The sequence below is a fragment of the Mesorhizobium sp. M5C.F.Cr.IN.023.01.1.1 genome (assembly GCF_003997585.1).
Taxonomy (GTDB): Bacteria; Pseudomonadota; Alphaproteobacteria; order Rhizobiales; family Rhizobiaceae; genus Mesorhizobium; species Mesorhizobium wenxiniae.
Genome location: NZ_RZSU01000042.1, coordinates 1 through 45044, shown reverse-complemented (window position 1 = coordinate 45044; position 45044 = coordinate 1). Strand labels below are relative to the sequence as shown.

Below are 45044 nucleotides of genomic sequence, written 5' to 3'. Positions count from 1 at the left end.
ACGTCGCGGCCGGTGCGCAGGCCGCCATCGACCTGCAGCGCGACGCGCGACCTGAGGCCGTTGAGCACCAGCGTCTGGTGCGTCTCGGCAAGGCCCATTTCCCACGGGCTGCCGGCGTGCTTGAGCGAGGTCAGCGGCGATGCGCCGGTGCCGCCGTCATAGCCGGAAATGGTGATGTGATCGGCGCGCGCCTTGGCGACGCCGGCCGCAACCGTGCCGACACCGACTTCGGAGACCAGCTTGACCGAGACATCAGCCGCCGGATTGACGTTCTTGAGGTCGTAGATGAGCTGCGCCAGATCCTCGATCGAGTAGATGTCGTGATGCGGCGGCGGCGAGATCAGGCCGACACCGGGCGTCGAATGCCTGACCTTGGCAATGGTGGCATCGACCTTGTGGCCAGGCAGCTGACCGCCCTCGCCCGGCTTTGCGCCTTGCGCGACTTTGATCTGCATCACATCGGAATTCACCAGATATTCCGCCGTCACGCCGAACCGACCGGAGGCGACCTGCTTGATCGCCGAACGCTCGGGGTTCTTGCCGCCGCCCGGCAGCGGCAGGTAGCGGTCGGCCTCTTCGCCGCCCTCGCCGGTGTTCGACTTGCCGCCGATGGTGTTCATGGCGCGCGCCAGCGTGGTGTGCGCTTCCCTGGAGATCGAGCCGAAGGACATCGCTCCGGTCGAGAACCGCTTGACGATATCGGCCGCCGACATGACCTCGTCGAGCGCGACCTTCTTGCGCCCGGTTTCTTCGGCGAGCCTGATCTTGAACAGGCCGCGAATGCTCTGCGCCCGCGCCGTCTCGCTGTCGATTTGAGCGGAATAGTCCTTGAAGGTCTCCCACGACCCCTGGCGCACGGCGTGCTGCAGGGTGGCCACCGCATCGGGCGACCAGATATGCGCTTCGCCGCGCATGCGGAACATGTATTCGCCGCCGACCTCGAGGCTGTTGCGCAACACCGGGTCGTTGCCGAAGCCGTCGGCGTGGCGGCTGACCGTCTCGGCCGCGATCTCTTCCAGCCCGACGCCTTCGATCAGCGTCGCGGTGCCGGTGAAATACTTCTGCACGAAATCGGTCTTCAGCCCGATGGCGTCGAAGATCTGCGCGCCGCAATAGGACTGGTAGGTCGAGATGCCCATCTTCGACATCACCTTGAGAATGCCCTTGCCGATCGACTTGATGTAGCGGGACACAACCTCATAGGCGTCGACCTCGGCCGGCAGCTCGCCGCGCTTATGCATGTCGAGCAGCGTGTCGAAGGCGAGATAGGGATTGATCGCCTCGGCGCCATAGCCGGCAAGGCAGCAGAAGTGATGCACCTCGCGTGGTTCGCCGGACTCGACAACGAGCCCCACCGAGGTGCGCAAGCCCTTGCGGATCAGATAATGGTGGACCGCCGCCGTCGCCAGCAATGCCGGGATGGCGATGCGGTCCGGCCCGAGCTGACGGTCGGACAGGATGATGATGTTGTAGCCGCCGGCGACCGCCGCCTCGGCGCGCTCGCACAGCCGGTCGATGGCGCCCTGCATGCCGGCTGCGCCTTCGTTCGAAGCATAGGTGATGTCGATCGTCTTGGTGTCGAAACGGTCCTCGGTATGACCGATGGAGCGGATCTTTTCGAGATCGCCATTGGTCAGGATCGGCTGGCGCACTTCGAGCCGCTTGCGACGCGAATTGCCGACGAGGTCGAAGATGTTCGGCCTCGGCCCGATGAAGGACACCAGGCTCATCACCAGTTCCTCGCGGATCGGGTCGATCGGCGGGTTGGTGACTTGGGCGAAGTTCTGCTTGAAATAGGTGTAGAGCAGCTTCGATCTGTCCGACATCGCCGAAATCGGCGTGTCGGTGCCCATTGAGCCGACCGCTTCCTGGCCGGTGGTCGCCATCGGCGACATCAACAGCTTGGTGTCTTCCTGGCTGTAGCCGAACGCCTGCTGGCGATCGAGCAGGCTGACGTCCCTGCGCAATGCGCGCGGCTCGACCGGCTTCAGGTCTTCCAGGATGAGCTGGGTGTTGGCGAGCCAGCTCTTGTAGGGATGCCTGGTCGCGATCTCCGACTTGATCTCCTCGTCGGAAACGATGCGGCCCTTCTCCAGGTCGATCAAAAGCATGCGGCCGGGCTGCAGCCGCCACTTCTTGACGATCCTTTCCTCCGGCACCGGCAGCACGCCGGCTTCCGAGGCCATGATGACGCGATCGTCGTCGGTGACGATGTAGCGCGCCGGGCGCAGCCCATTGCGGTCGAGAGTGGCGCCGATCTGGCGGCCGTCGGTGAAGGCCACCGCCGCCGGCCCATCCCACGGCTCCATCAGGGCCGCGTGATATTCGTAAAAGGCCTTGCGATCCTGATCCATCAACTTGTTGCCGGCCCAGGCCTCCGGGATCAGCATCATCATCGCGTGAGCTAGGGAGTAGCCGCCCTGCGTCAGGAATTCGAGCGCATTGTCGAAACATGCGGTGTCCGACTGCCCCTCATAGGAGATCGGCCACAGCTTGGAGATGTCGTTGCCGAACAGTTCGGAATCGACCGAAGCCTGCCGCGCCGCCATCCAGTTGACGTTGCCGCGCAGCGTGTTGATTTCGCCATTGTGGGCGACCATGCGATAGGGATGCGCTAGCTTCCAAGACGGGAAGGTGTTGGTCGAGAAACGCTGGTGGACCAGGATCAGCGCCGTCTCGAAACGCGGATCGGTCAGATCCTTGTAATAGGCGCCGACCTGATAGGCCAGGAACATGCCCTTGTAAACAATGGTCCGCGATGACATCGACACGACGTAGAAGCCATTGTCGACGCCCTTGGTCTCCTCGTGGATACGACCGGAAATGACCTTGCGCAGGATGTAGAGCCGCCGCTCGTAATCGTCGTCGCTCTCTATCTCGGCGCCACGACCCAGGAACACCTGCCGCTGGACCGGTTCGGAAGCAGCGATATCAGGCGCCTTTGACAGCGATGAATTGTCGACCGGCACATCGCGAAAGCCGAGCAGCGGCTGGCCTTCGAGGTGCGCCACCTCGGCGATGATGCCTTCGATATGCGCCTGAAGCTCCGGATCGCGCGGCATGAACACATGGCCGACGGCATAGTGGCCGGGCTTGGGCAATTCGACGCCCTGGCTGGCCATTTCCTCGCGGAAGAAGCGGTCGGGAAGCTGCACCAGCACGCCGGCGCCGTCGCCCATCAGCGGATCAGCGCCGACGGCGCCGCGATGCGTCAGGTTTTCGAGCACCGCAAGGCCGTCCTTGACGATCTGATGCGACTTCACGCCCTTCATGTTGACGATGAAGCCGACGCCGCAGGCATCGTGCTCGTTGCGCGGATCGTAAAGGCCGTGGGCGGCGAAGCCGGTATGGGTTCGCCCAATCTTGGTCAGGGACGGATTTTTGACGGCTGGCGCTTTCGTCTGCGCGGCCGGGCCGTTCATCGCAGATGGCGTCACTTCCGTCATCGTCCTGTCCTCCATTCCGCGCCCTTAGGGCGCTGGTTTCCGTCGGGAAGCGCATGAGCTTCCCTCTCATCCTTGCGGCACGTCTTGCGAAATCCTTGCCGAACCAGGCAGGCCTGGTTCGCATCCGGCAATCGTACAGGCCAGAGCCAGACTGTCTACCTGTCGCTCGCGGCAACGGCAGGAGTGACCTAAAGATACGCCAATCCAGCCTGTTTTGCGCGACAAAATAAGACAGCACTACTGTCCTAAATTTTTATGACAGAAATCGCGGATGCGCACAAGACCGATTCACAACAATCTCGGGCTGTTCGCGACAGAAAATTACGCGCGGCCACGCCAAAACGCAACCTTCCAACGTATGTCCTGTTTTCCGCTCTCGCTGGCTTTACTGCTTATCCGGTGCTTGGCACTTGCGAGCGGCATGCGAAAGCGGCCAAGGTTGCATCGATTTTTCCAGCGCAGGCAAACGCATGAATTTCGCTTCCGACAATTGGGCAGGCGCCCATCCCAGCATCGCCGCGGGCCTGTCCGCCCACGCCGGCGGCTTCTCCACCGCCTATGGCGACGGCGCCCTCGACCAGGCTGTCTATCAGCGCTTCAACGAAATTTTCGAGCGCGAGGTCGCGGTGTTTTTCGTGGCGACCGGCACCGCCGCCAATTCGCTGTCGCTGACCACCTATAACAAATCAGGCGGCATTTCCTTCTGCCATCGAGAGTCGCATGTCGTCGAGGATGAATGCGGGGCGCCGGAATACTTTACCGGCGGCTCCCGGCTCTATCCCGTCGACGGTGCGCTAGGCAAGATCGATCCGAACAACCTGGACAGGGCGGTGGGCCGGTTCGCGCCTGAAATCGTCCATTCCGGGCGCCCGATGGCTGTGTCGATCACCCAGTCGACCGAAGTCGGCACCATCTACACACTGAACGAAATTGCCCGGATTTCGGCGATCGCCAAGCATCACAAACTGCCGCTGCACATGGATGGCGCCCGCTTCGCCAATGCGCTGGTCGCGCTCGAGACGACGCCGGCGGAGATGACCTGGAAGCGCGGCGTCGACATCCTCTCTTTCGGCGGCACCAAGAACGGCTGCTGGTGCGCCGAGGCTATCGTGCTATTTGATCTCGACCGCGCCAGGGAACTGGCCTTCCTGCGCAAGCGCGCGGCGCAATTGTTCTCGAAATCGCGCTTCGTCGCCGCGCAGTTCGAAGCCTATTTCAAGGACGACCTGTGGCTCGACACGGCCCGGCACGCCAACGCCATGGCGGCGCGCCTTGCAGCACTGATCGAGGATTTCCCGTCGGCACGCCTGGCCTGGCTGCCGCAAGCGAACGAAGTGTTCGCGGTGATGAAAAAGGCCGAGGCTGAACGGGTGCAATTAGCCGGTGCCGCCTTCTACGACTGGCACAAGCCGCATGGCTTCGACGGCCATATCGACGAGGTCGAGGCACTCTACCGTTTCGTCACCAGCTTTGCGACCACGGCCGAAGAGGTCGACCGCTTTGGCCAGCTAATTGCTGGATAGCGGCACCTTACCCACCAAGAAGGGCGGCGCCAGGCGCCGCCCTTCGTCCCTGAGGTCGTCTTGCGACGCGGCTTACGCGGCGGTGTTAGCCTCGATCTGCTTGGCCTTCGCCGAAGACGCGGTGATGGCGATCTTGCGGGGCTTCAGCTCCTCGGGAATATTACGCTTGAGGTCGACGAAGAGCAGGCCGTTCTTCAGCGAGGCGCCGACGACGTCAACGTGATCGGCAAGCTGGAAGCGGCGTTCAAAGGCCCTGCCGGCGATGCCGCGATAGAGCAGTTCGGAGCCTTCGCCATTGCCCTCTTCCTTGCGCTCACCCTTGACGGTCAGAACGTTGCGGTGAGCCTCGATCGAGAGCTCGTCGTCCGAGAAGCCGGCGACCGCCATCGAGATGCGATAGGAATCCTCACCGGTGCGCTCGATGTTGTAGGGTGGATAGGTCTGCGCACTTTCAGGCTGCGCAAGCGAATCGAGCATGGTGAACAGCCGGTCGAAACCGACGGTCGAACGATAGAGCGGGGAAAAATCAACGTGACGCATAGTGTGTTCTCCTGTTGAGCAACAAGGTTTGCGTATGGCCGGTGCGAAACCCGTGACGGCGTTCCGGATAGGCCAGCGGCCCCGACATTGGCGGCCGCAACAGACATTTGGGGAACACGTGAAAGCATTTCAAGATTTCTCGATGAACGGCAGATGAACCGCGGCTTCGGCGGGCGTTCAGCTAAGTCGCGCTAGACTCGTTCCAGGATCAAGGAACAGGCGGCGGTTACGGCGTCGCGCGTCCTCCGGGACACGCTAAGGAACGCTGTAACACTGTGATTGCGCATGATTCACAGCGAAAATCGGGTGCGATTTTCGGGGTCATGCGCGAGATACCGCAACGAGGCCGACCGGGTGTAACGTCCCTTCCTCCCGGATCGACGGGGGCCGGAAGCATGCCGCAAGCTGCTTTCGGCCTCACTTGCTGGCTGCCTCGTTCAGCCTCTCCAATGCGTCCGGAATTCCTTTGCTTTTGCTGAATGGGCGTCTATGCCTACCAAAGCTTGCGCAATGCAGGCAGCGACACACAAACGCAGCGCCGAATGACGGACCTTCTTAACGAAATTCCCTTCTTCCGCGAAATTCCGGGCAATCCGCTACCGGAAAATGCGGCCGGTGGTTTCTTCACCACGCGCGACGGCAAGAAGATCCGTTATGGCCTCTTTCCCGCCGTTGCCCGCCCGATGAAGGGCACCGTGGTCGTGCTGACCGGCCGCAACGAGTGCATCGAAAAGTATTTCGAGACCATCCGCAACCTTGCCGACCGCGGCTTTGGCGTTGCGACCCTCGACTGGCGCGGCCAGGGCGGTTCCGATCGGCTGATCAGCGACCGCGAGCGCGGCTATGTCCGGAGCTTCTTCGACTATACCGGCGACCTGGAACAGTTCTTCGAGGAGATCGTGCTGCCCGACTGCCGGGGGCCATATTACATATTGGCCCATTCGGCCGGGGCGGTGATTACGCTGCTTGCTGCGCCGTCGATGGTGAACCGCGTACGGCGCATGGTGCTGATCGCGCCATTCCTGGCCGTGCCTGACCTGCCGCTCTCGACAACCACCGTTCGCCGCCTCTGCTCGCTGTTCTGTCTGCTGGGTCTTGGCAAATTTTATGCCGCCTGGGGTCCGCGGGCCAGGAAAACCATACCCTTTGCCGCCAACATGGTGACGTCGGATCCGGAGCGGTATCGGCGCAATACGCTGATCTACGAAACCTACCCGCAACTGGCGCTCGGCGGTCCGACGATACGCTGGCTGAAAGCGGCGACGCAGGCCTCCGAGGCCATCAGCGACCCCGACTTCATGGCCAGGATCCAGGTACCCTTGCTGGTGATCGCCGCCGGCGCCGACCAGGTCGTCTCGACCAAGGCGGTGGAAACCTACACCAGACGTCTGCGCCTCGGTTCGCTGCTGGTGATCGACGGCGCACGCCATGAAATATTGCAGGAAGCCGACTTCTATCGCGAGCAGTTCTTTGCCGCCTTCGATGCCTTCATCCCGGGAAGCGACGACACGGGCTGATTGAGTGGCGCACTCCCTCCGGACGCGCCAAGAGCGCTTCAAATCATTGAAATCCATGCCTCGGCTTGAGAAAATGCCTTCCAAGTCGATCGGCCGCCTACACTTGCCGGGCGAAATCCATGATCCAGTTGGTCTCCCAGGTCTTGCCGCCATCCGGTGAAAAAGCCTGCTCCCAGCGCGCCGATCTTTCAGTGATCCGCGACCATAGGAAGCGAACGTGGATATTGCGCTCCGTCGAAGACGTCTTCGCACAGGAACGTGCCGACGCCTGCTTCGAATGTGCCGCGCATCGGAATATCGATGGTCTCCGGGTTGCGGCCGTCGATCCACCAGATCGACCATTGTCTCGTCGCCGGATCGAACGTCCGCAACGTGGCGGCGCGATAGGCCTCGACGGGCAACAGAGATCACATTGTCATCGACATTGCCGAGGCCGCCAAGGATCGCGCGCACTTCGCATGTCCCGCCAAACACGTCCCAGTTCGTGTCGTCTTGCAGGCGCTTCTGCAACCTTCGATGGCTGACGTTCCAGCGGCCGAAGAAGAAATCGAAATCGGCCCGCCCGTCTGCTGGAGCATTTTCTGCCGACGCAGCTTCGGAGCGGCTGGCTGTTGACAGTGTCGGCATGTGAATCCCTCCGTGACATCACTTCCATAGCAGAGAGCTGCTGACATTCTCCTGTCAGGAGGGTCGGGGAATCACCGCCCGAACGCTTTTCCACGCTCAGCCACGCAGCGCCGCCATCGCGGCGGCATGAAGCTCCGGCGTTGCCGCAGCCAGGATGTCGCCGCCCCTTTCCGCCGGTCCGCCTTCGAAGGTGGTGACGACGCCACCGGCCTTCTCGATGATCGGGATCAGCGCGACGATATCGTAGGGTTTCAAACCAGGGTCGGCGACGATGTCGACGCTTCCTGCCGCGACCATGGCGAAGGCATAGCAGTCGGTGCCGTAGCGGGCGAGCTGGACCTGCCGCTCGAACAGGTCGTAGCGCAGACGCGCGTCTCCCTTGAACAGTGCCGGCGTGGTGGTGAACAGCGTCGCGTCGGCAAGGCTTGTCGTCTTGCGCGTCGTCAGCCTTCGTGGCCCGCCCGGGCCTTCATAATGGGCACCGGAAGCGTTGGCGTAGAAAAGCTCGCCGGTGAAGGGCTGCGACATCATGCCGGCGACGGCATCGCCGTCGACCGTCAGCCCAACCAATGTTCCCCACACCGGCAGGCCGGAAATGAAGGCGCGCGTGCCGTCGATCGGATCGATCACCCAGACATGCCTGCTGGAAATGTTCTCGCTGCCATGCTCCTCGCCGAGGATGCCGTGATCGGGATATTCCGCTGATATAAGAGCCCGGATGACCCGCTCGGCCTCGCGGTCGGCCTCGGTGACCGGGTCGAAGCTGCCTTGCTCCTTGTTGGCGACCGCGCCTTGGCTGCGGAAGCGCGGCAAGGTTTCGGCTGCGGCGGCATGCGCAATGCCCCGCATGAAATCGATGCTGATGTCCAACTGATTCTCCCGCGTTATAGCGTGCTGGAACCGTCGTTTGCCTGTGGTTTTCCGCCAAAACAAGGGCGTGCGGAACTTTTGCGCATCGTCAACTGTTGCTCGAATGCAACGCTGGCGCCCTCGAAATCCAGTTTCCACATCACAGTGAATTAAAAAAGCCGGTCGACGGCTTGACATTTGTGCATCGCACAATAGATTTGTTCTCGGACAGGCTTTCCTGTCCATGCCCTCCTTGGGCGTTTCCTCCCTAGACTTCGACCGTGTCGTGCGAACGATGCGGTCTTTTTTTCGGCGCGGCATCCAGCGGATCGCGCGCCATTCCGACCCGCACGCCGACGCCTTTATCTGGCGCAAGACCTGTTATTTGGCCCAGAATTCCCATGTAAAAATCGATTCCGATTTTTGGCATCATTCGGCGGCAAGCGGCAAATCGATAAAATCGTGATCGGGCATCGCCATCAGGTCGGCCGAGAATTGTGCCAGATCGTCGGCGAGTGCATCGAAGCCGGCGGATTTCTGGAACGTCCGCTCGTTCATGTAAAGCCCGCGATTGACCTCGATCTGCAGTGCATGGAGATGGCGGACGGGGCGGCCATAGTGCTCGGTGATGAAGCCTCCGGCGTAAGGCTTGTTATGGGCGACGGTGTAGCCCATGCCGATCAGCAGGCCGATCGCCGTCTCGGTCAACGCTGCCGAGGCGGACATGCCGAAACGGTCGCCGACGATGAAGTCGGGCCTGACACCGCTGTCGCCGACCCTGATGCTCGCCGGCATCGAGTGGCAATCGATCAGCACGGCAAAGCCGAACCGCGCATGGGTCCTGGTCAAAAGCCGTTTCAGCGTCTCGTGATAAGGCTTGTAGACGGCCTCGATACGCGCGACGGCTTCCGCCAGCGGCAGGCGGCCGGCATAGATGTCGAGCCCTTCTCCCACCAGCTTGGGCACAGTGCCAAGCCCGCCAGCCACGCGCGCCGAGCGGATGTTGCAGAAGGACGGCACGGGTTCGGCGAACATGCGCGGATCGAGTTCCCAGGGTTCCCGGTTGACGTCAAGATAGGCGCGCGGGAAGTTTGCCGCCAGCATCGGCGCGCCGAGGGCAACGGCGCCACCGAACAATTCGTCGACATAGCAATCTTCGGAGCGGCGGATGGCGTTTCGGTCCAGCCTTGCCATCGCCAGGAACCGGTCCGGATAGTGACGGCCACTATGCGGCGAGTTGAAGAGGAAGGGGACGCGCTGTTCGGCGCCCGACCGGATTTCGAAGGGGGGAACGACCGAAAAATCCTCGGCTGCCGTTTTCAATTTGAACGAACCCGGAAACACCAATGCATCATGGTGGGAAGGTGCCACCTCGCCGGCCGCATGTCCAGCGTTTCGGCGTCCGGACCGCTTTGTTAAATGCGGATCGGGCCCTTTAACGTTCACTTGATGTTTACCGTCACCTCCTCATATACAGGATGGTTAACGGGCTGTCCCACGGCAGCCTCGGACGGGTGATTCGGACGGGATAAGATGGCACGCATTCTACTGGCGGAAGACGATGATGACATGCGCCGGTTCCTCGTCAAGGCGCTGGAGCGTGCCGGCTATCAGGTCAGCGATTTCGACAATGGCGCCAGCGCTTATGAGCGGTTGCGCGAAGAGCCTTTTTCGCTGCTCTTGACCGACATCGTCATGCCGGAGATGGACGGCATAGAACTCGCCCGCCGCGCCACCGAGATCGATCCCGACCTCAAGGTCATGTTTATCACCGGCTTCGCCGCCGTTGCGCTCAATCCTGATTCCAAGGCGCCGAAAGACGCCAAGGTGCTGTCGAAGCCATTCCATCTGCGCGACCTCGTCAACGAGGTCGAAAAGATGCTGCAGGCGGCCTGACGCGCTTTCCGCTGCCGGCTTTCGGCGCGTCTCCAACGGCGCGGCAAGGCGAACCGTTCTTTCCCTTTTCCTCCTATTGACGCGCCGTGGCAAAAATGGTGTATGCGCGGCTTCGGATGGGCGTGTAGCTCAGCGGGAGAGCACTGCATTGACATTGCAGGGGTCACAGGTTCAATCCCTGTCACGCCCACCATCCAGACAATCCACCGTCTCTCGTGCCCCGTGGATTTCCTCGTCTTGCGGGCGCTTCCAGGCTGGGCGGTCGTGAATGCCGCATTTTCGAGGATGCCAAAATCGGACGCCTTGATTTTGTTGCCCAGCCAATGCTTCGGCGAGCGATTTTGCATTGGCCATGGCCAAGAGACGGCCGCCCAAACCGTCATGTCTGGTAGCAGCAACCAGCTCGATTGAGATCAGGCCGCGCCGAGGCGGAGATCGCCCTTCTCGATGTGCCGGAGAAACCAGGCATAGGTCTGCTCCAATCCGCTGCGAAGCGAGTATCGCGGGCGCCAGCCCGTGGCAAACAGGCGCGACACATCCATCAGCTTGCGCGGTGTGCCGTCCGGCTTCGTCGCATCGAATGTGAGCACCGCCTCGGCGCCGACGACGGACAGCATCGTGCGGGCCAGCTCGGCGATGGTGATGTCTTCGCCCGAGCCGACATTGACGTGGCTGTCGCCGGAATAGTTTTTCAGCAGCCAGACCAGAGCGTCGGCGGCGTCGTCGACATGCAGGAACTCGCGCATCGGCGTGCCCGATCCCCAGACCTCCAAGGTTTTGTCGCCGGCGCGCTTGGCCTTGTGCGCCTTGCGCATCAGGGCTGGTACGACATGGCTGGTGGACAGATCGAAATTGTCGCCGGGGCCATAGAGGTTGGTTGGCATCGCCGAGATGTACTCGACACCATATTGGCGCCGATAGGCCTGGCACAGCTTCAGCCCGGCGATCTTGGCGATCGCATACCATTCGTTGGTGGGTTCCAGCGGACCGGTCAGCAAGGCGCCCTCGGAGATCGGCTGCGCCGCAAATTTCGGATAGATGCAGGACGAACCGAGGAACAGTAATTTCTGCACCTCGTTGCGAAAGGCGCTCTCGATGACATTGGTCTGCATGATCAGATTGTCCTGCAGAAAATCGACCGGCAACCTGTTGTTTGCCAGGATACCGCCGACCTTGGCCGCTGCCATCACCACCGCATCCGGCCTGTGGCCAGCCATCCAGCGCCGCACGCCGGCCTGGTCCATGAGGTCGAGTTCATCGCGGGATGCGATCAGGACCTCGCAGTCCTCGTCCGCCAGCCTGCGCAGGATGGCCGAGCCGACCATGCCGCGATGCCCGGCCACGAAAATGCGCTTGCCCTGAAGGTCGAAATCCATTGGCGTATCCCTATGCAGAACGGCTGCTGTGACCAACGGGGCGTCGCGCGCCGGATGGTCCTGCACTCGGACGCATACCGCATACAGATTTGCCCGGACAAGGCAAATCGGAGATTTGGACGAACTCTTCTTGTGGTATGGCGGTCAGACACCCGCCACGGCGCACAGGCTCTTCATTCTTGCGACGGCAAGCTCCGGGTCGGCCAGCAACCCGGCCTGGTCGGCAAGACGGAACACATCGGCGTAGTGGCAAATGCCGCGCGCCGATTGCATGCCGCCGACCATCGAAAAATGGTCCTGGTGGCCGTTCAGCCACGCCATAAAGACGATACCGGCCTTGTAGTACTCGGTCGGCGCCTCGAAGATTTTCCTCGACAGAGGGACCGTCGCCGCCATCAGCGCGTCATAGCCGGCGCGGTCGCCGTCGGCCAGTTTCGCCAGCGCGGCATTGGCGACCGGCGCGATGGCGTCGAAAATCCCGAGCAGCGCGTGCGAATGTCTTTCGCCATCGCCAGCGATCAGCTCGGGGTAGTTGAAATCGTCGCCGGTGAACATGACGACCCCTTCAGGCAGCCGGTTGCGCAGGGCACCCTCTTTGCCGGCATCGAGCAGCGATATCTTGATCCCCTCGACCTTGCCGGCATGGCTTTCGATGACGGCGATCACCGTGTCGAGCGCGGTGTCGAAATCAGGGCTGCCCCAATAAGCCTTCAGCGCCGGATCGAACATGTCGCCCAGCCAGTGCAGGATGACCTTGCCGGACGCCTGAGACAGGATGCGGTCATAGACGCTGATATAATCGTCGGGACCCTTGGCGACAGCCGCCAGCGCGCGGCTGGCCATCATGATCGCCTTGCCGCCCAGGCCTTCGATGAAACCGAACTGCTCTTGATAGGCCGCGATGACATCGTCGAGCGTCCTGGCGGCGCCTGCCGCCAGATGGTCTGTTCCGGCACCTGAGGCGAGATCGGCGCCCTCGATGGTTCGCGCCTCGGCGATCGAGCGGCGGATCAATTCCCTGGCGTTTGTCCAGTCGAAACCCATGCCGCGCTGCGAAGTATCCATCGCCTCGGCGATACGAAAGCCGAGCCGCCAGAGATGACGGCGGAACGCCATCGTGCGCTCCCAGTCGACCGCTGGATGAGACCACGGATCGGTCATCGCGAGGGGGTCGGCGACGACATGGGCGGCGGCATAGGCGATGCGCGAAAACCGCGCGCCGATCACCGGCTGTGCCGGCTGGCCGACAAGGCGGTAGCGAGTGCTGCGACCGCCCTCCCCGGGCAAGGTGATGTCCATCGATCTCTCCCTTGGTCGCGCTATAAATGGAACGTTCCAATAAATCAAGAACCTTTGTTATTCTCAGCCCATGCCGCCGAAATGCTGCATCGCCGCGACAAACTCCTTTAAGCGCACCACGTTTAGTCGCTCAGTACCCGTTTTCTAGATTGGGGAAAAATCCTGATTGACTCAAATCCAGCCAAGAATTAGAACGTTCCAATAATCTGACCAGAAATTACCGGGAGGACGGATTTGGATGGCCGGCAGGCCCAAGGCGACGATACTCGACATTGCCCGTGAGGCGGGCGTGTCCAAATCGACGGTGTCGCTGGTGCTGCAGGGCAGCGATCTTATCCGGCCTGAAACCGCGCTGAGGGTCCGTAAGGCGATCGAGGATGTCGGCTATGTCTACAACCGCGGTGCCGCCAATCTGCGCAAGGCCCATTCCAATGTCATCGGCATGGTCATCAACGATCTCACCAACCCGTTTTTCGCTGAAATGGCGGTCGGCATGGAGCGCGTCTTCCAGTCGGCGGGCATCGTGCCGTTCATCGCCAACACGGCGGAGAATCCGGTGCGCCAGGAAGAAGTGCTTAAATCGCTGATGGAGCAAGGTGTCGCCGGGCTGATCGTGTCGCCGGCGCGCGGCACGGCGCCCGGTGCGTTCCGTCGCATCGAGATGGCGGGCCTTCCGATCGTCTTCACCATGCGCCGCCTTCCCGAAAGCCGCATCCCGGTGATCGCGCCCGACAATCATCGCGGCGCCTGGCTCGCCACCGCCCATCTGATCGGCAAAGGGCATCGCCGGCTGGCGTTCTTCGGCGGCTCATCGGACCTGGTGGTCTATCATGAGCGGCTGGGCGGATTTCGCGAGGCCTGCGAGGCGCTCGGCATCGCCAAGCGCGATACACTGGTCGTTGAAGGCGAAACCAGCCGCAAGGGCGGCATTGCCTGCCTGGAAACAGCCCTCGCCATGGCCGAGCCGCCGACCGCGGCGCTGTGCTTCAACGATGCGGTCGCCTTCGGCGTCATGCTGGCGCTGCGCAAGCGCGGCCTCGAGCCCGGCGCGGATTTCGCCGTCGTCGGCTTCGACGACGTCATCGAAGCTCAGCATTACATGCCGGCGCTGACCAGCGTCGCGGTGGATTCGGCAGGGCTCGGCGAGCGCGCCGCCCATGTCATGCTGAAGATGATCCAGTCGCGCACCACGCGCGCCGAGGATCATATCGGCGCCGTCAACCTCGTCGTCAGGGACAGTTGCGGTCCCGATCGCCGTGCGGGAATGGGAGACGCGGCATGACGGTCAAATGGGGACTGATCGGCGCGAGCACGATCGCTCGGCAATTCGTTATCAACGCCATCCGCGCGCAACCGAACAGCGAGATCGCGGCGGTGATGAGTTCCAGCCCGGAGCGAGCTACGGCCTATGCCAAGGAGAACGGCATTCCGCTCGCCGTCTCGAAGCTCGATGAATTGCTCGGCTCCGACATCTATGCCGTCTACATCTCGACCACCAACGAATTGCATCTCGAACAGACACTATCCGCCATCAGGGCGGGAAAACATGTGTTGTGCGAAAAGCCGCTGGCGCTGACCAGCGCCGATGCGCGCGCAATGGTCGCCGCCGCCAAGGCGGCCGGCATCGTGCTCGGCACCAACCATCATTTGCGCAATGCCGGCTCGCACCGGGCGATGCGCGAAAGCATTGCCGCCGGCCGCATCGGCAGACCGATTGCCGCGCGTGTCTTTCACTCCGTCTATCTGCCCGAGAATCTGCAGGGCTGGCGCATCACCAGGCCGGAAGCCGGCGGCGGTGTGGTGCTCGACATCACCGTGCACGATGCCGATACGCTGCGCTTCGTGCTCGGCGACGATCCGCTCGAGGTTTCGGCGTTCACGCAGGCCGCGGGCATGGCCGGCGGCGGCCTGGAAGATGGCGCCATGTGCATCTGGCGCTACAGGTCGGGCGTCATCGCCCAGTCACATGAGGGTTTCACTACCAAATTCGCCGGCACCGGCTTCGAGGTGCATGGCAGCGAAGGCTCCCTGATCGCGAAAGATGTGATGACGCAGAAGCCGATCGGCTCTGTGCTGCTGCGCACGTCACAGGGCGAGGAAGAATTGAGCTTCGACCGCGAAGATCTCTATGTCAGGTCTTTGCGCCAGTTCCATGCGGCGATCCGTGGCGAAGGCCAGCCGTCGGCCACTGGCGAGGACGGCGTCTGGTCGCTGACATCTGCCGAAGCGGCGTTGCAATCCGCCAAGTCCGGCAAATCAGTCGCGATCGATCCGAAACTCGGGGGAGCAGGGTGAGCAAGCTCGTTTCCGCAGCGCAAGCCGCCAGCCTGATCAGGGACGGCATGGTCGTTTCCGTGTCGTCGTCGAGCGGTCTCGGCTGCCCGGATGCGGTCCTCGCCGCAATCGGCGAGCGCTTCGACGCGGAAGGCCATCCGAAGAACATCACGACACTGCATCCGATCGCGGCCGGCGACATGTACGGCATTAGGGGTATCGACCATCTGGCCAAGCCCGGCCTGTTGAAGCGCACGCTGTGCGGCTCCTATCCGTCCGGCCCGTCATCTTCGGAGCCGCCGCAGATCTGGAAGATGATCGGCGACAATTCGGTCGCCGCCTATAACGTGCCATCCGGCATATTGTTCGACATGCATCGCGAGGCCGCCGCCAAGCGCCCCGGCGTGCTGACCAAGGTCGGCCTCGACACGTTCGCCGACCCGCGTCACCAGGGCTGCGCCATGAATGCGGCCGCCAGCGAGCCGATCGTTTCGGTGCAGCAGTTCGACGGCGAGGAATGGCTCTATTTCCGTTCGATCGTGCCTGACGTCTCAATCATCCGGGCGACGACGGCCGATGAGCGCGGCAACCTCACCTATGAGCATGAGGGCGCCTATCTCGGCGGGCTGGAACAGGCGCTCGCCGCCCGCAACAATGGCGGCATCGTCATCGCGCAGGTCAAGCGTGTCGTCGAGAACGGCACGCTGAAGCCGCATGACGTGCGGGTTCCCGGTGTGCTGGTCGACCACATCGTGGTCGCGGCCGATCAGTTGCAGACGACATTGACACCCTACGACCCGGCCATCTCGGGCGAGATCTTCCGACCGCTGTCAAGCTTCCGCAACGCCGAAATGAATGTCCAGAAAGTCATTGCCCGCCGCGTCGCCATGGAGCTTGCCGACGGCATGGCGGTCAACATCGGCTTCGGCATCTCGGCCAATGTGCCGCGCATCCTTCTCGAGGAAGGCCAGCACGGCAAGGTCACCTGGGTGATAGAACAGGGCGCGGTCGGTGGCGTGCCGCTGCTCGACTTCAAGTTCGGCTGCTCGTCGAACGCCGACGCCTTCATGCCTTCGCCACACCAGTTCATCTACTTCCAGGCCGGCGGTTTCGACGCGTCGCTGTTGTCATTCCTGCAGATCGACCGCCACGGCTCGGTCAACGTGTCGAAGCTTTCGGCGAGGCCGCACGTCACCGCCGGCGCCGGCGGCTTCGTCGATATCACCGCGCGGGCGAAGAAGATCGTGTTTTCCGGCTTCTTTAATGCCGGCGCCAAGCTGTCGCTGGCCGATGGCGGCATCCGTATCGACGGGGAAGGCAAGGTCAAGAAGGTCGTCGGCGAGGTCGAGCACATCTCCTTCTCGGGCAAGCGCGCCGTCGCGCAAGGGCAGGACATCACCTATATCACCGAACGCTGCGTCATGAAGCTGACGCCGGATGGGCTGATGGTGACTGAGCTGGCACCCGGCATCGACCTTCAGCGCGACGTGCTGGCGCAGGCCGAGATCCCGCTCGGTGTCGCCAACGACCTGAAAGTGACACCGGACGCGCTCTATCGTGACCGGCCGATCGGACTGTCGCTCAATGGCCGCGCCTCCCTTGGAGGCACGCATGGCTGAGCGTCTCGTCACCTTTGAAACCGACGGCGATCTCGGCATCATCACACTGCGCCGGCCGGAGAAATTCAATGCGCTCGACATCCCGATGCTGCGCGCGCTGGATGCCGCGCTCGATGCGGCCGAGGCCGCGGACGGTGTCCGCGTCGTGCTGCTGTGCGGCGAAGGCAAGGGCTTTTGTTCGGGTGGCGATGTCGAAGCGTGGTCGCAAATGAGTGCCGCCGATTTCCAGGTGCAATGGGTGCGCTACGGCCAACGCGTTTTCGACCGGCTGGCGCGGCTGCGGCAACCGACGATCGCCGTTCTGTCCGGCCATGCGCTTGGTGGCGGGCTGGAATTGGCGGTCGCCTGCGACTTCCGCGTCGCCGAGACGCAGGTGAAATTAGGTTTTCCGGAAACCTCGATCGGCGTGGTGCCCGGCTGGTCCGGCACGCAGCGCGCGGTGCGCCGCTTCGGTGCGCAGACGGTGCGGCGCATGGCAATCGGCGGCGAAGTTTTCAAGGCGGCCGAAGCACTCGCTCTGGGCATCGTCGACCGGGTGGCCGAAACAGGCAACGCATTCACCGAGGCCAGGGCCTGGGCCGGCAAGATCGCCGAGCGCGGCCCGCTGGCAACCGAGGCCGCCAAGTTGATGATCGCGGTCGCCGAGGGCGAGGAAAGTGCTGCCGCGACAGAGGCGCTGGCCAGCGGCTTCATCGCGCTGACCAGCGACCTCAAGGCTGGTGTCGACGCTTTCAAGACCAAACGGAAACCAGCGTTTTCAAGATCCTAAATGCATGCGGAACCTGGAACTCATATGAACTCGCCCCTCACCATCGCCATGCCCGCCGAGGCATCCGCGGCGCCCAAGACCTACCGGCTGCTGATCGACGGCAAGTTTGTCGATGCCCGCGACGGCCGGACGCTGGAGCGCATTAGCCCCGGCCATGGCTTCACCGTTTCGCGCTATGCGCAAGCCGGCGAAGCGGAAGTCGAGGCGGCGGTGACCGCCGCGCACAAGGCTTTCGAGACCGGCCCCTGGCCGCGCATGAAGGCCGGCGAGCGCGCCGCGATCCTGCTCAAGGCGGCGGACCTGATCGAGGCGCGGCTCGAGGACATCGCCCGGCTCGACGCGCTGGAATCCGGCAAGCCGATCGCCCAGGCGCGCGGCGAGATCGGCGGCCCCGTCGACATCTGGCGCTATGCCGCGGCGCTTGCCCGCACGCTCCATGGCGAAACCTACGCCAATCTCGGCGACGCCATGTTGGGCGTCGTGCTGCGCGAACCGATCGGCGTCGTCTCGATCATCACACCGTGGAATTTTCCATTCCTCATCGTCAGCCAGAAACTGCCGTTCGCGCTCGCCGCCGGCTGCACGGCGGTGGTCAAGCCGAGCGAGATGACCTCGGCCTCGACCTTCGTGCTCGGCGAAATCCTGATGCAGGCCGGCTTGCCGGATGGCGTAGTCAACATCCTCGCTGGGCTGGGCGCCGATGTCGGCGCGCCGATGGCCAGCCATCCGCTGGTCGAGATGGTGTCGTTCACCGGCTCCACCCGGGTCGGCAAGATGACCATGGCTTCGGCTGCGAACTCGCTGAAGAAGGTCTCGATGGAGCTCGGCGGTAAGAACGGCCAGATCGTCTTTCCAGACGCCGACCTCGAAGCGGCGGCCGATGCGGCGGTGTTCGGCGGCTTTTTCAACGCCGGCGAATGCTGCAACGCCGGCAGCCGGCTGATCGTCCATGAGGCGATCGCCGACGACTTCCTCGGCTCGGTCAAGGCGCTCACGGCAAGGGTCATCGTCGGCGATCCGCTCGACGACAGCACCAGGGTCGGCGCGATGATCTCTTCCGAGCACCTTTCCAAGGTCACCGGCTACGTGGCGGCGGCGGCAACCGACGGCTGCAGCGTCTATAGCGGCGGCAAGCAGATCGCCTCCAGTGCCGGTCAGTATCTCGACCCGACCATCATCCGCGGCGTCACCGAAGACATGGCCATTGCGCGTGAAGAAGTGTTCGGACCGGTGCTGTCGGTGCTGACATTTGAATCGATTGAAGAGGCGTTGCGCATCGCCAACAACACGCCCTATGGTCTATCGGCGGGCGTGTGGAGCGCCAGCATCGACACCTGCATGTCGGTGGCGCGGAATGTGCGTTCGGGAACCGTTTGGGTGAACACGTTCATGGAGGGTTATCCCGAGCTGCCTTTCGGAGGCTACAAGCAGTCCGGTCTCGGACGCGAACTCGGCAAGCGCGCCGCCGAGGACTATACCGAGGAAAAGACGATCCAGTTTCATCGCGGCCAGCGCACCGGGTGGTGGGTCGGCTGAGTTGGGAAGAACCCGGCGGACAATCGCCGGTCGTGTAGCTGCAACAAGGGAGGAAGTACATGTTGCGCAAATTGCTTATCGGAACGGCTCTCGGCTCGGGTCTTGCGTTCGCGGCTCATGCCCAGGACGTCAAGGAAGTCGAGATGCTGCATTGGTGGACGTCTGGCGGCGAAGCGGCTGCCTTGAACGTGCTCAAGCAGGATCTGGCCAAGCAAGGTTTTGCCTGGAAGGACGTGCCCGTGGCCGGCGGCGGCGGCGACGCCGCCATGACCGCGCTGAAGGCGATGGTCGCAGCCGGCAACTACCCGACTGCCTCCCAGATGCTCGGCTATACCGTGCTCGATTATGCCGCGGCCGGCGTGATGGGCGACCTGACCGAGACGGCGGTAAAGGAAGGCTGGGACAAGTCCGTTCCGGCCGCCCTGCAGAAATTCTCGGTCTATGACGGCAAGTGGGTCGCGGCTCCGGTCAACGTCCACTCGGTCAACTGGCTGTGGATCAACAAGGCGGTGATGGACAAGATCGGCGGCACCGAGCCCAAGACCTTCGATGATTTCATCGCGCTGCTCGACAAGGCCAAGGCGGCGGGCGTCATTCCGCTCGCGCTCGGCGGCCAGAACTGGCAGGAAGCCACCATGTTCGACTCGGTGGTGTTGTCGACCGGCGGACCTGAGTTCTACAAGAAGGCCTTCAACGACCTCGACGAGGAGCAGCTGAAGTCCGACACGATGAAGAAGTCGTTCGACAACCTCGCCAAGCTCGTCACCTATGTCGACCCGAACTTCTCCGGCCGCGACTGGAATCTCGCCACCGCCATGGTCATCAAGGGCGATGCGTTGGTGCAGGTCATGGGCGACTGGGCCAAGGGCGAATTCAACGCCGCCAAGAAGACCCCGGGCACCGACTTCCTGTGCTACCGCTTCCCGGGCACCGACGGCAGCGTGGTCTACAACTCCGACATGTTCGGCATGTTCGACGTTCCGGAGGACCGTAAGGCCGCCCAGGCCGCCTTGGCCACCGCCACCTTGTCGAAGAGCTTCCAGTCGGCCTTCAACGTCGTCAAAGGCTCGGTCCCGGCCCGCACCGACGTGCCTGACACCGACTTCGACGCTTGCGGCAAGAAGGGCATGGCCGACCTGAAGGCCGCCAACGAAGGCGGCACGCTGTTCGGTTCGCTGGCGCAAGGCTACGGCGCGCCGCCGGCGGTCGCCAATGCCTACAAGGACGTCGTCTCGAAGTTCGTCCACGGCCAGATCAAGACCTCGGACGAGGCCGTGACCCAACTGGTCAGTGCGATCGAAGACGCCAAGTAGGAACCAGGCGTGGAAGGACCTTCCCCGCTCCCGGTGGGGAAGGTTCAACCAAGCCAGGATGATCGGCCTCGCGTCGGAATGCTTATCACCTGGCGCCGGGGATCAACCAACACGCCCCGCCTGGACGGGGCTATCCTTCCCCGCCTGGCGGTGAAGGGACCCGAGAGGGAGGAGCCCATGACTACGGTCGCGACCCAGATCAAGCTGACGCCGGAGCACAATGCGCGTCCGGGTGCCTCCATGCGTTCGCGCCTGCAGGACGCGCTGCCGAAGATCGTACTGGCGCCAAGCTTTGCGATCACCATCGTCTTCGTCTACGGCTTCATCCTGTGGACGGTCTATCTGTCCTTCACCAACTCCAAGACCTTCCCATCCTATGCGCTGACCGGGCCGCGTGCCTATCAGAGGCTGTGGCGCTGGACCTTCGAGAGCGACCCGCCGTCGAGCTGGTACACGTCGATCACCAATATGGGCATTTTCGGATTTCTCTACATCTTCATCTGCCTGGCGCTCGGCCTGTTCCTGGCGATACTGCTCGACCAGAAGATCCGCGGCGAAGGCGTGTTGCGGCCGATCTATCTCTACCCGATGGCGCTGTCCTTCATCGTCACCGGCGTCGCCTGGAAATGGTTCCTCGATCCCGGCCTCGGGCTTGAGCAGACGCTGCATCAATGGGGCTGGACGAGCTTCCATTTCGACTGGATCAAGAACAAGGATTTCGTCATCTACACCGTGGTGATCGCCGGCGTCTGGCAGGCCTCAGGCTTCGTCATGGCGATGTTCCTGGCCGGCCTGCGCGGCATCGACGGCGAGATCATGAAGGCGGCGCAGATCGACGGCGCCACTACCTTCCAGCTCCATCGCCGCATCGTCATCCCGCTGCTGCGGCCGGTGTTCCTTTCGGCCTTCATCGTGCTCGCCCACCTCGCTATCAAGTCCTACGATCTGGTGGTCGCGCTGACCAGCGGCGGGCCGGGCGGCTCGGCCTGGCTGCCCTCGAACTTCATGTACGAGTACACGTTCAAGCGCAACGAAATGGCGGTCGGCTCGGCCAGCGCCGTGATCATGCTGATGACCATCACCGCGATCATCGTGCCTTATCTTTATTCCGAGCTCAGGGAGCGGCCGCGATGAGCGTCATTGCCACGCCCGCTCGCCAGAGCACTGGCGGCATCGGCGCCAGGACCATCAACCGCATCGTCATCTACGGGCTCCTGGCGCTGTTCGCGCTGTTCTACCTGATGCCGCTGTTCGTCATGCTGGTGACCTCGTTCAAGACCATGGACGAGATCCAGAACGGCAACATGCTGGCGCTGCCGCAGGCGCCGACCTTCGAACCATGGCTGAAGGCGTGGGGCGAAACCTGCGTCGGCCTGACCTGCGCCGGCATCAATGGCTATTTCTGGAATTCCATCAAAATGGTGGTTCCGGCGGTGCTGATCTCGACGCTGCTCGGCGCGCTCAACGGCTATGTCCTGACCAAATGGCGCTTCCGCGGCCACACACTGGTTTTCGGGCTGATGTTGTTTGCCTGCTTCATTCCGTTCCAGTCGGTGCTGTTGCCGATGGCGACGATCCTCGGCAGCCTCGGCCGTTTCGGCGTGACGCTGCGAAACGCGACGGGATTTTCATTCGGCTTGGGCAATCCGACGGTCAACCTGGTCTTTGTCCACGTCGTCTATGGGCTTGGCTTCACCACCTTGTTCTTCCGCAACTATTACGAGGCGTTCCCGACCGAACTGGTCAAGGCGGCACAGGTCGACGGCGCCAGCTTCTTCCAGATTTTCCGGCGCATCATGCTGCCGAATTCGATGCCGATATTCGTCGTCACCGTCATCTACCAGTTCACCAACATCTGGAACGACTTCCTGTTCGCCTCGGCCTATGCCGGCACCGGCGACGCGATGCCGATGACCGTGGCGCTGAACAACGTCGTCAACACCTCGACCGGCGTCGTCGAATACAACGTCAACATGGCGGCGGCGATGATCGCCGCATTGCCGACCCTTCTCGTCTATGTGGTCGCTGGCCGCTATTTCGTGCGCGGCCTGATGGCCGGTGCCGTCAAAGGATAATCGCATGGCTTTTCTCGAAATTGATGGGCTGAGGAAGCGGTTCGGATCGGTCGAGATCCTGAAGGGCATCGACCTCGATCTCGAAAAGGGTGGCTTCCTCGTGCTGGTCGGCCCGTCCGGCTGCGGCAAGTCGACCTTGCTCAACACCATCGCCGGCCTGGAAACCATCACCGAAGGCGAAATCCGTGTCGACGGACGGACGATCAACGATCTCCACCCCTCGAAGCGCGACATCGCCATGGTGTTCCAGAGCTACGCGCTCTATCCAAACATGACGGTCGCGGGAAACATTGCCTTCGGCATGGAGATGCGCGGCGTGCCGGCTCAGGAGCGCCAGAAGGCGATCGACAAGGTGGCGAAAGTGCTGCAGATCGGCCACCTCTTGCAGCGCAAGCCGAGCCAGCTTTCCGGCGGCCAGCGCCAGCGCGTAGCCATGGGCCGGGCGCTGGTGCGCGACCCCAAGCTCTTTCTCTTCGACGAGCCGCTCTCCAATCTCGACGCCAAGCTGCGCGTCGATATGCGCATCGAAATCAAGCGCCTGCATGCAACCACCGGCACCACGATCGTCTACGTCACTCACGACCAGATCGAGGCGATGACGCTGGCCACCAAGATCGCGGTGATGCGCGACGGCGAGGTGCAGCAGTTCGGCACGCCTGCCGAAATCTACAACAACCCGGCCAATCTGTTCGTTGCCGACTTCATGGGCTCACCGGCCATGAACCTGATCCCGGCGACGATCGGCGGCAATGGCAATGCGTTGTCCGTGGTGCTGCAGCGCGAGGCGCGCGAGCCGATCTCGCTGCCGCTGGCCGATGCGCCGACGGGTCTGTCGGCATTCCACGACAGGCCGATCATCTTCGGCGTTCGCCCCGAGGCGCTGACCGATCCCGAAGGGGCCGAACGCAACGCATCGAACATCGCCACCGCCGACTGTCACATCGAGGTCGTGGAACCGGCCGGCTCCGACACTTTCGCCGTCACCAACCTGGGAGGCAAGGCTGTGGTGGCGCGTCTGCGCGCCGACGCCAACATCCAGCCGGGCACCAGCACGCCGCTCGCCTTCAACCTGACCAAGGCGGTGTTCTTCGATCCGGCGACCGAGAACCGTATCCTCTGACAGCCCATGACAAACCCGGACATCGTCATCATCGGCTCCGGCATCGGCGGCGCCACGACCGCTTCCGGCCTTGCCGGCAGCGGCGCCTCGATCCTGATGCTGGAGCGCGGCGAGAAGCTGCCGACGACCCCGCACACGCGCGACACACGCGCCATCTTCGTCGACGGCCACTACCGGCCGAAGGAAATGTGGCGCGAGGCCGGGGGTGCTGCGTTCAACCCCGGCAACTACTACTATGTCGGCGGCAATTCGAAATTCTATGGCGCGGTGCTGATCCGCTACCGCAGGCAAGATTTTTCCGCCATGGAGCACTATGGCGGCATCTCGCCGGCCTGGCCGTTCTCCTATGAGCACTTCGAGCCGTGGTATTCCAGGGCCGAGCAGCTTTTTCGCGTGCGCGGCGCACTCGGCGAAGACCCGACCGAGCCGTTCCACTCCATCCCCTATGCGTTCGGGCCGGTGCCGGATGAGCCGCCCATCGCCCGCGCCCGCGCCGAACTCAAGGGCCTCGGCCTGCATCCGGCATCGCTGCCGCTCGGCGTCGATATCGATGCCTGGCTAAAGGACGGCCAGACAGGCTGGGACGCGTTTCCCAACACCGGGACCGGCAAGGTCGATGCCCAAACAGGGCCGCTGACGGAGGCACTTACCGACCGGAACATCAGGCTCGAGACCGGCGCCCATGTCGAATATCTCGAAGCGTCGTCGGATGCCAGGACGATTGCCGCCGTTCACTATCGCCAGAATGGCACGCTCAAGAAAGTGACGCCGAAGCTGGTCATCCTCTCGGCCGGCGCGGTCAATTCGGCGGTCATCCTGCTGCGCTCGCCCTCTCCCAGCAGCAAGGGTGGGGGCAACGGCCTCGCCAACCGTTCCGACCAGGTCGGCCGCAACTTCATGAACCACAATTCGAGCGCCATGCTGGCGATCGATCCGCGCCGCAGGAACACGTCCGTCTACCAGAAGACGCTGATGCTCAACGACTACTATCTGTCCGACGGGAAGGGCGGCAAGCCGCTCGGCAACGTCCAGCTTCTCGGCAAGATCGACGGCTATATCCTGAGGGCCAACGTCAAGCTTGCACCCAAATTCGCGCTGGACTTCATGGCCGGCCACGCCGTCGACTGGTATCTGATGTGCGAGGACCTGCCCGATCCCGAAAGCCGCATCATGGTCGACGGCAAGGATATCGTCATGCAGTGGCGGCGTTCAAACATGCAGTCGCTCGACGGGCTGACCAAGGTGATGCGCGAGAATTTCCGTGCCTGCGGCTATCCGATCGTCCTGTCGCGGCCTTTCGACAAGCGCACGCCGTCGCATCAGTGCGGAACGGTCAAGATGGGCGACGATCCGGCGACCTCGCCGCTCGACCCGTTCTGCCGCTCGTTCGACCACCGGAACCTGTTTGTCGTCGACGCTAGCTTCCTGCCGAACTCGGCGGCGGTCAATCCGGCGCTGTCGATCGCAGCACAAGCACTGCGCGTCGCCGACCACATCCGCAAGACGGAGCTTGTCGCATGACCCGCCCGGCAGCCATCGTCACCGGCGGCGCGCGCGGCATCGGCCTTGCTTGCGCCGAGGCGCTGGCCGATGCGGGCTTCGACATCCTTGTCGTGGACCTTGCCGAAAAAGCCGGTGACGGGCTTGCCGCTGACATTGCCGCCCACGGCGCGAAATTCGCCTATCATTGCGGCGACATCGCCGATCTCGACAGCCATGCGGCGCTGGTCGATGCCGCGACAAGCGCCTTCGGTCGCATCGATTGCCTGATCAACAATGCCGGCATCGGCGCCGTCATACGCGGCGACCTGCTGGAACTGAAACCGGACAATTTCGACAGGATTCTCGGCATCAATCTGCGCGGCACCGTCTTCCTCAGCCAGGCCGTTGCCAGGGCGATGCTTGCAACGCCGGGTGATTACCCCCGATCGATCATCACCATCACCTCGGTCAGCGCCGAAATGGCCTCGCCCGAACGTGCCGACTATTGCATCTCCAAGGCCGGACTTTCGATGTGGGTAAAAAACCTGGCGCTTCGGCTCGCCGCCGAAAACATCGGCGTGTTCGAGGTGCGGCCGGGCATCATCCGCACCGACATGACATCAGGCGTCACCGCCAAATACGACGCGCTGATCGACGGCGGGCTGGTGCCGGCGAAGCGCTGGGGCGAAGCCGCCGATGTCGGCGCCGCGGTCGCGGCACTCGCCGGCGGCAAGCTCGGTTTTTCGACCGGCTCGATCATCAATGTCGACGGCGCACTGTCGGTGCCGAGGCTGTGAACAGGTGACGCCATGACCGACTACATCATCGTCGGCGCCGGGCCGGCCGGTTGCGTCCTCGCCAACCGTCTGAGCGAAGATCCGTCGCATCAGGTGCTGCTGCTCGAGGCCGGCGGCAAGGACTGGCACCCGCTGATCCACATGCCGGCCGGTTTCGCCAAGATGACCAAGGGCATCGCCGCCTGGGGCTGGTCGACCGTGCCGCAAAAGCACATGAAGGACCGCGTCTTCCGGTACACGCAGGCCAAGGTGATCGGCGGCGGCTCCTCCATCAACGCCCAGATCTATACACGCGGCAATGCCCGCGATTACGACGCCTGGGAAAAGGAAGAGGGCCTTGCCGGCTGGGGCTATCGCGACGTGCTGCCCTATTTCAAGCGGGCCGAGAACAACCAGCGCTACGCCAATGATTATCACGGCGACCAGGGCCCGCTCGGCGTGTCGAACCCGATTGCACCGCTGCCGATCTGCGAGGCCTATTTCCGCGCCGGGCAGGAGATGGGCATTCCCTTCAATCCGGACTTCAACGGAGTAGCCCAAGAAGGCGTCGGCTACTATCAATTGACGCAGAAGGACGCGAGGCGCTCCTCTGCCTCGGTTGCCTATCTCAGGCCGATCCGCGAGCGCAAGAACCTGACCGTCAGGACCGATGTGCTGGTGACGCGCATCGTCATCGGCAAAGGCCGCGCCGTCGGGGTCGAGATCATCGACAGGCCGGGCGGTCAGCCGACGATCCTGCGCGCCGAGCGCGAGGTGATCGTCTCGTCCGGCGCCATCGGCTCGCCGAAGCTTCTGATGCAGTCGGGCATCGGCCCGGCCGATCATCTGAAGTCGGTCGGCGTGACGCCGGTGCATGATCTGCCCGGTGTCGGTTCCAACCTGCAGGATCATCTCGACCTGTTCGTCATTGCCGAATGCACCGGCGACCACACCTACGACAACTACGCCAAGCTGCACCGGACCGTGTGGGCAGGCCTGCAATATCTGCTGCTCAAGAAGGGCCCGGTTGCCTCCAGCCTGTTCGAGACCGGCGGCTTCTGGTACGCCGATCCGACCGCCGCCTCGCCCGATATCCAGCTCCATCTCGGCCTCGGCTCCGGCATCGAGGCCGGCGTCGAGAAACTGAACAATCCGGGCGTGACGCTGAACTCGGCCTTCCTGCGCCCGCGTTCACGCGGCACGGTACGGCTGAACAGTGCCAACCCGGCCGACAGCCCGCTGATCGATCCAAATTACTGGGCTGATCCCCACGATCGCGACATGTCGATCAAGGGGCTCAGGCTGGCGCGCGAGATCATGCGGCAGAAGGCGCTTGCCGCTTACGTGCTGCGCGAGGTGCTGCCGGGACCGACACTCACCAGCGACGACGAGCTGTTCGACTATGCCTGCCGCAGTTCCAAGACCGACCACCACCCTGTCGGCACCTGCCGCATGGGCCATGACGCGATGAGCGTGGTAACGCCCGACCTCAGGCTGCGCGGCATCGAGGGTCTGCGAGTCTGCGACGCCTCGGTGATGCCGCGCATCCCCTCCTCCAACACCAATGCACCGACGATCATGGTCGGCGAAAAAGGCGCCGATCTGATCCTTGGCCGCGAACCGCTGCCGCCGGCCGTGTTTTCCACCAACCAAGCGGCATGAGATCGCAAGAATGATCAGGCACTGTGTCTTCGCTCGATTCCGCAATGACGTCACCGACGACCAGCGAGCAGGCGATCCATGCCGCTCTCGAAGCATTGCGACGGCTGATCGACGGCATGGGCAAGGTCGAATTCATGCCAACACCAGCCCAGAACCGTTCGCGCGCGGCTTCACGCACGGCTTCACCATCGACTTCCGCGATGCCGCAGCATGCGACGCCTATCTGATGCATGAGGCTCACAGCCGAGCCGGCGCCCGGCTGGTCGCGGCGCTTGAAGGCGGCACGGATGGGCTGATGGTGTCCGATCTGGACATAAGCGCTTAGCTTACCCGAGCCTCAGCGCGACCACCCCGGCAACAATGCTGAGCACGGCGGCACCGCGCCATCCCGTCATCTTCTCCCCGAGCGCAAACACCGAAATCATCATGGCGAACAGGATCGAGGTTTCGCGCAGCGCCGCGACTGAGGCGATCGGCGCCTTGGTCATCGCCCACATCACGATCCAGTAGGCGGCGCCGCTGAGCACGCCGGTGTACACGCCCGCCTTCCAGTCGCGCGCCAGCACCGGCAGCGCCTTTGGTCCGCGAAAGATCAGGCACAGCACCAGCGCCCATGCCGCATCACAGACGAACAGCCATGCCGCATAGCTCGATGCAGTTGCGGCCAGCCGCGCGCCGCTGCCGTCGGAAAGCGTATAGCTGGCGATGAAGATCGATGTGCCCAGCGCAAAGCCGACGGCGCGCAGGTTCAGCCTTTCCAGATGCGCGCCGCCGCGAAACGACAGCACCAGCGTCCCGGCCGACAAAAGAACGATCCCGGCGATGGCCAGCGGTGTCGGAACTTCAGCGACAACCACCATGCCGCCAAGTGCTGCAAGCAGCGGTGCGGTGCCGCGCGCCAGCGGATAGGTCTGCGCCAAATCACCGGCCTTATAGGCGCCGATCAGAAACGTTCTGTAACCCATGTGGAAGACCACCGAGGCGATGATATAGGGCCACACTTCCGACTTCGGCACCTCGACGAAAGGCAGAGCCAGAAGCGCCACGGCGCCCATGCCGAGCGTCATCAGCGTGATCGACAGGAAGCGGTCGAGATGGACCTTGACCAGCGCGTTCCAGATCGCGTGCATGGCGGCGGCGGCAAGCACCGCGAAGAAGACGAACAAGCTCATCGGCGGCTCATCCGCCTCCGGCCCCCGTTGTGAACGGCGTTTCCAGGTCGATGTCGACCCGCAGCGGAAAATGGTCCGAGGCGATTTCGTCGATATCGGCACTGACCGAGCGCACGCGGCCCGCCAACATCCCGCCGACGAAGCAATGGTCGAGCCGGCGCTTTGCCAGCCTGCCGTCGATGGTCTTCACATGGGTATGGAAATCCGCCGTCGGTTCGCTGGCGACAGCGGCGGCATCGACAAAACCGTCGAGATAGGCAGCACCGCGATGGTACGGCGTGCTGCCGACTATGCGCCGGCACTCGGCGCTGCCCGGCTCCATGTTGAAATCGCCCATCCAGATCGCCGCCAGCGGGTTTTCCGGCTCCGGCTCGCCATTGCTCCAATTGCGCTCGGGTTCGTCATCGGCGCCGCTCCACGGGCCGCCGTCGGACGGTGCACGGCGATGCTCGGCGAGCAGGTAATCGATCTGCTCCAGCCGCTCTTCGACGGCGATATGCGCGAGATGCAGCGACAGCACCCGCACCGGACCGGCACGGGTGCGGATCATGCATTCAAGCGCCGCGTTGCGGGTGTTGAGGGGACGCACCGTGCGGCGCAGTGGCAACGTGTGCAGGCGCGACCAGACGATCGGCAGCTTGGACAGGATCATGGTGCCGAATTGCCGCCGCCGGTTGACGATGCGACCGTCATGTCGCTCGCTGGCGTCCATGTCGAAGGCCGGGCCATAAACCCAATGGTATTCCGGCAGTAGCCGGGAAAGGATTTCCGGCTGGTCATCTTCGTTGCTGCGTAGCCAGTGCCGTTCCACTTCCTGCAACGCGATGATGTCTGCGCCAGCGACAACCTCGGCGGAGCGCGCGAGATCGTAGCGGCCGTCGCTGCCGAAACCGTACTGGATGTTGTAGCTGACCAGCTTCATTGCTTAACCGGCTCAATTTCGTGATGGCAGTAGCGGTTTGGCGGATTGGTTGCAATGTGCAGCCGGATGGAGAGAGCTTGGGCCACACAGCACGCGGCTAAGTCGTCAGCGGCTGGAATCGTCCCGGCGGAGAGGCGGCCAATTCCGACCAGTCGATTTCCTCCTCCAGGCGATGATACGCTTCATCGCCGATCGTGCCGTCGATACGCAGCTGTTCCAGCGCGTCACGCTGGCTCTTTATCGCATAGAGACGCAATCTGTCGTACTCGGTCGCTGCCTGGGCGTCGTCCGGGTTTTCAGCGATCGTACGCTGCGCGGTAAATTGCTCGCGGACCACGGCCGCGGCATTCGATGTCTTGCCGCTCAACACGTCCAGCGCTGCCTGCATGATGGCGACGCGTGCCTGCGCGACCTCGCGGTCGACAGTTCCGTCCGGATCGAGACGCAGCAAGCGCAGCAGCGGCTTCAGGCTCATGCCTTGCAGCACCAATGTGCCGAGAACGACCGAGAAGGCGGCGAGCACGATCGGGTCGCGCCCCGGAAAGTCGGCCGGCAAGGCAAACGCTGCCGCAAGGGTGACCAGACCACGCATGCCACACCAGCCGATCAGCACGCCGCCGCGGAACGACGGGGCTTCAGCCTTCCGTTCCGCGTCACCGAAGGCGGCAAGCCACCTGATGATCGCGCCGCATCCCAGAACCCAGACAAGGCGCGAGACGATGACGACAGCCAGCACGGCTGCGGCGAAGACGAACGCTTCGACCTGCCCCTGCTCGGCCAGCCGGCCGACGATCAATCGTGCCTGAAGTCCCATCAGGACGAAGGCCAGAACGTTCAGCACGAAGACCGCCGTCTCCCAGACCGAGTAGGAGCTGACGCGATTTCTGGCCGGCATGCGGCGCGGCGCGGTGCGCGCGATGGTCATGGCATAGACGACGATCGTAATGATGGCGGAGAGCCCGATCTTGTCGGCCAGGATCCAGACGCCGAAAGTCCCGGCAAATTGCACCACCGTGCCACTTGCCGGATCGCTGATGCGACTGAGGGTGACGAGAGACAGCCGGCCGAGCACATAACCAGCGGCAAGGCTGCCGACCGTCGACAGCAAGATCATCGGAACCGCGCTGCTCAGCAGGATGGAGCCGGCAGCAGCGGAAACCGCCATGCGGTAGATCAGGAGTGCCGTGGCGTCGTTGAGCAGGCTTTCTCCTTGCAGGATCGCGGTGACGCGATGCGGCACCTTGAACTGTCCAAGCACGGCCGACGCTGCGACGGCATCGGGCGGCGCCACGATCGCGCCGAGGGCGATTGCCGCGGCGATCGGCAAGCCTGCCATTGTCCATCCGACAAGCGCCACGGCAGCAGTGGTGAAAACGACGGCGCCAAGCGCCAGCAAGGCAAGTGGCAGTCTGTAGCGATTGAGATCGCGCAGCGACGTGTCGTAGGCAGCATCGAGAAGCACCGGCGCGATGAACAAGGCGAGCGCCAGTTCGGGATCGATCTCGATAGTCGGCGCAAACGGCAGGAAGGCGATACCGGCGCCCGCCAATGCCAGCAACGAAGGATAGGGAACCTGGAGACGCCGCGACAGCGCCGTCAGCGCGACGGCGATCAGCAGAAGAACAAGGGTCAGCTCGAAAAGCGCCATTCCCTACCGTACCGGTGAAGCCGGGCGATTGGCACCGCAAAAAAAGGCGACCGGCTTTGGCTGATGTGAATGGTGAATGGCATGCAGAGAAGTTTCGGCGCGTAAAGTGCCTTCTTGCTATTCACTATTCACCATTCACCATTCACTCTTCCCCTAATGCAGCACCAGCATGTCGCCCGACGAGAAGGAAATCTCGGCCTTTTCGCCGACGGCGGGAGGCGGGGTGGCCGGGCTGTTGAACGTGTCGAGCGACACCGTGCTGCCGCCGATGCCGACCCGAACCCGGATGACCGAGCCGAGGAAATGCACTTCGGTAATCTCGCCCGAAAGACTGGCGTCACGGCCGGGATGGCGACCGAGCGAAATCGCCTCGGGCCGCAGCGCCAACGACAGCGTGTCGCCGGACTTGGAGCCGTTAAGCTTTCCCTGCAGCGAGATCTCTTGCGCATTGACGCGCACCTTGCCCGACGCCGCGTCGGTGACGGTGCCTTCGAGCACGTTCAGCGTGCCGACGAAATTGGCAACGAATTTGGTCGCCGGCCGGTTGTAGATCTCGAACGGCGTGCCGACCTGCTCGGCCTTGCCGCCATACATGACGGCGATGCGGTCGGAGATCGACAGCGCCTCTTCCTGGTCGTGGGTGACGAAGACGGTGGTGATGCCGAGCTTCTTCTGGATCGAGCGGATTTCCTCGCGCAGCGACACGCGGACCTTGGCGTCGAGCGCCGACAGCGGCTCGTCGAGCAGCAGGAGCTTCGGCTTCGGCGCAATGGCCCGCGCCAGCGCGATGCGCTGCTGCTGGCCGCCGGAGAGCTGATAGGGATAGCGGTCGCCCATCTGCGGCAGCTTGATGAGGTCGAGCATCTCGGCAACGCGCCTGTCGGCATCGGCCTTTGGCATGCCCGCGACCTTCAGCCCGAAGCCGATGTTCTGCGCCACGGTCAGGTTCGGAAACAGCGCATAGGCCTGGAACACCATGCCGACATTGCGCTGGTTGGGCTTGAGCCGGGTGATGTCCTTGCCGGCCACCACGATCCTGCCGGCGCTCGGCTCCTCGAAGCCGGCGACCATGCGCAGCACCGTCGTCTTGCCGCAGCCCGATGGCCCGAGGAAGGAGACAAATTCGCCCGGCTCGACGTCGAGATTGAAGTCCTGGACGACGGTGGTGGCGCCGAAGGCTTTTCGCACCTGCTGGATGGAGAGGAATGGCTCGGCCATGGCTTTTCTTTCGGTCAGTACTTTTCGATCAGTTTGGCCGGTTCGCCGATCGCGGCGCAAAACGCGACAGGATCTGGATCAGCGACATGCAGCCCCAGGTGATGGCGAACGAAATGAGCGCCAGTGCCGACGGCTCATAGGCACTGTTGGCGCCGATATTCTGCAGGTAAGGGCCGAAGGCTGGGCGATTCAACAGCGAGGCCATGGTGAACTCGCCGATGACGATGGCGAAACTCAGGAACGCGCCGGATAAGACAGCGATCAGTACGTTCGGCAGGATGATGCGAGCGATGATGGTGGTCCAGCCGGCGCCGAGGATTTGTGCGGCTTCGGTGAGCGTTCTGACGTCGATGGTCCTGAGACCGGTATCGACCGCCCGGTACATATAGGGCAGCGCCAGCACTGCATAGCCGATGACCAGCAGAGCATCGGTGCCGCGCGCTGTCGCCAGAAAAGGCAGCGTTGAATTCGAACCGAACATTCTGATGTAGCCGAAGACGATGACGATAGCGGGAATAACCAGGGGCAGCAGCGTGATGAACTCTACGACCGGCCGCAGATTCGGTAGCCGCAGCCGTATCCAGTAAGCCGTCGGGACAACGAGCAGCACGCCCAGAAGGATGGTGAAGACCGCCACAACGACGGAATAGGTAAATGTCGTCTGGAAATTCGGATCTCCGAAGACTGAGCGGTAGGCGTCAAAGGAGTATTCCCCTCGCCGCTTGCGCAAAGAGAATTCAAAGGTCGCCAAAAGCGGCAGGACAAAATAGGTGGTTCCCACGCCAAAAACGAGCCAAGCCCAAAAGCGGCTGCCTTGCTTCATTTCAGCCACCGTTCGGCTCGCCGTTGGAACAAGATATAGAAGAGGTTGGCCAGGCCGGTGATGACGATCATGCCGAACGCAAGCGCATAGCCTAGATTCGGATTGTAAAGCACGTCGCCGCGAATCTGCGCGAACAGCTGGATTGGCACGATGTTGAGTGACGGCCCCGTCAGTGCATAGGCCGTTGCGACCGCCCCGAAGGCGTTGGCAAAGAGGAGGACCGTCGTACCGAGAAAGCTCGGCCATAACACCGGGATGACCACCATGCGCCAATATTGCCAATTGGTTGCCCCGAGCGTGGCGGCAGCTTCGCCCCATTCCTTCTTCAACCCATCGACCGCCGGCGTGATGATGACGATCATCAATGGAATCTGGAAATAGAGATAGGTGAGAATCAGGCCCCAAAACGAAAAGATACTGAAGCCGAGCGAATAGATGTTGATGCCGAAAACGTCACGCAACAGGATCGTCGCCACTCCGAGCCGACCTAGCGTTGCAATGAACGAGAATGCCAGCGGTACGCCCGCGAAATTCGAGGCGACGCCCGAGAAGGTCAAGGTTGCCGAGCGTAACCACGGCGGCAAGCCTCCGCGAACCACTGCCACCGCCATGGCCAGGCCGATCAAGGCGCCAAGGACCGCAGAGACAAAGCTGATCTGAATGGATACCCAATAGGCTGCGGCGAGCTTGGGTTGCGACAACGCTATGATGTTGTCGAACGTATAGTCGCCGGCTGCATTTTTGAACGCGCCCGCGATCAGCCCTACAGTGGGCAAGATCAGAAAGACCAGCGCGAAAACGAAGAACGGAGTTATGCCTAACCAATGCAGTGGCAGCCGAAGGCGGCTGATCTCCGGCGCGCCAGGACTGACGCGGGCTGTCTGGGAGATTGTGGACTCTGCCATGGAATTCCCGAAGTCTGGCATAGGGCGCCGGCCGGCGAACGGCCGGCGCCCTATGAATTACTTCACGACGGCGCCAACGATGGCATCCCAGTTCGTGCTGATTTCCTTCTTGGCGGCGTTCTGTTCCTCCAAGGTTGGGAAAATCGCTTTTTCGTAGTTCTCGGCAGCCGGCAGCTTGTCCAGCATCTCCTTCGGGATCACGCCCTTCTTGGCGAGATCATTGAAGCGGATCGGGTGGCAGTAGCCCTTCAGCCAGCCGAGCTGGCCTTCGTCCGAGTAGAGGTACTCCATCCACAGCTTGGCGGCGTTCGGATGCGGCGCATAGGCGCTGATCGCCTGTACGTAGACGCCTGCGACCACTGCTCCCTTTGGCACGACGATTTCGATTTCCGGATTGCCGGCCATCTTATCGCGCATGGCGAGCAGGTTGTAGTCCCAGTTCATCACGATCGGCGTCGTGCCCTGGGCAACGGCTGCCGCTTCACCGTCGACGGGCACGAAGTTGCCGGCATCGTTGAGCTGCTTGAAGAACTGCAGACCCTTGGCGGCGGCGTCCTGGCCGCCGGTACCGCCAGCCGCGAGGCCCGAAGCGTAGACCGACATGACGGCGTTGTTCGAGGTGCGCGGGTCACCGGCGAGCGCCACCGAGTTGGCGTATTCCGGCTTCTGCAGGTCAGCCCAGTCCTGTGGTGCGTTCTGCACGACGGCCTTGTTCACGCCGAAGGCGAGCACGCCGTAGTAGTCGCCGTACCAGTAGCCATCGGCATCCTTGGCGCTGTCAGGGATCGTATCCCAGGTCGACACCTTGTAGGGCTGGATCAGGCCGTCTGCCTTGGCGGACGGGCCAAAAGACAGGCCGACGTCGATGACATCAGGCGCCTGCGGGCCCTTATTGTCCTTGTTGGCCTTGATCGCCTCGATCTCATCGCCGGACCCGGCATCGGGATTGAGCTCGTTGATGGTGATTTCCGGATACTTCGCCTTGAAGCCGGCGATGACGTCGCCATAGCCGCACCAGCTGTGCGGCAGCGCGATGGTGGTGAGCTGGCCTTCCGCCTTGGCGGCGGCGACCAGTTCATCCATGGACTGCGCCGACGAGATGGCAGAGGTCGCCATCAGGGCGACGGCCGTAAGGGAAAGCACTTTTCCCGTGAATTTGAACATGTGTTCTCTCCGTTGAACTGACGCCGTTGGACGCCTGCGATGCGGTATCGTTTTCGTGTGACAGCCCGATGAAAGCTTTGTGAAAGCGATGCCCTGCAGTACGAAAAAGTAAACTCTTTTTAACCGGCTGTAGCAATCGCTCCGCGATTATTTTTCCGGCTAACGAACTTCTGTCTTAACTTCCACCTTTTCCCCTTTCTTTGCCCTCAATTTCCCAGATCAACTTTCGGCGCGAAAAACGTCTCAGACGGTGCCGGCAATGGCATTGTCGAGCAGCGTCAGCGCCGCCTTCCTGGTCAGCTTGACCGGGTTGCCGCCGGCGGTCGGATCGACCACCGCCATGTCGGCGATCAGGCCCTTGCGCTTCTTGTCCATGTCAAGCCCCTTGATCAGGCCCGGCAACGCGTGCGGCACCTTCAATTCCTTGCGAAGCTTGATGACGGCCTTGGCGAAGCCGTCGAAGCCGCCCTTGATGCCGCAATAAGCCGCGAGCCGGGCGATGCGCACCTCGATGGCGTCGCGGTTGAAGGCCAGCACGTAAGGCATGAACACGGCGTTGGTCATGCCGTGATGGGTGTCGTAGAGTGCGCCGATCGGATGCGACAGCGAGTGGATCGCGCCCAGCCCCTTCTGGAAAGCGGCGGCGCCCATGGCGGCCGCACTCATCATGTGGGCGCGGGCGACAAGATCCCTACCGTTGGCATAGGCCTTCGGCAGGTTCTCCAAGACGAGCCGCACGCCTTCGACAGCGATGCCGTCGGCCATCGGATGATAGCCCGGCGCGCAATAGGCCTCGAGGCAGTGAGCAAGCGCGTCCATGCCTGTGCCGGCGGTGATGAAGCCCGGCATGCCGACCGACAGTTCCGGATCGGCGATGACGATGGCCGGCAAAAGCTTCGGATGGAAGATGACCTTCTTGGTGTGGGTCGCTTCATTGGTGATGACGCCGGCGCGGCCGACCTCCGAGCCGGTGCCGGCGGTGGTCGGCACGGCGATGATCGGTGCGATCGCATCGGAGTTGGCGCGCGTCCACCAGTCGCCGATATCTTCGAAATCCCAGACCGGCCGCGCCTGGCCGGCCTGGAAGGCGATCAGCTTGCCGAGGTCGAGCGCCGAACCGCCGCCGAAGGCGATGACGCCGTCATGCTTGCCCTTCTGGAACACGGCAATGCCGGCGGTCAGGTTGGAGTCGACCGGGTTCGGCTTGACCTCGGAAAACACGCCATAGGGTACCTTGGCGTCGTCGAGGATCTTCAGCGTCGAGGCGACCACCGGCAGCTTGGCTAGCCCCGGATCGGTAACGAAGAGCGGCCGCTTGATGCCCGTGGCATCAAGCACATCAGGCAATTCCTTGATGCGCCCCGCGCCGAAGCGCACGGTTGTCGGATAGTTCCATTTGGAAATGAGTTTTGACATTTTTATCTTTCAGAAATTCAGATGGCTTCACGCAAGTGATATGATTTCGGCCTCGTCAGATTGTCGTAGCCGATGGCCGACAGGGCGGCGCCCTTGCCGGTGTCCTTGACACCGGTCCAGACCAGCGCCGGATCGAGATAGTCGCAGCGGTTCATGAACACGGTGCCGGTCTCGATGCGATCGCCGATCGCCGCCGCATGCTCGGTGTCGGGCGTCCAGATCGAGGCTGTCAGCCCATAGGGGCTGTCGTTCATCAGCGCGATCGCCTCTTCGTCGTTGCGCACCTTCATGATGCCGACGATCGGCCCAAAACTTTCCTCGCGCATGACACTCATCTGATGATCGACCTCGGTCAGCACCTCCGGCGCCAGATAGGGCGAGCCTTGCTCGTCATTGGCAACCTTCATGTTGATGTGGGCCTTGGCGCCCTTGCGCAGCGCCTCGGCCTTCTGCTCGCGGATCAGGTCGGCGAAGCGCGCCTGTGCCATCGGCCCCATCGTCGTCGCCTGGTCGAGCGGGTTGCCGACGACGTAGTTCTTGGTTTCGGCGATAAAGCCTTCGATGAATTCGTCATAGACCTTCTCATGGACATAGACGCGCTCGATGCCGCAGCAGCACTGGCCGGAATTGTAGAAGGCCCCGTCGACCAGGTTGGCGACGGCATGATCCATCTTGGCGTCGGCCAGCACATAGGCCGGGTCCTTGCCGCCGAGTTCGAGGCCGAGCGTCATGAACGTGCCCGCCGCGGCCTTTTCGATGGCGCGGCCACCGGCAACCGACCCGGTGAAATTGACATGGTCGATCTTGCCCGATCCGAGCAGTTTTTCGGTCTGCACATGGTTCATGACGAGGTTCTGGAACAGACCTTTGGGCAGGCCTGCTTTGTCGAACGCCTGTTGAAAACGTTCGCCGACCAGCAGCGTCTGCGCCGCATGCTTAAGGATGACGGCACTGCCGGCCATCAGCGCCGGCACGATGGTGTTGACGGCGGTGAGGTAGGGATAGTTCCACGGCGCAATCACCATGACCACGCCGAGCGGCACCTTCTTCACATAGCGGCGAAAACCGTCCTTCGGATTGGAGGCGAGGACCGGCTTGAGTGCCGCTTCCGCGATCTCGACCATGTAGCTGGTACGTTCCCTGACGCCGCCGAACTCGCCGCCATAGCGCACCGGACGACCCATCTGCCAGGCGATCTCCGGCACGATCTCGTCGGTCATGGCGACCAACGCTTCCAACATCGCCAGCATGTACTTGCCGCGCTCGACGATCGGTGTTTCAGCCCATTTCTCCTGCGCCGCCTTGGCACGCTCGACCGCCGCATTGATCGCCTGGTCCGTGGTCACAGGCCGCTCGGCATAGATCGAACCATCGACGGGAGATTTTATCTTGACCGTTTCGGTCATTCCTTTGAGTCCTCACAGCTAACGACAATCTCGGTTTGGCCGCCCGCCGTCCGCCACCAAAGGCCGAAGGGCAGCACTGGCGTAGTTTAGTACCGCTCGAACCCCCTGTGCAGTTCCCAATCGGTAATGCGGCGGTCGTATTCGAACTGCTCCCAGTGAGCCGTATGGACATAATGCTCGAGCACGCCGTCGCCGAGCGCCTGCTTCAGCATCTCCGATTTCGCCAGCGTCTCGGTGGCATCACGCAGGGTCTTCGGAATTTCCGGCAGCTGCGAGGCTTGATAGGCATCGCCGACGAAGGGTTTTTGCAGTTCAAGCTTTTCGTCGATGCCGGCAAGGCCGGCCGCGATCAGCGCGGCGAAGGCGAGATAGGGGTTCAGATCGGCGCCGCCGATGCGGCATTCCATGCGGATGCCCTTGGTGCCCTCGCCGCACAGGCGGAAACCGGCGGTGCGGTTGTCCTCGCTCCACATGATCTTGGTCGGCGCGAAAGTGCCGGCCTGGAAGCGCTTGTAGGAGTTGATGTAGGGCGCCAGGAACCAGGTGAATTCCTTGGCGTATTTGAGCTGGCCCGCCGCCCATTGCTGGCCGAGCGTAGACAGCGTCCATTCGGCATTCTTGTCATAAAAAAGCGGCGTCTTGCCGTCGGCGCTCCACAGCGAATTGTGGATGTGGCTGGAATTGCCGGCCAGCCCGTAATTGTACTTGGCCATGAACGAAATCGCCTTGCCTTCAGACTCGGCGATCTCCTTGGCGCCGTTCTTCAGGATGACGTGGCGGTCGGCCATGTCGAGCGCCTCGGCATAGCGGACGTTGATTTCTTCCTGGCCCGGACCCCACTCGCCCTTGGAGTTCTCGATCGGTATGCCGGCCGCTTCCATCTCATTGCGCAGCCGGCGCATGACGCCTTCTTCCTTGGTGGTGATGCCGATCTGGTAGTCGCCGATATAGGGCGAGGCTGTGTCGAGGCCTTGCCAGTGCTTCTTGCGAGCGGAATCGTAGGTTTCGCTGAACAGATAGAATTCGAGCTCGGAGGCGAAATAGCCGATATAGCCGCGCTCGCTCAGCCGTTTGACCTGCTTCTTCAGGATGGCGCGCGGCGAATGCGGCAGGTCATCATGGGTGTGATGGTCGAGCACGTCGCAGATCACCAGCGCCGTCTTTTCCAGCCATGGAATGCGCCGCAGCGTCGACAGATCGGGCTTCATGACGAAGTCGCCGTAACCCTTCGACCAGCTCGCCGCCTTGTAGCCGGGCACCGGCTCCATATCGATGTCGGCGGCCAAGAGATAGTTGCAGCCATGCGTCTCGTCATGGGCGGAATCGACGAAATACTGGGCCAGGAACCGCTTTCCCGCTAGCCGGCCCTGCATGTCGACGATGCAGGCCAGCACCGTGTCGATCTCGCCGCTGGAGACCGCCTTCTTCAACTGATCGAACGAGAAATTTCCGGCCATTTTATCAAAACTCCGCCGGTCTGGCCGGCCCTGGCTGTCATCGTCGTGGAAACCGGCCGCCGAGGGCGGCCGGTCGGTTCAGGTCGATCGGGTCGGTCCTGCGGCTCAGCCGTAGCGGTAGGGCGGCCCGGCCTTGGTCATGACCTCGCGGTAGTCGCGCAGTATCTTGATGACCTTCGCGGGCCGGTCGCCGGTTGCCGCGATCTCGTCCCAGAACTTCTCGGCTTCCGCTTCGACGGTGGCCCATTCCGCGTCGGGGATGGTGGTGAGTTCCATCTTGCCGCCGGAAACGCGCAGGCTCGCCTCGCCCGCCCAGTACCAGTGAAGCCGATAGTAGTGCGAGGAGTCCATGGTGAGCTTGAACAGTTCCTGCAGATGCGGCGGCACGGCATTCCAGCGCTCGGTATTGGCGAAGAACGAGCCTATCCAGGCGCCGCAGATGTTGTTGGTGAGGAAGTATTTGGTCACGTCGGCCCAGCCCACCGTGTAGTCCTCGGTGATGCCCGACCACGCGATGCCGTCGAGCTCGCCCGTCTGCACCGCGACTTCCACGTCTTCCCACGGCAGCGTGACCGGCACGACGCCGAAGCGCGATAGGAATTTGCCGGCGGTCGGGAAGGTGAAGACCCGCTTGCCTTTGAGGTCATCGAGGCTGCGGATCGGCTCCTTCGTGTTGAAATTGCACGGGTCCCATGAGCCGGCCGACAGCCAGGTCACGTTCTCGACCTCGCCATAGGCCTCCGACCAGATTTCAGCCAGTCCGTATTTGTAGAACAGCGCCTGAACGTCGAGCGAATAACGGGTCGCGAACGGAAAATAGCCGCCAAACACGCGGATATCGACCGGCGCCGCCATCGAATCGTCATCCGACTGGACGGCGTCGATGGTGCCGTTCTGCATGGCGCGGAACAGTTCGCCCGTTGGCACGAGTTGGTCGGCAAAGTAGAGCTCGATCACCATCTCGCCGTTTGCCGCCTTGTTGAAGGCGTCGATCGCCGGCTTGATGACGTGTTCGCCGAGTGCCGGTCCGGCATAGGTCTGCAGGCGCCATTTGATCGGCGTTTGCGCCCTGACGATGCTCGGCGCCGCCAGCGTCGTCGCGCCTGCCGCAGTCGCCAGGCCTGCCTTGGTCAGAAATGTGCGTCTTGATTGCATGATAGCTCTCCACTCTGTTGGCTTCGTTGATCTCCGCTTGCCACGGCTGTTATCTGTCATTTTCTTCCGCTTCGGGTCCCCGCCTTCTCCACGCCGCCGTCACTGCCGCAGATAGAGATGTTGCGGCAGCCACAGAGCGATCTGCGGAAACGCCATGACGATGACGAGAGCAAGCAACATCACCGCCACAAATGGCACGATCGACCGATAGATATCCCCGAGCGACACCTCGGGCGGCGCCATGGCGCGCATCAGGAACAGATTGTAGCCGAAAGGCGGCGTCATATACGCGATCTGGCAGGTGATCGTGTAGAGCACGCCATACCAGATGAGATCGAAGCCGAGCAGCTTGACCAACGGCACGTAGAGCGGCGCGACGATGACCAGCATCGCCGTATCGTCGAGGAACATGCCCATGATCAGGTAGGAGAGCTGCATCATGATCAAGATCTGCCAAGGCGTCAGCCCCAGTTGGTCGATGAAGAAGCTCTCGATCGCCCTGACCGCGCCGAGCCCGTCGAACACCGCGCCGAAGGCGAGTGCCGCGACGATGATCCACATGAACATGCAGGAGACGCCGAGCGTCTTGCGGACCGAAGTATGCAAGATCAACCAGCTGAGCCGGCGCTTTGCGATGGCGACGATGGTGGCCGCCACGGCGCCGACCGCCGAGCTTTCCACCAGGCTGGTGACACCCATCAGGAACAGTCCGGTCATCGTGAAGAAGATGAAGAACGGCGCGATGCCGGCCGAAAGCAGCTTCAGCTTCTCCTTGAGCGGCATTGCCCGCTCCTCGGCCGGCAGCACCGGGCCGAGCTGCGGCTGCAGCCAGCAGCGGACGACGATGTAGAGAATGAATAGTCCGGCCATGAGCAGTCCGGGGAAGACGCCCGCGAGCCATAGCTGGCCGACCGGCTGGCGCGCGATCATGGCGTAAAGGACGAGCACCACCGACGGAGGTATGAGGATGCCGAGCGAGGAACCGGCCTGGATCACGCCGGTGACCATCACCTTGTCATAGCCGCGCCTGAGCAGTTCCGGCAGCGCGATTGTGGCACCGATTGCCATGCCCGCGACCGAAAGGCCGTTCATCGCCGAGATCACCACCATCAGCATGATCGTGCCGATCGCCAGTCCGCCCTGGACCGGGCCGAACCAGACGTGGAACATCCTGTAGAGATCGTCGGCAATGCCGGTCTCCGACATGACGTAGCCCATGTAGATGAACATCGGCAGCGTCAGAAGCGGATACCACTTCATGATCTTCATTGCCTGGTTGAAGCCTATCTCCGACCCACCCGTGCCCCACAGGAAAAAGGCGAAGATGACGGCGACGAAGCCGATGGCCGCAAAGACCCGCTGCCCCGTGACCATGAGCAGCATCATCAGCGAGAACATCAAAATGGCGATGAGGTCGTAGCTCACTGAACCGAACCTCCACGAGCCGCGGCTATATCTTTTAACCACTCGGCGATCGCCTGCAGCAGCATCAGGAAGATGCCGACGCACATCACGATCTTGATCGGCGCCATGTAGGGGCCCCAGGACGAATAGCTCGTCTCGCCGTAACGGAGCGCGTAGGCGGAGCTGGAAAAGCCGCCATGGAGCATGAAACCAAGATACACGACGAGGAAGACGACGGTGAAGATATCGACGCGGGCGCGGCCGCGCAGCGACCAGCGGCCGTACCAGAGGTCCATGCGCACATGCGAATCGCCGATCAGCGAATAGCCGCCACCCAGCATGAAGTAGGCGATCATCAGGAACTGCGCCATCTCGAGCGTCCACAAGGGCGGGATCGAGAAAGTCTTCATGATCGACGAGTAGAGCAGCACCCCGATCATGATGAAGATCAGGTACATGGAAAACAGGCCGACCACGCGGTTCACGGCCTCGACGCCGCGAATGAAGGATCTGATCGCTCTAGTCAACATTTTGGCGCCCATTCATCTGCGTTCCCACGGCCATCTGATCCCTGCGCGATTGCGGCTCGATGACGCGCATGATCGAGGTGAGCAGACCCGCCCAGCGTTGCTGTTCTTCCTCCCCGGATATCTCATCATTGCGGATTTCGATCATGGCGCAAGGGAGGCCCCGACGGCGGCCATGAATTTCGAGCGTATGGTAGACCCGGTCGGCTGGGGAATAGGGTTCGTTGACGCCGACGGCGAGCCCTTTTCGCAACCGGAGCGCGGCGATCAGCGGCGCGGCGAGGCTCGTGTCGTCGTCATGGATGATGCCGATTTCCCAGGGGCGCGGGACGCCCTTATAGACCGGGGTGAAGGAATGGACCGCGACGAGCCATGTCTGGCGTCCAGATGCCTGGCGCTCCGAGATCACATCCTCGATGGCGGCGTGAAAAGGATCGTAGGCGAGCGCGATGCGCCGCGCCCGGCCCTCCGCCGTCAGCCCGGCATTGCCCGGAATGGCCGTGGTCTCGCTGACCGGCGGCACCAGGTCGGGCGCGTCCAGTGGCCGGTTGCAGTCGATGACAAGGCGCGAAATGCGGGTCTCGACCAGCGTGGCGTCAAGCGCCTCGGCCATGCGGCGGGCGACCGGGAGCGCGCCGGGGTCCCAGGCGATGTGGCGGGAAAGCTCTCCGGCAGCAAGGCCGAGCGTTCCGAATTCCGGCGGCAGGAAATTGGAGGCGTGATCGCAGGTCAGCACGAAAGGGCTCGATCCGCCAGGGTTCGTCACCCTCACGGTTTCAGGCGATGCAAGGCTGGCGGGCCGTGCTGTCTCCATTGTTTTCAGTCCCCGGGGAGAGCTGTATCGTATATTACGTATTTTGTCTCATTGCGTCCCTATGGATGATTTCATACAGTTTATCCGGCTTTGTCAAACGCGATTTCGGATCAAATGCGATTTCGGCAGAACGGCAATGGGTGGGAAAAGATGATTTCGAGCATTGCCGAACTGATCTCGGACCGCATCGGCACGATGCCGGCGGGCGAGCGCCGAGCGGCGCAAACGCTGATCGCCAATTATCCGCTGATCGGCCTGAAGACGGTCGCCGAGTTCTCAGCTGCCGCCGGCGTTTCCTCGCCGACCATCCTGCGTTTCGTCGCCCGGCTCGGCTTCCAGAACTACCCGGAATTTCAGTCGGCGCTGCAGGACGAGCTGGCGGCGCAACTGCAGTCGCCGGCGTCACGGACGCTCAACCCGCCATCGCCGAACGGCGGCGCAGTGTCGCCGATGCTGGAGGCGACGCTCGACAACATGCGCGAGACGTTCAGGCACCTGTCCGACAAACAGCTTGCCGACATCGTCGCAAAGCTTGCCGACCGGCGCGGCAAGACCTTCCTGATCGGTGGCCGCTTCACCGATCCGCTGGCGCGCTACATGGCCGCCCACCTCGCCATCATCCAGCCCAATGTCTTTCACCTCGCCGGACAGGAAAGCGTCTGGCGCGACCGGCTGATCGACATGGGAAAGCGCGACGTGCTGGTGATCTTCGACATCAGGCGCTACCAGGACAGCCTGGTCCGTTTCGCCGAGACGGCGCATCAGCGCGGCGTGCAGATCGTGCTGTTCACCGACCAGTGGCTGTCGCCGATCGCTCGCTTCGCCCGCCATGTCATCGCCGGGCGCACCGCCGTGCCCTCGGCCTGGGACTCTTCGGCGGCCCTTTTCGTCGTTGCCGAAACGCTGATCGGTGCCGTCACCCGGCAGCTCGAGGCCGACGGCGCCAAACGCATCCGCGAGCTGGAAAGCCTGCGGTAGCGGCCGCCGTCGATGCCGTAGATGCCAAACTCAACCGCGTCAGGCCGCAAACGCAAACGGCCCGCACTGAGGCGGGCCGTTTGTGTATTTGGTTGCGGGGACAGGATTTGAACCTGTGACCTTCAGGTTATGAGCCTGACGAGCTACCGGGCTGCTCCACCCCGCGTCAACTTTTCAAGCAAGTCAGCGCTTTACTTAGGTACAAGTTCCGCCAAATGGAAAGGGCCGCTTGCGCGGCCCGAGCTCGCGATTGGCGGGCCTGTTTTGTAAGGAGAAGATTTGGATTCTTGCGACGTGCGTTTTGCAGACCTGGCAGCGACCTACTCTCCCGCGTCT

At 62.7% G+C, this 45044-nt stretch carries 40 protein-coding genes and 2 tRNA genes; 19 read left to right on the top strand and 23 right to left on the bottom strand.

What is annotated here, in order from left to right; genetic code table 11:
- The coding region (gltB, locus tag EOA78_RS18200; protein ID WP_127316332.1) for a glutamate synthase large subunit at nucleotides 1-3446 on the bottom strand (3446 nt) is incomplete at its 3' end.
- A gap of 255 nt (nucleotides 3447-3701) precedes the next feature.
- On the opposite strand from gltB, the gene EOA78_RS36020 reads away from it, so the two are divergent.
- The gene (locus tag EOA78_RS36020; protein ID WP_128239291.1) at nucleotides 3702-3920 is read left to right on the top strand and encodes a hypothetical protein; all 219 of its coding nucleotides are present in this window, start codon (nucleotides 3702-3704) and stop codon (nucleotides 3918-3920) included.
- Nucleotides 3917-4969 carry a low specificity L-threonine aldolase gene (locus tag EOA78_RS18195; protein ID WP_127316326.1) on the top strand — a complete coding sequence of 351 codons (1053 nt, stop codon included), beginning with the start codon at nucleotides 3917-3919 and terminating at the stop codon, nucleotides 4967-4969. Before EOA78_RS36020 ends, EOA78_RS18195 begins: the two co-directional genes overlap by 4 nt.
- A 72-nt stretch (nucleotides 4970-5041) precedes the next feature.
- On the opposite strand, the gene EOA78_RS18190 is transcribed toward EOA78_RS18195, so the two are convergent.
- A complete protein-coding gene (locus EOA78_RS18190) occupies nucleotides 5042-5509 on the bottom strand; it encodes an Hsp20 family protein (RefSeq protein ID WP_127316325.1) in 468 nt (155 codons plus the stop codon).
- Nucleotides 5510-6051: 542 nt separating this feature from the next.
- Here EOA78_RS18190 and EOA78_RS18185 point away from each other — a divergent pair.
- Nucleotides 6052-7026: an alpha/beta hydrolase gene (locus tag EOA78_RS18185; protein ID WP_127316324.1), complete on the top strand. Its 975-nt coding sequence runs from the start codon at nucleotides 6052-6054 to the stop codon at nucleotides 7024-7026.
- Between the two features lie 188 nt (nucleotides 7027-7214).
- On the opposite strand, the gene EOA78_RS37100 is transcribed toward EOA78_RS18185, so the two are convergent.
- From EOA78_RS37100 to EOA78_RS18170, 4 genes are all read right to left on the bottom strand, one after another.
- Nucleotides 7215-7427, bottom strand: a complete 213-nt coding sequence (locus tag EOA78_RS37100; protein WP_245477572.1) for a hypothetical protein — start codon at nucleotides 7425-7427, stop codon at nucleotides 7215-7217.
- A gap of 322 nt (nucleotides 7428-7749) precedes the next feature.
- A complete protein-coding gene (gene hisN / locus EOA78_RS18175; protein WP_127316323.1) occupies nucleotides 7750-8523 on the bottom strand; it encodes a histidinol-phosphatase in 774 nt (257 codons plus the stop codon).
- Nucleotides 8524-8770: 247 nt separating this feature from the next.
- Nucleotides 8771-8935, bottom strand: a complete 165-nt coding sequence (locus EOA78_RS36015) for a hypothetical protein (RefSeq protein ID WP_164783807.1) — start codon at nucleotides 8933-8935, stop codon at nucleotides 8771-8773.
- Nucleotides 8932-9873, bottom strand: coding sequence for an N-formylglutamate amidohydrolase (locus tag EOA78_RS18170; protein ID WP_127316322.1), 942 nt, complete (start codon nucleotides 9871-9873; stop codon nucleotides 8932-8934). The genes EOA78_RS36015 and EOA78_RS18170 overlap by 4 nt, the downstream gene beginning before the upstream one ends.
- A 162-nt stretch (nucleotides 9874-10035) precedes the next feature.
- Here EOA78_RS18170 and EOA78_RS18165 point away from each other — a divergent pair, with 162 nt between their 5' ends.
- The gene (locus tag EOA78_RS18165; protein WP_006199474.1) at nucleotides 10036-10398 is read left to right on the top strand and encodes a response regulator; all 363 of its coding nucleotides are present in this window, start codon (nucleotides 10036-10038) and stop codon (nucleotides 10396-10398) included.
- 118 nt (nucleotides 10399-10516) lie between these two features.
- Nucleotides 10517-10591: transfer RNA gene (locus EOA78_RS18160), tRNA-Val, on the top strand.
- 220 nt (nucleotides 10592-10811) lie between these two features.
- Here EOA78_RS18160 and EOA78_RS18155 read toward each other — a convergent pair.
- Both EOA78_RS18155 and EOA78_RS18150 read right to left on the bottom strand, forming a co-directional pair.
- Nucleotides 10812-11774: a GDP-L-fucose synthase gene (locus tag EOA78_RS18155; RefSeq protein ID WP_127316321.1), complete on the bottom strand. Its 963-nt coding sequence runs from the start codon at nucleotides 11772-11774 to the stop codon at nucleotides 10812-10814.
- 144 nt (nucleotides 11775-11918) lie between these two features.
- A complete protein-coding gene (locus EOA78_RS18150) occupies nucleotides 11919-13073 on the bottom strand; it encodes a dihydrodipicolinate synthase family protein (protein ID WP_127316320.1) in 1155 nt (384 codons plus the stop codon).
- A gap of 238 nt (nucleotides 13074-13311) precedes the next feature.
- On the opposite strand from EOA78_RS18150, the gene EOA78_RS18145 reads away from it, so the two are divergent.
- From EOA78_RS18145 to EOA78_RS18085, 13 genes are all read left to right on the top strand, one after another.
- The gene (locus EOA78_RS18145; protein WP_127316319.1) at nucleotides 13312-14355 is read left to right on the top strand and encodes a LacI family DNA-binding transcriptional regulator; all 1044 of its coding nucleotides are present in this window, start codon (nucleotides 13312-13314) and stop codon (nucleotides 14353-14355) included.
- A complete protein-coding gene (locus tag EOA78_RS18140; protein WP_127316318.1) occupies nucleotides 14352-15368 on the top strand; it encodes a Gfo/Idh/MocA family oxidoreductase in 1017 nt (338 codons plus the stop codon). The genes EOA78_RS18145 and EOA78_RS18140 overlap by 4 nt, the downstream gene beginning before the upstream one ends.
- Entirely contained in the window at nucleotides 15365-16966 is a 1602-nt protein-coding gene (locus EOA78_RS18135) for an acyl CoA:acetate/3-ketoacid CoA transferase (protein ID WP_127316317.1), read from the top strand. The genes EOA78_RS18140 and EOA78_RS18135 overlap by 4 nt, the downstream gene beginning before the upstream one ends.
- Nucleotides 16959-17735 carry an enoyl-CoA hydratase/isomerase family protein gene (locus tag EOA78_RS18130; RefSeq protein WP_127316316.1) on the top strand — a complete coding sequence of 259 codons (777 nt, stop codon included), beginning with the start codon at nucleotides 16959-16961 and terminating at the stop codon, nucleotides 17733-17735. The genes EOA78_RS18135 and EOA78_RS18130 overlap by 8 nt, the downstream gene beginning before the upstream one ends.
- Before the next feature lie 24 nt (nucleotides 17736-17759).
- On the top strand, nucleotides 17760-19271 hold the full coding sequence (locus tag EOA78_RS18125; RefSeq protein WP_127316315.1) for an aldehyde dehydrogenase family protein: 1512 nt from the start codon (nucleotides 17760-17762) through the stop codon (nucleotides 19269-19271).
- A gap of 59 nt (nucleotides 19272-19330) precedes the next feature.
- A complete protein-coding gene (locus EOA78_RS18120) occupies nucleotides 19331-20584 on the top strand; it encodes an ABC transporter substrate-binding protein (RefSeq protein WP_127316314.1) in 1254 nt (417 codons plus the stop codon).
- A 177-nt stretch (nucleotides 20585-20761) separates the two neighbouring features.
- Complete coding sequence (locus tag EOA78_RS18115; RefSeq protein ID WP_127316313.1) at nucleotides 20762-21718, top strand: sugar ABC transporter permease; 957 nt, start codon at nucleotides 20762-20764, stop codon at nucleotides 21716-21718.
- Nucleotides 21715-22659 (top strand): carbohydrate ABC transporter permease, encoded by a 945-nt coding sequence (locus EOA78_RS18110; protein ID WP_127316312.1) that lies wholly within the window; start codon nucleotides 21715-21717, stop codon nucleotides 22657-22659. Before EOA78_RS18115 ends, EOA78_RS18110 begins: the two co-directional genes overlap by 4 nt.
- 4 nt (nucleotides 22660-22663) lie before the next feature.
- Nucleotides 22664-23779, top strand: coding sequence for an ABC transporter ATP-binding protein (locus EOA78_RS18105; protein WP_127316311.1), 1116 nt, complete (start codon nucleotides 22664-22666; stop codon nucleotides 23777-23779).
- A gap of 6 nt (nucleotides 23780-23785) precedes the next feature.
- Nucleotides 23786-25300, top strand: coding sequence for a GMC family oxidoreductase (locus EOA78_RS18100; protein ID WP_127316310.1), 1515 nt, complete (start codon nucleotides 23786-23788; stop codon nucleotides 25298-25300).
- Nucleotides 25297-26058, top strand: a complete 762-nt coding sequence (locus EOA78_RS18095; RefSeq protein WP_127316309.1) for a 3-ketoacyl-ACP reductase — start codon at nucleotides 25297-25299, stop codon at nucleotides 26056-26058. Before EOA78_RS18100 ends, EOA78_RS18095 begins: the two co-directional genes overlap by 4 nt.
- 12 nt (nucleotides 26059-26070) lie before the next feature.
- Nucleotides 26071-27699, top strand: coding sequence for a GMC family oxidoreductase N-terminal domain-containing protein (locus EOA78_RS18090; protein WP_127316308.1), 1629 nt, complete (start codon nucleotides 26071-26073; stop codon nucleotides 27697-27699).
- Between the two features lie 10 nt (nucleotides 27700-27709).
- The gene (locus tag EOA78_RS18085; protein WP_127316307.1) at nucleotides 27710-28024 is read left to right on the top strand and encodes a Dabb family protein; all 315 of its coding nucleotides are present in this window, start codon (nucleotides 27710-27712) and stop codon (nucleotides 28022-28024) included.
- A 1-nt stretch (nucleotide 28025) separates the two neighbouring features.
- On the opposite strand, the gene EOA78_RS18080 is transcribed toward EOA78_RS18085, so the two are convergent.
- The 14 genes from EOA78_RS18080 to EOA78_RS18015 all read right to left on the bottom strand — a co-directional run bounded on the left by EOA78_RS18080 (nucleotide 28026) and on the right by EOA78_RS18015 (nucleotide 43730).
- Entirely contained in the window at nucleotides 28026-28871 is an 846-nt protein-coding gene (locus tag EOA78_RS18080) for an EamA family transporter (protein WP_127316306.1), read from the bottom strand.
- Between the two features lie 7 nt (nucleotides 28872-28878).
- On the bottom strand, nucleotides 28879-29793 hold the full coding sequence (locus EOA78_RS18075) for an endonuclease/exonuclease/phosphatase family protein (protein WP_127316305.1): 915 nt from the start codon (nucleotides 29791-29793) through the stop codon (nucleotides 28879-28881).
- Nucleotides 29794-29890: 97 nt separating this feature from the next.
- Nucleotides 29891-31441, bottom strand: coding sequence for a sodium:proton antiporter (locus tag EOA78_RS18070; RefSeq protein ID WP_127316304.1), 1551 nt, complete (start codon nucleotides 31439-31441; stop codon nucleotides 29891-29893).
- 153 nt (nucleotides 31442-31594) lie between these two features.
- Complete coding sequence (locus EOA78_RS18065; protein WP_127316303.1) at nucleotides 31595-32659, bottom strand: ABC transporter ATP-binding protein; 1065 nt, start codon at nucleotides 32657-32659, stop codon at nucleotides 31595-31597.
- A gap of 28 nt (nucleotides 32660-32687) precedes the next feature.
- Nucleotides 32688-33482 carry an ABC transporter permease gene (locus EOA78_RS18060; protein WP_065007618.1) on the bottom strand — a complete coding sequence of 265 codons (795 nt, stop codon included), beginning with the start codon at nucleotides 33480-33482 and terminating at the stop codon, nucleotides 32688-32690.
- Nucleotides 33479-34387 (bottom strand): ABC transporter permease subunit, encoded by a 909-nt coding sequence (locus tag EOA78_RS18055; protein ID WP_127316302.1) that lies wholly within the window; start codon nucleotides 34385-34387, stop codon nucleotides 33479-33481. Before EOA78_RS18055 ends, EOA78_RS18060 begins: the two co-directional genes overlap by 4 nt.
- 57 nt (nucleotides 34388-34444) lie before the next feature.
- The gene (locus tag EOA78_RS18050) at nucleotides 34445-35551 is read right to left on the bottom strand and encodes an ABC transporter substrate-binding protein (RefSeq protein ID WP_065007620.1); all 1107 of its coding nucleotides are present in this window, start codon (nucleotides 35549-35551) and stop codon (nucleotides 34445-34447) included.
- 243 nt (nucleotides 35552-35794) lie between these two features.
- Nucleotides 35795-36967 carry an iron-containing alcohol dehydrogenase gene (locus EOA78_RS18045; protein ID WP_127316301.1) on the bottom strand — a complete coding sequence of 391 codons (1173 nt, stop codon included), beginning with the start codon at nucleotides 36965-36967 and terminating at the stop codon, nucleotides 35795-35797.
- Nucleotides 36968-36984: 17 nt separating this feature from the next.
- Complete coding sequence (locus tag EOA78_RS18040) at nucleotides 36985-38373, bottom strand: aldehyde dehydrogenase family protein (protein ID WP_127316300.1); 1389 nt, start codon at nucleotides 38371-38373, stop codon at nucleotides 36985-36987.
- Nucleotides 38374-38459: 86 nt separating this feature from the next.
- A complete protein-coding gene (locus tag EOA78_RS18035; protein WP_127316299.1) occupies nucleotides 38460-39830 on the bottom strand; it encodes a glutamine synthetase family protein in 1371 nt (456 codons plus the stop codon).
- Nucleotides 39831-39935: 105 nt separating this feature from the next.
- The gene (locus EOA78_RS18030; protein ID WP_127316298.1) at nucleotides 39936-40985 is read right to left on the bottom strand and encodes a TRAP transporter substrate-binding protein; all 1050 of its coding nucleotides are present in this window, start codon (nucleotides 40983-40985) and stop codon (nucleotides 39936-39938) included.
- 99 nt (nucleotides 40986-41084) lie between these two features.
- Entirely contained in the window at nucleotides 41085-42410 is a 1326-nt protein-coding gene (locus tag EOA78_RS18025; protein WP_127316297.1) for a TRAP transporter large permease subunit, read from the bottom strand.
- Nucleotides 42407-42919, bottom strand: a complete 513-nt coding sequence (locus tag EOA78_RS18020; protein ID WP_348628489.1) for a TRAP transporter small permease subunit — start codon at nucleotides 42917-42919, stop codon at nucleotides 42407-42409. The genes EOA78_RS18025 and EOA78_RS18020 overlap by 4 nt, the downstream gene beginning before the upstream one ends.
- Nucleotides 42909-43730 (bottom strand): N-formylglutamate amidohydrolase, encoded by an 822-nt coding sequence (locus EOA78_RS18015; protein WP_127316295.1) that lies wholly within the window; start codon nucleotides 43728-43730, stop codon nucleotides 42909-42911. The genes EOA78_RS18020 and EOA78_RS18015 overlap by 11 nt, the downstream gene beginning before the upstream one ends.
- 150 nt (nucleotides 43731-43880) lie before the next feature.
- Here EOA78_RS18015 and EOA78_RS18010 point away from each other — a divergent pair, with 150 nt between their 5' ends.
- On the top strand, nucleotides 43881-44708 hold the full coding sequence (locus EOA78_RS18010; RefSeq protein ID WP_127316294.1) for a MurR/RpiR family transcriptional regulator: 828 nt from the start codon (nucleotides 43881-43883) through the stop codon (nucleotides 44706-44708).
- 89 nt (nucleotides 44709-44797) lie between these two features.
- Here EOA78_RS18010 and EOA78_RS18005 read toward each other — a convergent pair.
- A tRNA-Met gene (locus EOA78_RS18005) sits at nucleotides 44798-44874 on the bottom strand.
- Between the last annotated feature and the right edge of the window lie 170 nt (nucleotides 44875-45044).

Coding starts and splice junctions, on each gene's coding strand:
- EOA78_RS18130 (WP_127316316.1), top strand. CDS start 16,959: ATGGCTGAGCGTCTCGTCACCTTTGAAACCGACGGCGATCTCGGCATC.
- EOA78_RS18165 (WP_006199474.1), top strand. CDS start 10,036: ATGGCACGCATTCTACTGGCGGAAGACGATGATGACATGCGCCGGTTC.
- EOA78_RS18140 (WP_127316318.1), top strand. CDS start 14,352: ATGACGGTCAAATGGGGACTGATCGGCGCGAGCACGATCGCTCGGCAA.
- EOA78_RS18145 (WP_127316319.1), top strand. CDS start 13,312: ATGGCCGGCAGGCCCAAGGCGACGATACTCGACATTGCCCGTGAGGCG.
- EOA78_RS18100 (WP_127316310.1), top strand. CDS start 23,786: ATGACAAACCCGGACATCGTCATCATCGGCTCCGGCATCGGCGGCGCC.
- EOA78_RS18065 (WP_127316303.1), bottom strand. CDS start 32,659: ATGGCCGAGCCATTCCTCTCCATCCAGCAGGTGCGAAAAGCCTTCGGC.
- EOA78_RS18010 (WP_127316294.1), top strand. CDS start 43,881: ATGATTTCGAGCATTGCCGAACTGATCTCGGACCGCATCGGCACGATG.
- EOA78_RS18105 (WP_127316311.1), top strand. CDS start 22,664: ATGGCTTTTCTCGAAATTGATGGGCTGAGGAAGCGGTTCGGATCGGTC.
- EOA78_RS36020 (WP_128239291.1), top strand. CDS start 3,702: ATGACAGAAATCGCGGATGCGCACAAGACCGATTCACAACAATCTCGG.
- EOA78_RS18150 (WP_127316320.1), bottom strand. CDS start 13,073: ATGGACATCACCTTGCCCGGGGAGGGCGGTCGCAGCACTCGCTACCGC.
- EOA78_RS18020 (WP_348628489.1), bottom strand. CDS start 42,919: ATGTTGACTAGAGCGATCAGATCCTTCATTCGCGGCGTCGAGGCCGTG.
- EOA78_RS18195 (WP_127316326.1), top strand. CDS start 3,917: ATGAATTTCGCTTCCGACAATTGGGCAGGCGCCCATCCCAGCATCGCC.
- EOA78_RS18055 (WP_127316302.1), bottom strand. CDS start 34,387: ATGGCAGAGTCCACAATCTCCCAGACAGCCCGCGTCAGTCCTGGCGCG.
- EOA78_RS18155 (WP_127316321.1), bottom strand. CDS start 11,774: ATGGATTTCGACCTTCAGGGCAAGCGCATTTTCGTGGCCGGGCATCGC.
- EOA78_RS18035 (WP_127316299.1), bottom strand. CDS start 39,830: ATGGCCGGAAATTTCTCGTTCGATCAGTTGAAGAAGGCGGTCTCCAGC.
- EOA78_RS18050 (WP_065007620.1), bottom strand. CDS start 35,551: ATGTTCAAATTCACGGGAAAAGTGCTTTCCCTTACGGCCGTCGCCCTG.
- EOA78_RS18015 (WP_127316295.1), bottom strand. CDS start 43,730: ATGGAGACAGCACGGCCCGCCAGCCTTGCATCGCCTGAAACCGTGAGG.
- EOA78_RS36015 (WP_164783807.1), bottom strand. CDS start 8,935: ATGATGCCAAAAATCGGAATCGATTTTTACATGGGAATTCTGGGCCAA.
- EOA78_RS18185 (WP_127316324.1), top strand. CDS start 6,052: ATGACGGACCTTCTTAACGAAATTCCCTTCTTCCGCGAAATTCCGGGC.
- EOA78_RS18125 (WP_127316315.1), top strand. CDS start 17,760: ATGAACTCGCCCCTCACCATCGCCATGCCCGCCGAGGCATCCGCGGCG.
- EOA78_RS18060 (WP_065007618.1), bottom strand. CDS start 33,482: ATGAAGCAAGGCAGCCGCTTTTGGGCTTGGCTCGTTTTTGGCGTGGGA.
- EOA78_RS18080 (WP_127316306.1), bottom strand. CDS start 28,871: ATGAGCTTGTTCGTCTTCTTCGCGGTGCTTGCCGCCGCCGCCATGCAC.
- EOA78_RS18075 (WP_127316305.1), bottom strand. CDS start 29,793: ATGAAGCTGGTCAGCTACAACATCCAGTACGGTTTCGGCAGCGACGGC.
- EOA78_RS18070 (WP_127316304.1), bottom strand. CDS start 31,441: ATGGCGCTTTTCGAGCTGACCCTTGTTCTTCTGCTGATCGCCGTCGCG.
- EOA78_RS18110 (WP_127316312.1), top strand. CDS start 21,715: ATGAGCGTCATTGCCACGCCCGCTCGCCAGAGCACTGGCGGCATCGGC.
- EOA78_RS18090 (WP_127316308.1), top strand. CDS start 26,071: ATGACCGACTACATCATCGTCGGCGCCGGGCCGGCCGGTTGCGTCCTC.
- EOA78_RS18085 (WP_127316307.1), top strand. CDS start 27,710: ATGATCAGGCACTGTGTCTTCGCTCGATTCCGCAATGACGTCACCGAC.
- EOA78_RS18045 (WP_127316301.1), bottom strand. CDS start 36,967: ATGTCAAAACTCATTTCCAAATGGAACTATCCGACAACCGTGCGCTTC.
- EOA78_RS18120 (WP_127316314.1), top strand. CDS start 19,331: ATGTTGCGCAAATTGCTTATCGGAACGGCTCTCGGCTCGGGTCTTGCG.
- EOA78_RS18030 (WP_127316298.1), bottom strand. CDS start 40,985: ATGCAATCAAGACGCACATTTCTGACCAAGGCAGGCCTGGCGACTGCG.
- EOA78_RS18190 (WP_127316325.1), bottom strand. CDS start 5,509: ATGCGTCACGTTGATTTTTCCCCGCTCTATCGTTCGACCGTCGGTTTC.
- EOA78_RS18095 (WP_127316309.1), top strand. CDS start 25,297: ATGACCCGCCCGGCAGCCATCGTCACCGGCGGCGCGCGCGGCATCGGC.
- EOA78_RS18115 (WP_127316313.1), top strand. CDS start 20,762: ATGACTACGGTCGCGACCCAGATCAAGCTGACGCCGGAGCACAATGCG.
- EOA78_RS18040 (WP_127316300.1), bottom strand. CDS start 38,373: ATGACCGAAACGGTCAAGATAAAATCTCCCGTCGATGGTTCGATCTAT.